We start from the raw sequence: 57466 nt of genomic DNA, 5'->3' as shown, positions 1-57466 counted from the left end.
ACTGGCACCCCGCGTCCGGGAGATCTCGCGCGCGCCGGGAGACCTCGACGTGCAGGGTGAGCTCACGCCGTTCCAGATCGAGATCGCCACCGGTGTCACCTCCTCGTTCGACGAGCTGTCCGAGCAGGTCCGGCTCGGCCGCCGGGTGCTCGTGGACGCCGCCGACGCGGCGGGGTGCCGCCTCGTGGCGACGGGCATGCCGCCGATCGGCGAGGCCGGGCCCCCTCCCGGATCGGATGACCCCCGCTATCACCAGATCGAGTACTCCCATCGACGGCTCGTCACCGGAACGGGTGCCTGCGGACTGCACGTCCACGTCGGCGTCTCCTCGGCCTCCGAAGCGCTGGCGGCGTCGAACAAGCTGCGGGCGTGGCTGCCGACGTTGCTGGCCCTGAGCGCGAACTCCCCGTACTACCAGGGAGAGGACACCGGGTACGCCAGCTGGCGGTCGATGGTGTGGTCGCGCTGGCCGGTGAGCGGACCGCCGCCGCTCTGGCGCGGTCCCGACGACTACGACCGGACCGTCGAGGCGCTGATCAGCTCGGAAGCGTTGATGGACAGGGCGATGGTGTACTGGGACGTCCGACCGTCGGATGATCATCCGACGGTCGAGGTGCGCGTCGCGGACATCCCGCAGCTGGCAACGGAAGTCGCGGTCCTCGCCGAGTTGGTCCGGGCCCTCGTCGTGACGGAACCCTCCGAACAGCGGGTGGACGATTCCGTGCTGCGAGCGGCATATTGGCGGGCGTCGCGCGACGGGGTCGACGGACTGGCCGCCGATCCACACACCGGAAAACTCTCCCCCGCGTTCGACCGGGCAGTGTCGCTCGTGGAGCACGTCGAGGTCGCACTGCGCGATCGCGGCACTCTGTCTACTGTGGAGCAGCAATTGGACTGGTTGCGCCACAACGGCTGCGGTGCCGCTCGGCAACGACGCTGCCCGGACCCCGAGTCCCTTGTGGACATGCTGATCGCCCGAACGCGTGAGGAAACCTGATGCGCCTCCCCGCTCCCCGCGGCCACATGAGCTCAGCCCTGGTCGCAGCGCTGCGCCTGCCGCCCCCGCCGCGGCCCGCGCTGCTCGTCAGCGGCGGCACCAGGGAAGCCTGGCAGGACGACGACCTGCAGCTGTCGCTGTGGATCTGCTACGAGCTGCGGATGCGCGGCTTCGACGACGTCGCCACCGGCTGGGAGGACCACCCGGCGCTGGCCCAGTTCCACGCGGCGCTGGAAGCCCGCTGGGAAGGGGCGCTCCGGTCGTTGACCGAGGTCACCTCACCCGTCGCGCTGCCGGACGAGGGGCTTTCGGAACTGCGCCGCCACCAGGCGTTCTGGCAGCCGCGCAGCGAGATGCGCTCGGTGCTGCGCGACATCCAGGGCGACGCCTACGGCACCCGCTCCGAACGCACCCATTCGGTGCTGTTCACCGTGACGCTGCGCGACCTCGACCCGTTCTCCGGTGTGGACGAGATGCCCGCACCGACCCTCGCGCTGGCGAACGCGCTGTCGTTGTTCGGCCTGCACCGCCGGCTCGTCGGGGCCCTCGTAGGCTTCCTGACGGCGGTCGACACCATCGGCGGTGACCCGTTCGCGCAGCTGCTGCCCGTCCAGTGCCCGCCGGAGGACGTCCGCCTCGGCTTCACGGCGTGCCACGAACTGCACGCCCGCCTCACCCAGCACGTCCACGCTTCCCTGCAGGCGGGTCGCACCTCCCTGAGGGGCCGTCGACCGCCGGTTTCCAGCCGGGTTAACGTGGGGTGCTGACCGCTGACTAAGGAGATCACGTGCCTGACCCCACTGCTCTGGCCACCGTGGTCGTCGACCGGCTCGCCCCCGACGTCGTCGTGCTGCGCGTGTCCGGTGAGCTCGACACCACCTCCAGTGGTTCGCTGACCGGCCCGCTGGACACCCACGTGACGGAAGGCCTGCGAGCCGTCGTCGTGGATCTCGGCGGCGTCCGGTTCCTGGGGTCCGCCGGGCTGGAGGCCCTGGTCCTGGGACAGCAGCGCGCGTCGAAGGCCGGCGTCGAGTTCGTGGTGGTGGCGTCGACCCGCGCGGCGTTGCGACCCATCGAGGCGACCGGGCTGGACGCGGTGTTCACCATCGTGAAGTCGGTGGACGAGGCGACGCAGCGCTTCTCGTCCTGATCACCAGGGCGGGGTGCCCGTGGCGTCGAAGTAGCCGCCGGTCGGCCCGTCCTGTCCGATCTGCGCCATCCGCACGATGGCGCCGGTGTCCTGCTCGACGGCGTTGATCCGCATCCGCGGGAACGCCTTCGCGTACTGCACCGTGACGATGTTGACCGCTGCCGCGGACGGCGAGTCCTGGGGGCCGCTGACGTTCACCACGACGGCGGCGGCGGACCGTTCCAGCAGCGGCAGGTAGGTCTGCAGGATGCGCGCGGTGCTCTCGACGGCGCCCTCGAACGTCTCCTGCGCGGCTCCGCCGGTGTTGACGAGCACGTCCAGCACGTCGAGCGCGTCCAGGGACTCGGCCGAGGCGCCGTCGAGCGGCGCGAACCGGACGGTGTGGCCGGCGCGGACGAGCCGGCGGGCGATCTCCGCGTCCTCGTCCGCCCCGGTGATCAGCACAGCAGCCATGCCGTCCACGCTAATCCTGGCCGATGTCCTCGTACCAGAGCTCGGGGCGTTCGGCGATGAACGCCGTCATCAGCTCGACCAGCCGCGGGTCCTCGACGACGGTGATGCCGACGCCGTGCTCCGCCAGCCAGTCGTGGCCGCCGTGGAACGTCGTGGCCTCGCCGATCAGCACGTGCGAGATGCCGAACTGGCGGACCAGGCCGCTGCAGTACCAGCACGGCGACAGGGTCGTGACCATCGTCGTGCCGCGGTAGCTCCGCTGGCGGCCGGCGTTGCGGAAGGCCGACGTCTCCGCGTGCATCGACGCGTCGTCGTCCTGGACGCGGCGGTTGTGGCCCCGGCCCAGCAGACGGCCGTCGCCGTCGAAGAGTGCCGCGCCGATGGGGATCCCGCCTTCGGCGAGCCCCATCCGCGCCTCTTCGACGGCGACGGCCAGCATGTCGGAAGCAGCAGTCATGCGTTCGACGCTACTTCGTCTTGAACAGCTTCACCGTCATCGACGTGCCGCTCTGGCGGAGAACCTTCAGGCCGACACCGGCGGCGGGCAGCTTCACGCCCGCGTTGGGCTGTTCGGCGAACCAGAACTGCTTCGTGTCGTCGAAGGTCGGTTGCGCCGCCGCGCCGCGGACGTAGGACGCCTTGCCGTTGACGTGCAACGTGAAGGAGTCCGACTTCTGCAGCGAGAACGGCGCGTCGTACCCGCTGACGGACGGCGACCAGCGCTGCCCCTCCAGGTTGTAGAGCGGGGCCGGGTTCGCGTCGATCGGCAGGATCAGGCCCTCACCGGGGTGCTCGCTGACGTTGTTGTCCAGCAGGCTCGTGTTCCACAACGACACCAGCAGGCCGTCCTGGTACGGGAAGTGCTCGACGAAGTCGGGCTTGTCCGGGAAGCTGTACCGGTACGGGCCGGTCTTGTTGTACTTGCCGTACGACTCGTACGTGCGGTTCGACGCGATGTAGAACTGGTCGAACGTCTTCGTCTCCTTGCCTTCGGTCGCGCGGAAGCCACGCGGGGTCCAGAGGCCGGCGGTCTCGCCGCCGTCCGTCAGCACCGGCGCGCCGTCGGCGGTCACGGTGATCGAGTCGGCGAAGAAGCCCTGCAGCGCGAGGGCTCCGTCGGTGCGGTAGGCGAAGCGCAGCTTGGTGTTCTTGCCCGCGTACGCGTCGAGCGGCACGTTCACGTCGACCCACTGGCCGTCCGATGAGCTGCTGATCGCGGGCGAGTCGCCGGAGTCGCGGGCGAACGGCCGACCACCGGCCGTGCCGTCGAGCTGCGTCCAGCTGCCGTCCTCGTTGGACGCTTCGACGTAGAGGTAGTCGTAGTCGGCCTCGATGTCGAAGCGCGCCTTCACCGTGAGCGACGCGCTGGTCTTGCCGCGCAGGTCCAGCGGAGCCGTCATGGAGTGGTCGAGGTCGTTGCCCTTCTCGCTCCACCACATCTTGCTGCCTGCGAAAGGAGCCCCGTAGTCGAAGTTCTTCGAGATGTCCGGCAGCACGACCACGAGTCCCTGCGCCTTGGCGCTGTTGTACTCGTGCGGGCCGAGCTCGAAGACGCGTTCCTGACCGGCGACCGCGACCTCGTAGTCGAGCCAGCCGAGCTGCAGCTTGTCCCACGCGGAGAACTCGTTGGCACGCTCACCGGGAGCCTCGCCGGGTGCGTTGACCCGGTTCTGGGCCATGATCGACCACCAGTTGACGCCGTTCGCGCCACCGTTGGTGTCGTAGTGGTCCGGCAGGCCGAGGTCGTGGCCGTACTCGTGCGCGAAGACGCTCACGCCACCGTTCTCGGGCTGCACGGTGTAGTCGCCGACCCAGAGGCCGGTGTCCCCGATCTGCGCGCCACCGAGCTTGTTGGTGCCGGGACCGGACGTGTAGTTCTTGTACGCGTACCCGCGGTGGCTCCAGAGCGCGTCCTCACCCTGCAACGGGTCGCCGTCGGCCTGGTCACCACCGGCGTGCACGATCTGGAAGTGGTCGATGTACCCGTCGGCCTCGTTGAAGTCGCCGTCGGAGTCGTAGTCGTAGCGGTCCCACTGGTCGTACTCGGCCAGCGACGCCTTGATCTGCTCGGTGGTCTCACCGGCGGCCTTCTGGTCGGCGACCCACTGCGTGACGGCGTCCTTGATGAGCTCACGCGAGTTGTTGCAGATGTTGTCGTTGCACGGGTAACCGTTGCTGCGGCCGTAACGCGCCTCGTTGTACTGGACCTTCACCCAGTCCGTGACGAGCCCGTCGACCGTGTACCTGCCGCTCGACTGCCTGTCGTAGAAGTTCGCGACGGAGTTGGCGTCCTTCTTGCGGCTGAAGTAGAGGTCCTGGAAGTACTTCTGGCTGAAGTCCTGGCGCCAGATCGTCGTGTTGTCGACGGCGCGGTCCGGCTCCGGGATCTGGTTGTGCACAGGCCCGTCGAACCGCTGCGGTCCCGGAGTGGCCGGGTTGGTGTCGCGGTCGGGGTAGTCGGGGTGCCGCTCGTCGCCGAACTCCGTGAGGATCACGAAGATCTTGTCGGTCTTCTCCCGCTTCAGCTCGACGTACTGGTCCTTGTCCTTCTTCCTGCCGACCTTCGCGACGGTGCTGGTCCCCCGCTTCTCGGTCGGCTTCTGACCGGTCAGCACGTCGGCGAGCGCCTGCTGCTTCAACGCGCGGCGCTTGACCTCCAGCTCGTGCGGCTGCTCGTCGGACTGCCGCGTCTCCTGCTTCTCGGGCTGCGCGGGCGGCGTCGCGGTCGCCGGGGCGACCATGCCCGCGGTGATGAGCGCGAGCGCCGCTGCTCCCGCCAGAACTCTTCGCACTTGTAGTTCCCCTCTCGGAATCCGGAGCGGACGCTACGTACCGGTTCGGTGGCTCGACACGTCCGAAGGTCGGGACTAAACAGACATGTCGTGGACGACCGCGGGCCAGGCTGTTCCCGGTGCTCGCCGGACTCTCGTTCCTGATCTGCGCCGTGCTGTCCTTTGTGTACTTCCGGCGTGGAATCGAGGTGCTGGGCGCCGGGGAGACCTGAGCGCTGGTGCTCGCGGTGCTCGGCTCGCTCGTCGTCGTGCTCGTGGTGGCCGGCCTGAGCCAGGTGGTCCGCCTGAACCTGGGATGCCTCGCCATGTTCGGCTGCCTCGTGCTGGCGTCGGCGTTGCTGGCCGGCCACTACCTGGGTCTTGAGCACGATCGCCGGGGCTGTTCGGGTAGCCGCCGCGATGGCGGCTGCGGAGCGGCGGCGGTAGCTCACCAGACCAGCAGTGGCGGCTCCTCGAACCCGGCCGGCGCCTCCCGGACCCGTTGCACCAGGGTCACTTCGGCGGCAGCGCTTCCACGAACTCGCGACACCGCGCGATCCACCCCTCCAGCGACTCGTCCTCCGCCACGGCCTCGCCGTCGACGGCCACCCAGCCGTTCATCGGCCGGCCGGTGAAGTCGAAGACGCGGGCGCCCGGCTGGGCCAGCGCGTCGGCCTGCGCCTCGGGGCCCACGCGCGCTATCAGGTCGGAGCCCAGGACTCCGACCAGCATGTTTCCGCGCCACAGGAACACAAGGCTGCCGAACATCTTCTTCGTGTTCAGGTCCGGGAGGTCGCCCAGCGACTCGCCCAGGCGGTGGGCCAGGCCCTCGTCGTACGCCATGCGCTGAATACTGTCTCAGCGAGTTGCCAGGCGCCTCTCAGATTCGTGTGGCTTCATGGACATACAGGACATAAGGAGGCCATCTTGTTCGGCTTGGTCGGCTGGCTGCTCTATTGGCTCTTGACGCTGTTCATCCTCGTGATGATCGGCCGGATGATCGTGGACTGGGCGGTCACCTTCCAGGCGCGCGGTGACTGGGTGTGGAAGGTGCGCCGGGTGACCCACGGTGTCACCGAGCCGGTGCTGGCGCCGGTGCGCAAGGTGTTGCCGCCGGTGCGGTTCGGCGGGTTCGGGCTCGACCTGGCGTTCACGCTGGTGTTCATCGCGGCGCTGATCCTCAGGTCGGTCGTGTCGTGAGGACGCCGGGGTTGAGCAGGCCCTGAGGATCCAGCGCGGCCTTGGCACCGGACAGGGCCGCGCCGAAGACGTCCGGCCGCTGGCGCGTGTACCAGGGCATGTGGTCGCGGCCGACGGCGTGGTGGTGCGTGATCGTGCCGCCCGACGCGATGAGCGCCTCGGAGACCGCGGCCTTGATCTCGTCCCACTGCGCGGTGAGGCTGCCCCAGCGGCCCGGCGCGTAGATGCCGTAGTACGGCGCGGGGCCGTCCGGGTAGACGTGGGTGAAGCGGCACGTGACGACGCCGATGCCGCACACCTCCCGCAACGCCCTGGTCGCCGCCTCCGTCACCGCCGCGTGCAGTCCGGCGAAGCGGTCCCAGGTGCAGGCCGTCTCGAACGTCTCGGTGATCATCGCGTGCTGCGCCATCGCGTCCCGCTGATAAGGCATGCGCAGGAACGACTTCCGCCACTGCCGCGCCGCGCCCTCGACGACCTCGCCATCACCGCAGAGCTCGAGTGCCCGCGCGAGCTTCGCGTCGACCGGGTGGTCCGCGGACTCGAAGGCCAGCACCAGCACGGAGGACGGCGACCCGGCGTTGAGGAGCGCCTCCGCCGGGTCCAGCAGACGGCAGTTCGCCGGGTACAACCCGGACTGCGCGATCAGCCGGGTCGCCTCGACGGCCCGTTCCCACGACGCGAACCGCACCGAGGCCCCCGCGCGGTGCACGGGCGGCGCCTGCAGGCGCATCCACGCCTCGGTGATCACGCCCAGGGTCCCTTCGGAACCCAGGAAGAGCCGGTCCGGCGACGGCCCCGCGCCCGATCCCGGCAGCCGTCGCGACTCACTGATCCCTTGCGGTGTAACGACCCTGAGCGACTCAGTCAGGTCGTCGACGTGCGTGTAGAGCGTGGCGTAGTGGCCGCCCGCACGCGTGGCGAGCCAGCCGCCGAGCGTCGAGAACTCGAACGACTGCGGGAAGTGCCGCAACGTCAGGCCGTGCGGCTTGAGCTGCGCCTCCAGCGACGGCCCCAGCACCCCCGCCTGGACGCGGGCGGCACGGCCGGCCGGGTCGACCTCCAGCACCTGGTCCAGGTGCTGGAGGTCCATCGTCACGACGCGGTCCAGGTCACTCGGCTCGACGCCACCGACCACGGAAGTGCCGCCACCGAAGGGAATCACCGCCACGTCGTTCGACCCGCACCAGTCCAGCACGTCGGCGACGTCCTGCTCGGTGCGCGGCCGGGCGACGGCGTCGGGCAACGGCCCGACGTCACCGGCGAGGTTGCGGGTGACGTCGCGGTAGGCCTGGCCGCGGGCGTGCGCGAGCCGGTCGACCGGATCGGTCGAGTAGATCTCGCCCGGCGGCTGGACGCGGGACTCCGGCACCTCCAGCGAGGCCAGGTCCGGCGGCGAGTGCAACGTCAGGTCCGCGTCCGGCAGCACCGCCCGGACCCGGTCGACCAGCGCACGGCGTTCCTCCGGGGTGACGGCGTCCTCGACGTTGCCCCAGCCCCACCACGACCTCGTTGTCATGACGAGCAACCATAAGCGAAACGCTGACGTTCCGGTATGCCTCTCGGTAACGTCGTTCGCATGAAGCCCTGGGGGTTGGTGGCCTTGCTGGACGCCATGAAGAAGATCCTTTCGGCACTCCCGGCCAGCACGAGCGCGGACGAGGTGCTCGGCACGCTTCGCGCGACACTGCCGCCCCCGCCGACGAACCCGTTCACGCGGGCACCGTGCGGTGCCGCGCCCGAACACGCGCTGGGCCACGCGCGGCCGAACTGATCACCCCGCGCCGAAGCACACGAACCCGACGGCGGCGGCATAGGCGGCGTCGTCCACCGCGGCACGCTGCACCGCCGCCAAAGCCTCAGCCGGAGCCATCCCGGCAGCCAGCTTCTGGTGCAGCTCCACCATCACCGGAGCCGTGCCGTCGGTAGGCACCGGCACGACAGGTGCGATCAACGTCCGCGTGCCCAGCCCGAGAAGCGCCGCCGTGAACCCCATCAACTCGTCACCAGGACGAACGGCGGACTGACCGGTGTCGCACGCCGACAGCACCACCAGCGTCGGAGGGCGGCGCAGGCGTTCGATGTCGTAGACGGTCAACGGGCCGTCGGCCAGCTCCAAAGCGGAGAACAGCGGGTTGTCGACGCGGAACGAGCCGTGGGCGGCGATGTGGGCCAGCGCGGCACCGTCCATTGCGGACGCCACGGCGCTCACCGTCGCCTCGCCGCCCACCAGGACACGGCCCGGCACGTGGGCGCTGACGGCCTTGATCTCGGCGGGTGCGGCGGCCATGCGCGGGCCCGCGGCCAGCACGGCTTCGCCCGAGGCGTCCGGCACCGACGTGGCGCGCAGCCAGACGGAGGCGGACGGCGCGACCGTCACCTGGCGGTTCAGGACCGCCCACGGCAGGCCGTTCAGCGCGCCGGTGGGCACGACGACCAGCGGGCGGCCGTCGATGCGCGGGGCCAGCGGGTCCAGCAGGCGGCGGGCCAGCAGTGCGGCGGCGTGGGAGGCCGACGAGCGGGCCACGGCCAGGTTCGGCAGGTTCGGCGGCAGGGTGACGAGGCGGTGCAGGGCGAAGCGGAGCAGGCGGATCTCGCGGACCACGCCCTCCGCAGGCCCCAGGGAGTGCAGGGAGGCTCGGCCGCCGGCCAGCACGACGGCCATCAGCGTGCCGTCGTCCTCCACGAACTCGATCAGCGCCGACGAACCCAGGGCGGTGACCAGGGACGGGACCGACGGTGGCTTCAAGACGGAGACCTCGCCCGACACCTGGCGGGTCAGGTCGCGGACGCGTTGCTCGGCGCGCACCAGCTTCACGCGCAGGGCGCCCGCCGGTTTTCCGGCCAGCACAGCGGATTCCACGTCCGCCGCCACCGCGCGCAACGACGCCAGCGCGTCCTCCAGGCGCGGGTCGTCGGGAGGCGACACGGACTTCATCCGCAGTGCGCCGGCACGCCAGCTCTCGGTCCACGACAGCACGCGTGCGGCGTTGCCGGAGGCCACTGCCAGCCGCAGGCCTTCCAGGGCGAGAGCCTGGCCCTGCACGCCCGCCGACACGCGCAGCTCGGCGGCGCCCAGGGACACCCGGTACTCGTCCAGCAGGCCGATGCCGCGCCGGAGAGCCGAAGAAGTACCCCGGACGTCACCGGAGAGCTTGCGGCGCAACGCTTCCGCGTACCAGCCGCGCACGCGCAGACCGGCCGGGCCGCGCAGTCGTGCGGCAGCCGCCACCGACAGCTCGGCGACCGCACGGGCGCGATGGCCCAGGTCCGCGGCCACCAGGCCCGCGTCGATGCGGGCCTCCAGGGCGGGCAACCGCCAGTCCATCGCGTCCAGCTCGGAGGCGACCCGCGACAGCGCCAAGCGCAACGGACGCGAGCGGTCGCCGCGCAGCACGGCCGCGTGCAGCTCCAGGTAGCGCGCGCCCGCCGCCCACAGCAGGCGTTGCTCGCGGCGGAACCGGCGGCGCGCCTCGGCGGCGAACCCGTTCGCCGCGTCGGGGTCGTCGTCCAGCAGGGCGATGCGGGCGCGGAAGTACAGGGCCTCCGAGACGCCCAGCGGGTTCTTCAGCGCCTTCAGCTCGGGGATCGCGCGGTCGGCCGCGGCACGGGCCTCGTCCAGCAGCGGCACCGAGACGAGCAGCTCCAGGCGGTTGACCAGCAGCACCGGGCGCATCACGTCGAGGCGGCGGTACACCTCCTCCGCCTTGTCGAACAACGTCAGCGCGGCGGGCACGTCACCGCCGCGCGTCGCCATGATGCCGGCGTTCCAGTGCACGTCGGCGACGCCGAGCTCCTGGCCCAGCTCCCCCAGCAACGAGGCCGCCAGCGAGAAGTCGGCCGACGCCTCACGCATGTTCCCCACGTACGCGCGCACGAGGCCGCGGTTGTTCAGAGCGCGTGCCTCGACCAGCTGGTCACCCACTCGGCGTGCGCCGGCGATGGCCGCCGTGTAGTCGCGCTGCGCGTCGTCGTACCGCGTCAGGTAGTGGAAGACGACGCCGCGCTGCATCAGGGCGGCCACCGAGTCCGCGCCCGTGAGCTCCGGCATGGCGTCGTCCAGCAACGTCAGCGCGGCCTTCTGCTTGCCCGTGTAGGCGAGCACCCACGCCAGGCTCATCTGGGCCAGCGCGGACAACCGGGGCAGCGACGCCTCGGAGGCGATCCTGATCGAGCGGCGGAGGTGCCGGGCCGCACCGGGGAAGTCGTGCATCTCCCGCAACGCGAGACCGATCGCGCGCTCGGCGATCGACCATTCCGAACGATCTTCCGTCGCGCGAAGGACAGCGCGGGCCATCTCCACGGCCGCGCGCGGGTTGCGCTGCCTGGCCTCCAGCGCGTCCTCCGCACAAAAGTCGGTCACGGCAACACTTTATCCGCTGTGGTAGCTTGATCAAGCTCGGTCGGGGTGTCCGTCAACGCTGCTTTAGTGAGGCCGTGGTGTCGAAAACGCCAGAAAGCGCGGAGCTTTACCAAAGAGCTTTCCTGCAGCTCATCGCCGAGGACAAGACCATCAGCTTCCACGCCGAACGCGGGCGTGAATTCCTTTATCGACCCGGTCAGCTGCTCGTCGCCGCCGAAGACCAACAACGCGTGGTCGAAAAGCTCCGGGAAAACAACATCATCGCCCGGCCGGGCGAAGGATTCGCCGGATTGGCGCGATTGACGTTGCCGAACAACGCGGAGGACATTCCCCGCATTGTCCGCCTGCTGCGCGACCAGCGGAACTGGCCGAACGAGCGCGTGCCGCTCGTGCAGCCGCACCACGTGGTCGTCGGTCACGGCGGCCTCGTCATGGGCAACCCCGGAGACCGGCCCCACCCGGCCGACCCGGTCTCCGCGCCGAAGTTCGACGAGCGCCTCAAGGACGTCCGCGTCGGCATCGTCGACACCGGCATCTCCTCGGGCGCCGACAGCGAGCACTCGGACTGGTTCGACGGCCGCTACGCCAAGGAGGCCGACGACGTCGACGCCGCCTACAGCAGCGGCGACAACTTCGCGTTGCAGGGCGGGCACGGCACGTTCGTCGCGGGCGTCATCCAGAACGCGGCGCCCGGCGTCACGTTCGACCCGGAGGCCGGCCTCGACCCGAACGGCTTCGGTGACGAGGAACTGATCTGCCGCAAGATCACCGAGCTGGGCCGCAAGAAGGTCAACGTGCTCAACCTGTCGCTCGGCTGCTTCACCGCGGACGACGTGGCCTCGGAACCGTTGCGGCGCACCATCGAGGCGCTGCCCGAGGACATCGTCGTGGTCGCCTCCGCCGGCAACCAGGGCACGCAGCGGCCGAGCTGGCCCGCCGCGCTGTGCGGGGTCACCGCCGTCGCCGCCGCCCAGCAGGAACGCGACGGCTCGATCGGTCCCGCCTTCTACTCGAACTGGGGCCACTGGGTCGACGCGTGCGCGATCGGCAACCGGGCCTCGACCTACCTCAAGGGCGAGTGGCACCTGCCGGGTGAAGCCGCGGCTACGCCGTTCGCCCTGTGGGCGGAGTGGTACGGCACGTCGTTCGCCGCTCCCCTGGTCACCGGCCGGATCGCCGCCACCATGGTCTCGGACGGCATCGACGCACGTCAGGCACGTGACAAGCTGCTCACCGGGCCGGAGTTCCACTCCGGTTACGGAGTTTTCGTCAAATAGTTGTATCTGCGAGGCAACCCCGGCCTCCGCCAGTTGTGACCGCAAGGAGTCGACGTGAGTTCTGCATCCCCGATCGCCGCGCTCGTGAGCGCGGCGGCCGAGGGCGATCAGTCGGCGTGGAACGAGATCGTGGACCGTTACACGCCACTGGTGGTGTCGGTGATCTACAAGCACCGGCTGCGCCCTTCGGATGCGGCCGACGTGAACCAGACGCTGTGGCTTCGGCTCGTGGAGCAGATCGGACGACTGCGCGAGCCGGAGGCACTGCCGGGCTGGATCATGACGACCACCCGCAACGAGTGCCTGCGCGTGCTGCGCGTGCAGCAGCGGACGCACCTCTACGACCCGTTGTCCGAATCCGACGCGCTGGAGTCGGAGCAGGTGGACGCGGACGTGGAGGCGGACCTGCTGGCGGTGGAACGGCGGCAGGCGTTGCGCGACGGGTTCGCCGAGCTCACGGACCAGTGCAAGCGGTTGCTGCAGAAGCTGATGACGGACCCGCCGCCGAGCTACCAGGTCGTGAGCGAAGAGCTCTCGATGCCGGTCGGCAGCATCGGTCCGACGCGGATACGTTGCCTGGAGAAGTTGCGGAAGACCCCTGCGCTTTCAGCGTTCCTGGGATCTCCGGTGAAGAGAGGAGGTGTGCTGGGTGCGGCACGACTGGGACAGTGACGAAGTACTGCTCGATGCCCTGCGCGACGCGTTGAGCACACCCCAGGACGACGTTCCACCGGAGTTCGTGGAGGCCGCGAAGGCCGCGTTCACCTGGCGGAACATCGACGAGGAGCTGCTGCTCATCACGTCGTACGACTCGGTGCTGGACGACACGCTCTTCGCGCGTGCCCGGTCCACGGCCACGGCGCGGCAGCTGGTGTTCGACGCGGACGGCGTGATGCTGCAGGTCGAGGTGTCGGCGGCGGGGGTCACCGGTCAGCTGGTGCCGGCGACGGGCCCGGTCACGCTGGTGACTCCGGACGGCGACCACGAGACCGCGACGGCGGACGAACTGGGGATGTTCGTCATGGGGGCCGCACCGCGAGGACCGGTGAAGTTCCGGTTCGCAAGCGGTTGCACCGATTGGTTCATCCTCTGACTCACATTCGTGTGATGGGACATTTCATTCGTTCGGCCCACATCTGCGGCCAGTAGGGTTGTCGACGCTCCGAATTCGCATCGCGAGAGGTGTGTCGCTGTGGTCGATCGAGTCAGCTGGGTTCCGGAAGGTGTCAACGTCGACGTCCCGAGTTCCGCTCGGATCTACGACTACCTGCTCGGCGGCGGGCACAACTTCGAGGCGGACCGCGCGACGGCGGAAGCCCTGATCAAGGTCCTTCCGGTGCGGGGCATGGCGCGGCTCAACCGCGCCTACCTCCGCCGTGCGGTGCTGGAGCTGGCAGCCCTGGGCATCCGGCAGTTCCTCGACCTCGGTTCGGGCATCCCGACCGTCGGCAACGTCCACGAGGTGGCGCACGAGGTCGCCCCGGAGGCCAAGGTCGTGTACGTCGACTTCGAGCCCGTCGCGATCACGCACGCGGAGCTGATGCTGGCGGGCGAGCCGAACGTGACGGCGCTGCTGGCCGATCTGCGCGAGCCGGAGAAGGTCGTGGCGCAGGCCGCGCAGCACCTCGACTTCTCCCAGCCGATCGGGCTTCTGGTCGTCGGCGTCCTGCAGTTCATCCCCGACTCGGACGACCCGTGGGGCGTGCTGTCGCGTTACGTGGAGTCGCTTTCCTCCGGGTCGTACCTGGCGCTGTCGCACTTCACCGCGGACAGCATGCCGGCGGCCATGGCGGCCGGTGAGGAGATCTTCGCGAAGACCGCGGAGCCGATCACGCCCCGTACCCAGGCCCAGGTGGCGGACATGCTGGCGGGCACGGAGATCGTCGAGCCCGGCATCGTGTTCACGCCGCAGTGGCGGCCGGAGACCCCCGAGGACGTCGGCGACGAACCGTCGAAGGCGAACCTCTACGCCGCGGTGGGTCGCAAGCCCTGATGTCCGCCTCGTCCCTCGCACAGCGCTGGGCGGCTGTTCTGATCGAGAGCGCGTACTCGCCGATGTCGCGGCGGAAGCTGACGCAGCACCTCGACGAGCACGCCGCCCGGCTGCGTGCCGGGAAGGCGGCGGTCGCCATCGGCGAATGGCTGGTGCGCAAGCGCTTCACCGGCCCCGACTCGCTGCGCCGCACGCTCGAGGTGCTCGGAGGCGAGTTCCCGCCCGAGGTGCTCGGCGCGCTGGCGTCGGGGTACGTGCGGGCGACGCGCGACCAGTTGTTCGCCGAGCAGGAGAAGGTCAAGAACTCGCTGCTGAAGGCCGTCGAGGACGCGCAGCGCGACCTGCACGACAGCGAGGCCCGGTTCGCCCAGGTCTTCGCGACGACGGCGGTGGGCATCGCGATCTTCGACCTGCAGGGCGCGGTCGTGGAGGCGAACGAGGCGCTGGCCGCCATCCTCGGCCACGAGGAGATGCCCAAGGAGCTGTTCGCCGAGCCGGACGCGATCGCACTGGCCGCGGCCTGCCACCGGCTGCTCGCGTCCTCCGTGGACAGCGACCGGCGCGAGTGGGAACTGGCCTGCCCCAACGGGGACACGGTGTGGGCGAACGTCGTCCTGTCCGTGCTGCGCGGCTCGGACGGGCTGCCGAAGTTCCACGTCGCGCTGATCGAGGACGTCACCGAGCAGCGCATGCTCCAGGAGTGGCTGCGGCACCAGTCGCTGACGGACCTGCTGACCGGGCTGCCGAACCGGGCGTCGTTCACCGACAAGCTGGAGTCCGCGCTCGCGTCCGGTGAGCCGTACACGCTGGGATACCTGGACGTCGACAGCCTGACGATCGTCAACGACGGCCTCGGTTACGCGGCGGGCGACGCCGTGCTGGTCGAGGTGGCGCGACGGTTGCGGGCCGCGCTGCCGGACGCGGTGGTGGCGCGGGTCGGTGGCGACGAGTTCGTGGTGCTGATCCACGGATCGCCCGACGTCGCGGCACTGGCGGCGATGATCGACGAGGAACTCTCCGAGCCCGTGTACCTGGAGGGCGCCGGGGTCGCGGTGTCGACGTCGATCGGTTTCGTGCACACCTCCGGTACCGGCGTCGATCCCACGACCGTGCTGCGGCGTGCGCATTCGACGTTGCGCAGAGCCGAGAGCGGCGGCAAGAGGCAGTGGGGCATCTACGACCACGAGGCCGACGCCGCCGACCGGGCGAGATTCGCGCGGATCGCGGCGATGCCCGGCGCTTTCGAGAACGGCGAGATCTCCGTGGAGTACGCGCCGGTGTCGTGGGTTCCGGGACAGCCGGCCTTCGTGGAGGCGTCCGTGCGCTGGGGTGCCACCCGGCACGACGACGTCGTGGCCCACGCGGACGCCCTCGGGCTGGCGTCACGGCTCGGGCAACTGGTGCTGCAGGACGCGTGCTCGCGCGGCGAGCCGGTGCTGATCCGGTTGTCCAGGGACCAGTCGCGGGACCCGGACCTCACGGCGCACGTGCGGTCCACGCTGCGGATCAGTTCGTTCCCGGCCTCGTCGTTGTTCCTGGCGCTGGACGTCAGGTCGATGCCGGACGGCGAGGAGAACCTCGAGGTGCTGCACGACATGGGCGTGCACGTCCTGCTGCACGAGTTCGGCGGCGGGTTCGCCGGCTTGTCCACTGTGGACCGCAGTCCGGTGTGGGGAGTCCGGCTGGCCAAGCCGCCCTCGGAACGCCTGGCGCGCCAGGGCCTCGCCCTGATGGTGCCACTACTGAGGTCTGCTGGCGTGCACGTGATCGGCGGGCCGGGCGACCCGGACGAGCTGCGGGCGCTGGGCGTGGACCTGGTGGTCTCGCCGTGAGTGGTTGTGGCCGTCAGGGAGACCACAACCACTCACACACTGCTTAGGCGGCGTCCGCGAAGGTCGTCGGCTGGACGGTCACCATCGAACGGAAGTTCGCCTCGACCTCGGCCTTCTCCCTGGTGTTCGGGTTGGGGTTCTTGCACGACGTGCCGGCGCTGGCACCGGACATCAGGTCGGTGCACAGCCCCGTCCTGCGGTCGGGCAGGCCGAGCAGGTGCCCGAACTCGTGGGACGAGATGCGCACGGTGTCGTGGCCCTCGTTGACCGCCTGGCGGCCCATGACCCACCGGCCGCGACCGAGGCTCGTCACGTAGGCCCGGGGCCACTGGTTGTCCACGCTCACCATCACGTTCGCGGTGCCGGTCACCTTGCGGAACTGCACGTTCGCCACGCTGGCGTTCCACACCTGCGCGCCCTTGTCGATCGCCGCCTGGAACTCGCCGGTGTTGCTCGAGTTGTAGGTGACGATGCGGGGCGCGGCTTCCGCGGTGCCGATGAGACCGACCGACATGGCGACAACGCTGGCGGCCACGCCGATTGTTTTGCGCAGGGACACAGGAATCTCCTCGCAATGCAGGGTAATTGCACCCCGACTGTATCGCCGCACCGTTGGCGCACAAGAAGAGTCAAGTGTGAAGCGGCGCTGACACGATCAAGAGACTTCGTAGGTGATCAGCCCGCCACCAGCCCCGACGTGTGGCCTGGCGAGCGGAAACGTGCCCTACCACCGGATTTCCCGCCCTGGTCGGGCTGCCGCCGGATGGGCGCATAACTGTTCACACGCGTCCGGTTCTTGTGGACCGTAAGGCGGAACGCGAACGGGGCCGGTGCGCGTGGCACCGGCCCCGTTTCCGCGGGAAGCGGGTATTGCGTTCTAGGCGAACGAAGGCTGTCGCAGCGCGTGCTCCACCAGTGCGATCAGGATCTGCTTCGTCGACTGCCGATTCCGTGCGTCGCAAGGAATTATCGGCACGGAGGCCGAGATCGTCAGCGCGTCCCGGATCTCCTCGGCCCGGTGGTGCATCAGGCCGTCGAAGCAGTTCACCGCGATCACGTACGGCAGGTCGCGGTCCTCGAAGAAGTCGATGGGCGCGAACGCCTCGTCGATCCTGCGGGTGTCGACCATGACGACGGCTCCGATCGCACCGCGGACCAGGTCGTCCCACATGAACCAGAACCGGTGCTGACCGGGCGTGCCGAACAGGTACAGGATCAGGTCCTTGTCCAGCGACACCCGGCCGAAGTCCATGGCCACCGTGGTGGTCACCTTGTCCGGCACCATCGACAGGTCGTCGACGCCTACCGATGCCTGGGTCATCACGGCCTCGGTCGTCAGCGGGGTGATCTCGGAGACCGACCCCACGAACGTCGTCTTGCCGACACCGAACCCGCCGGCGACGACGATCTTCGACGACACCACGCTCAGGCCGGCCCCAGGTGACCCCGGACGACCCGGAGCACCGTTGCTCATGGGAACTTCTCTCTACTCAGGCGCGCATGGAAACGTGCAGCTGGGCCCGGATCTCCGGCGTCAGCTGAAGACCGACCCGCTCCACCAGCCGGGTCATCGCGTAGCCGATGAGCCCGATGTCGCAGTTGGGTGCGGCGAGCACGGCGAGGCAGGACCCGTCGCTGATGGACATCAGGAAAAGATAGCCCCGTTCCATCTCGACGACGGTCTGTTTGACCTCACCGGCCTCGAAGCAGCGCGCCGCGCCGATGTTCAGGGAGACCAGTCCGGACGAGACGGCGGCGAGCTGCTCCGCGCGGTCGTGCGGGAGCCGGTCGGACGATGCGAGCAACAGGCCGTCCGCGGAGACGACGATCGCGTGCGCGACACCGGCCACCCTGCTGACGAAGTCCTCGACCAGCCAGCTGAAGTTGTCCAGTTCCTCAGTCGCGGTGGTCACTGGCGTTCCCTTTCTGCGATCACGGGGATGCCTCCGACGGCGGAGTCGAAGAGCGACTCACGGCCCATCTGGACACCCTTCTGGTACGTGGCGAACCGCTGGCGCAGCCGGTCGGCCGAACGGCCGGGGATGTCGGCTGTCGACAGCTGGGGCGCCGGCGACGACGGCTTCGGCAGCGAACCGGGGACCAGGCGCGCCTTCGGGACGCGCTTGGGCAGACCGTTCTCCGTGGTCTGCGCGGCCGTGCCCTTGTCCAGCGCACCCGCGGCCTTCCAGCCTTCGTCCGACGCTCCCCAGTCGGACTCGGCGTAGTCGGCGACCGCGCGTGGCACCGCCGTCGGAGCCTCGATCTTGACGGTGTCCGCCGAACGCTGCCGCTTGGGCAGGCCGTTCACGGTGGCGGGCTCCGCGTCCTCCTCGTCGTGGTGCTCGGCGCGCTCCGGCTCCGCTGGCGGAACGTCCTTGAGGGAGGGTTCGGGGGCCGAGGGGGTCTTGAACCACCTCGACAGGTCGTCGTGCGAGATCAGCGGCTCGTCGACGATGGCGGGGAAGATCTCCGTGGCCGGGTCGTTCGGGCGTTCGACCGGCGGCTCGTAGGAGTACCCCTCCTCGGCGACGTCCTCCGAAGCCTCGATCCGCGCGGTGAACAGGCCGTCGGTCGAGGTCTGCTCGATGCGGTGCCGGCCGGAGTTCTCGTCCTCGGTGGCGGGCGACGGCACGTGGACCGGGTGCTCCGGCGTCCACTTCGGCACACCGGACAGAGCCTCACCGGTGCTGCTGGTGGACTCGATCGCGGAGGGCAGCGGCGCGGCCGGCAACGGCAGCGCGGGCACCGATCCCTTGTGCAGCAGGGAAAGCGGAAGGATCACCTGTGCGGTGACGCCACCCTCTATGTCGTCGTTGTTCGCCAGCGTCACGCGGATCTCGTGGCGCTTCGCCAGCTGGCCGACGACGTACAGGCCCATCTCGCGGGCCACCGAGACGTCGACCTCCGGCGGCTCGGCGAGCTTCGCGTTGAACTCGCCGACTTCGTTCTCCTGCATGCCGACACCGCGGTCGTGGATGCGGATCGCGACCTCGCCCCTGCGAGTCTCTATCGTCCGCACCGTCACCTTGGTGGTGGGCTTGGAGAACGCCGTGGCGTTGTCGAGCAGCTCGGCGACGAGGTGCGCGAGGTCGTTGACCACGCGGCCCTGCACCATCAGCTCCGGCGTCGGTGCGATCTGGACGCGCGCGTACTTCTCGACCTCGGACACCGCGGCGCCGAGCACCTCGGCGATCGCGACCGGGCGGGTGACGCGGCGGTTGACCGTCGTGCCGGAGAGCACCAGCAGGTTCTCGCTGTTGCGGCGCATCTGCGTGGCGAGGTGGTCGAGCTCGAACAGCGACGCCAGGTGGTCCGGGTCCTGCTCGTCCTGCTCGAGCCGGTCGATCACGCTGATCTGCCGCTCCACCAACGCCTGCGAACGCCGCGACAGGTTGATGAACATGTCGTTGACGTTCGCGCGCAGTGCCACCTGCTCGACGGCGAGGCGGACGGCTTCGCGCTGCACGAGGTCGAACGCCCGTGCCACCTGGCCGACCTCTTCGGTCGTGTTGATCGGCACCGGGACGATCGCCTCTTCCGCGGCGCGTTCCGGGTCGCGGTGCGAACGGATTCGCTTGATCGCGTCGGGCAGCTGGTTGCGCGCCACGTCGAGCGCACTGCGGCGCAGCACGCGCAGCGGCCGCAGCATCGACTGCGCGACCATCGCCATCAGACCGAACGCGATCAGCAGCGAGACGGCGACCAGGGCCGCGTCACGCCAGGCGTCCGAACGAGCCGTGTCGGCGAGACGCGTGGTCGTCGCGTCGGCCTGACCTTCCAGGTCGGCCGCGACCTCGCGCACCAGCTTCGCGGTGTCCTCGCCGATCTTGAGGACCTCGGCGTCCGTGATGGACACCGGCTTGCGCTCGAAGTCCTGCGCGAGCGCGAGCCGCACGAGCCGGTTGCGACCGTCCACGGACGAACCGGACACGATGTCCTGGAACCTCTGCCTGTTCGCCGGCGACGCCGCGTCGTTGAACTCGTTGAACGCTGCGTCCAAACGCGACTGCGCGGCACGCAGCTCGTCCGCGGCACCGGGCGCGAAGCCACGGCGCAGTGCGGTGGACGTCAGGATCGAGTTCTGCTGGCCGAGCTGCTCCTGCGCCGTGTAGAGCGCCTGCGCGGCGGCCACCAGCGGAACGATCTCCGGCTCGCTCAAGCTGGAGATCGCGGCGCGGTGCACCGTGCCGAGCGCGGCGATGATCTGGTTGTACGCACTGATCACCGCGACGTCCGGGTACTTGGTGCTCAGCAACGTCACGCGCAAGCTCGCCAGTCCGTCGAGCGACTGCAGCGACTTGGTGAACGTCTCTTGCAAGGGCGCGCTCAAGGCCGTGGCCGTCGCGCCCGAATCCCGGTACTTGCCCAATTCCGTGTCAGTGAGACCCGTCCTGGCGGCGTGCTCGGGACACGCGTTCTGCCTGCCGGCGGCCACACACTGCACTGCCCAGTCACGTTCGACCTGTAGAGCGTTCTCCACCTTCGCGGCCTGGTGGCTCACGGCGAGCTCGCGCTGGACTTTGCCGAAGAGTTCGACGTCGTCGAGCTGGGTGTTCAGCCGCAGGCCCGCGAGAGTCGCGGTACTCAGGGCCGGAACTAGCAACACCACTGCGAGCTTGCTCCGCAACCGCCAGTTGCGTAGGCGGAACCGGTCGATGCCTCGCTGGTCCTCACGACCGCGCACCGTCAACACTCCCCGCCCCGTTTAATAGCAGCAAACCTGGTGGATCTTGGAGTAAAACGAGCTGTTCTCATACCGCCGTTCGGACGACAAAACAGTGGTTCGAGAATCAACGACTTTGACCTGCGCGGCTAAACGGCCGTCGCACGATAATTCATCTGGTGGAAACGAGTGCGCGGGTGGCCGTGATCACGGCCTGATCACAGCCACCCGCGCTGTTCGTCAACTACCGGAGGGCTGGATGAGCATCGGCTTGACGTCGAGCTCCTTGTCCAGCATCTGGTACCGCTGCATCAGCTGGACGACGCGCTGCAGGCGCGTCGCGTCGAGCGTCGTCGGGAAGGCGCCGAAGTGGACAAGACCTGCGGTTTCCTTGTCGACCTTGGCGTACTCGACGAGCAGCGGCTCGACCGTGGGACGGTCCGCGGCGTCGGCCTGGCCCTTGGCCATCGCGCGCTGGAAGGCGGCGACGGTCTTGGGGTTCGCCTTGGCGAAGGCGCCGGTGGTCGCGTAGCCCGCGATCGGGATGTTGTCGGTCGGGCCGGCCGCGGCGTCCAGCACCTTGATCTGACCGGCGGCGCGCTGCGCGCGGGTGATGAACGGCTCGACCATGAAGGCCGCGTCAACGGTCTTGTTCTGGACCGCCGCCTGCATGTCCGGGAACGGCATCTCCTTGAACTTGACCGAGTTCACGTCCACGTTCGCGGCCTCGAGCGTGGCCTTCGCGGTGAGCTCCGCGATGTTCTTGAACGTGTTGATCGCGATGGTCTTGCCGGCGAGGTCGGCAGGACTCTTGATGGCCGAGTCACCGGCCGCCAAGATCAGGAACATGTCCGGTTTCGCCTGGTAGCCGTCGGAGATGAGCTTGATTCCGTCGACCGCCTTCGCGGCGTCCTTCGATTGGGCGGCGAAGAACGAGACCCAGTTGCCGAACGTGAAGTCCAGCTCCTTGCTGACCAGGCCGGGGATCGCCGCGGCTCCACCCTGGATGACCTTCAGGTCGACCTCGAGGCCTTCGGCCTTGAAGTAACCCTTCTTGATCGCCACGTGGACGGAGGCCACGTCGAGGATCGGCAGGACCCCCAGGCTGATCTTGGCCTTCTCGACCGGACCGCTGCTGTTCGCATCGGCCGGGGGTGCTTGCTCTGTGCCGCCGAGCGCACCACAGCTCGCCACGGTGGCGAGCAGCGTGGCAAGGGCGATGCCACGGATGGCCATACGGCGGACTCTTCGAGTCATCGGGAGCACTCTCCTGTCGGAGCGGTGTCGTCGTTGCGGGGAAGTGTCGCGACGGTCAACCACTCAGAGTAATGGCGCTGCTCCAAAAGACCCCAGTTGACCGACACGAGCAGGTTCCAGTCAACTACCTGCGGTGAGCATCTAAGCACAGCAGGTCTAGGGCTAGGAGAACCCCAGTTGAAGCGCTCCGTGACCGTTGTCGGCGCAGGGCCGGCCGGTCTGACCTTGGCAAACTTGATCCAGCAGTCAGGCATCGACTGCGTCGTGCTGGAAAGAGCTAGTCGAACCCATGTGGAAACCCGGCCACGGGCGGGAGTCCTGGAGCACCGCTCCGTGACCATGTTGGAGTCACTCGGTCTGGCCGATCGTTTGCTGATGGAAGCAGATCGTCACGGAACGTGTGAATTTCGCGTGAGCGGCAAGGCGTTCCAGGTCTCGTACAGCGACCTGTATGGCGGCCGCGAACACTACGTGTACCCCCAGCAGGAAGTGGTCAAGGACCTCATCGGGGGATTTTTGGACACGGGTGGGGACATCCGCTTCTCAGTCAGTGACGTCGAGTTGCGCGACCTCACGTCGTCCAGCCCTTCGGTGGCGTTCACCAGCGAAGACGGCACCCGCGAGACGGTCAGCAGCGACTTCGTCGCGGGGTGCGACGGGTTCCACGGCGTGAGCCGGCCGTCCATTCCCGAGGGCGTCCTGACGGAATTCACGCACCAGCACGGGATTGAGTGGCTGACCATTCTCGCGGAGGCCCCTCCATCGACTAAAGCCACCATTTACGCGCTGCACGACGACGGATTCGCCGGACACATGTTGCGGTCCCCCACGATCTCTCGCTTCTATTTGCAGGTACCGGTCGGAACAAAGGCTGAAGATTGGTCCGACGAACAGGTCTGGGAAGCTTTGCACAAACGTTTCACACTGCACGACTCCTCGTGGGCGCTGACCGAGGGAAAGATCATCGAGAAGCGCGTTCTCGACATGCGCAGCCATGTGGTCGAGCCGATGTCGTACGGCCGGCTCTACCTGCTGGGTGACGCAGCACACATCATCACTCCAGTCGGAGCCAAGGGCATGAACCTCGCGATGAACGACGCCGCAACCTTCGGACGTGCGCTTATCGACTTCTACGCCACCGGATCCGAGACCGGGCTCAAGACCTACTCGGAGGACTGCCTGCGCCGCGTCTGGCGGGCACAGGAATTTTCCCAGTGGATGGTGAACATGATCCACACCGACGTGAGCTCGCCGTTCTTCGGACGATTGGCCCAGGCGAGGCTGGAGCACCTGGCCGAGTCCCCCGCGTACCGCGCCACCTTCGCGGAGAACTACGTCGGACCCTGATGGGAAAAATCAGCCCTACAGGGTGAAATCCCCGCCCCCCTAACGGGTGAGGCCGATCCCCTAGGGATCTCATTACGTCACGATCTGGGGCCAACTCCCGATGCCGGGGGATGTCGTTCATCCATACGGTTCAGCACGACATCCCCCGATCCACCTACAGGAGCTTGAGTTCCATGGGCACCCAGCAGACGCTGCACGACTTCACCCTCACCCTGCTCGGCGACCTGGACGCCCGTGAGGCGTTCCAGCTCGACCCCGAGGGCACCCTCGAGGCCGCCGGTCTGGGCGACATCTCTCCGGTCGACGTCCACGAGATCCTGCCCCTGGTGCTCGACAGCGCGTCCGTCGTGAAGATCGACGCGGTCGACGAGGTCCTGGCCGGTGCGGGCGACCTGACCGCCGTCGACAGCCTCAAGCTGATCACGGGTGACCTGGACGGCATCACGGGTGTCGCCGGCATCGCCGCCCCCGCCTCGCTCACCGCGCTGGTCACGGACTTCGACGGCATCGGCGACGTGACGGGCACCCTCGACGCGGTGAACGCCAACGAGGTCGTCGCGAACGTCACCGACATCGCCGCCGTGCACGACGTGACCGACGTGGCAGACGTGGTCGTCAAGGACCTCGACGCCGATGTGCTCGTGAAGGACGTCGTGGACTCGGACGTGCTGGTCAAGGACGTCGTGAGCGACGTGGACGTCAAGGACGTCGTGGACCTCAGCCACAACGTGGTGCAGGACGTCGCGCAGGTCGGCGACGTGCACGCCGACCTCGGCCAGGTCATCGACGACGTGAAGGTCGGCGACATCGACCTGCTGCACGACGGCATCGGCAACGGCGACCTGAGTCTCCACTTCTGATCCCCGGGGACCGCACGACGGGCTCTCAGCGCTCTGCCCCCGAGCGCCGGCCTCCGTCTCCCCTCGACAGTGCCCACTCCCTCCTGCGGGCACTGAGAACGCAGCAGAGCCCCGGACCGCGGCGGTCCGGGGCTCTGCTGTCTGTTGCCGCGGGATGTCTGGTGCGACTGTCAGGACGAGACGGTCTCGCTGAGCGATTCCCGTTCCGCCGCAGCCCACTTGTCCACGTCCAGGGTGGGCTTGCCGCCGACGTTCAGCAGCCGGGCCACCTTGGACCGCAGTGCCACGAAGGCCTCGTCGGTCCGCGTCGTCACCTGGTCGCGCTCGGCGGGCAGCGGCACTTCCAGGTCCGCCACCAGCTTCGCGGGCGAGCCGGAGAGCACCAGGATGCGGTCGCCCAGGTACACCGACTCGTCGATGTCGTGCGTCACCACGAGAACGGTCGTGTCGTGCTCGCGGCGCACTCGAAGCAACAGGTCCTCCAGCTCGAACCGGGTCTGCGCGTCCACGGAGGCGAAGGGCTCGTCCATCAACAGCAACGCCGGCCGGTACGCCAGAGCGCGCGCGATCGCCACACGCTGTTGCATACCACCGGAAAGCTGCCACGGCCGCTTCTTGGCCGCCGCCGAGAGACCGACCCACGCCAGCGCTTCGGCGGCGCGGGAGCGGCGCTCGGCGCGCGGCAGGGAGCGCAGCGGGAACTCCACGTTGCCCTGCACCGTGAGCCACGGGAACAGCGAACGCTGGTAGTCCTGGAACACCACCGCGAGGTGGGAACCGTGGAGGGACACGTCACCGCGGGAGGGCGCGATGAGCCCCGAGATCGTGCGCAGCAGTGTGGACTTGCCACACCCGGAGGGTCCGACCACGCACACCAGCTCTCCGGCGCGGACGTTGAACGTGAGGCCGCCGATGGCCTCGTAGTCACCGTAGGTGTGGCCCAGGTCGGCCACCTCAAGCATGTTGCTCATCCCTGCTCCTCGGTTGCCAAGCCAAAGCCCTGCGTTCCACCGCCAGAAGCGCGGTGTTGAGTCCGTAGCCCAGCACGCCCAGCAGGACGATGCCGGCCCACATGCGCGTGTAGTCGAACTCGCGCTGTGCCGTCATGAGTTGTGAACCGATGCCGTTGTCCGTGCCCACGAGCTCGGAGATGACCATCAGCACCAGGGAGAGCGACAGCGACACCCGCAGCCCGGCGAAGATCTTCGGTGAGGCTGCGGGCAGCACCACCCCGAGAATCCACTGGTGACGGGGGATCCTGAAGACCGCGGAAGTGTCCACTTTGGTCACGTCGACGGAACGGGCACCGTCCACGGTGTTGAGCAGCACCGGCCAGATCACGCCGAAGACGATGGTCGCGAGCTGCATCGACGTGCCGCCCCTGAACAGCAGCAGGAACACCGGCACCAGCGCGGGCGGCGGGATCGAGCGCAGGAACACCAGCAGCGGCCCCGCGTACTCCATCGCCCGGTCGGAGCGGCCGAGCAGCAGGCCCAGCGCCACGCCGATGACCGAGGCGATCGCCCAGCCGGACAACAGCCGGCCGATCGACGGCAGGATGTGCTCGGTGACGTTCTGCGGCTCGAGGACCCACCACTCCCAGGCCGCCGTCACGATCTCGGACGGGGGCGGGAAGAACGGGTCGTCGGCCGCCATTCCGGCCAACTGCCACACGACGATGAGACCGGCGAAGACGGTCCACCGCTGGAGGAACTTGTTCACCAGGCCACCCAACGCCGGCGGACTCGCTCGAGACCGCTGTTCAGCAGAACGCCGATCGCGCCCGCGACCACGGTGCCGACCAGCACCTGGTCCATCCGGCCCGGCCCGCTGCGGGCCTCCATGATGAAGTAGCCGAGACCGATCTGGCTGCCCGCCATGAGCTCGACGCTCACCATCACGATCAGCGCCGTCGTCGCCGCGAGCCTGATTCCGGTGAGGACGAACGGCAACGCGCTCGGCAAGGCCACCCGGAACAGCACGCCGACACGTCCGGTGCCGAAAACCCGTGACGTCTCAACGAGCAGCGGGTCCAGCTCGTCCAGCGCGTAGATGGTGTTGAACAAGATCGGCCACAGTGCCGCGTAGACCGCGAGCGTGATCTTCGTTTCCGGACCGAAGCCCAGCACGACGAGCGCGAGCGGAATCAGTGCCACAGAAGGGATGGGGCGGAGGAACTCGATGACCGCCCTGGTCGCGTGGCGCACGGCCGGAATGCTGCCGAGCACGAGTCCACTCGGCACCGCGATGGCGATGGCGATCGCGATGGCGATCAGCACCGCCAGAACCGTTGCCACGACATGACTGATGAACTCGGGGGATGTCAGCTGCGCGACCAGCTCACCGAACACGAGGGACGGTGGTGGCAACGCATCCGCGGGTAGAAGGGGAGAGCGTCCTAAGAGCTCCCAGAGCGCGAGGAACCCGGCAATGCCGATGAGTCCCCTTGTGAACGCACGCACTCGGTCACCCTAGAGAGTGGATCTCCAGTTCACAATGCGTGCACGCTCAACTCCGGGTTGTTTCCCACACATCGCGGCGGTTCAGCAGACGTTCACGCGAGCCACTTCGCCGAAGCTCTTCACCCATTCGGAGTCAGTGAGCCTCGCACCGTCTTTTTCACACATCCTCTTGATGATGCGGCCGGTGTCGAGGTCGTACGGCAGCAGCTCCGGGTCCTGGCCCCCGCTGCGCACGAGGAAGTCGCGGTTCTGCGGCCGGAACACCGCGCGCGTGGAGTTGCCGTGCCCGACGACGTACACGAGCCGGTCCGCCGGGCGGTCGCTCGCGTAGAGCTGGTGGACCTCGAAGACGTTGTCGCGGACCACGGCCACGCGGCCGTCGTCGGAGAACGAGACTCGGGCACCGGCGCGCAACGCCGTGTCGAGCCGTGCGCGCAGCACGGGCGTGCCGCTCGGCACGCGCTGCCACACCTCGACGACCGACTCCGGCGAGGAGTGCTCGACGGCGAGCCAGCGCCCGTCGCCGCTGTAGGTGATGCCGCGGACGTAGGCGTGCTGGGACATCGGCGGACCCGCGGACTCGACGGTGCCACCGATGCTCCAGAACTCGATCGTCGTGGTGCCGGTGGCCGAGTCCCAGACACCGGTGGCGAGCTCGCGGCCGTCCTGGCTCAGCGCGACGGTTCCCGGGTTGCTCACCGGCATCGGGAGCTTGCGCGGGGTGCGCGGGTCGCTCAGGTCGTAGAGCTCTGCGTACTCGGACTCGTCCGGCGTCGGGAGCCCGACCTCGACCGCCGCACCGACCTTGCCGACGAGCCGGGAGCCGTCCGGGCTGAGGTCGAGCGTGCGGAACCGGCTGGGCAATGCCGTCAGGTAGGTGATGTCGTTCGCGTCGCCGACGGCCCACAGGTGTTCCTGGCCGTTGAAGTCCCTCGTGACGGCACGGCGTTCGGCGAGCTTCACGACCCGGTGGCGGTCGGCGAACTTCCTGCCGGGCGACGCCTTGCCGTCGTCGATGCCCCACATCCGGTCGGTGCCGTCCTGGTCGGTGACCGCCGCCATCTCCCCGCGCGGGGCGACCACCACGTCCGCGTCGTCCTTCGGCGTGCCGGTGAACGGGATGCCGCTCGCGACGGCGTTCGCGAGCCGCAGCACCTTCTCGGCCTCGGCCGACGGGCTGACCGCGTAGCCGACCAGCGCGTACTTGTCCGCGTACGGCCGGCGTTGCTCCAGCAGCGCCTCGGACTGCGACAGCGCCTTGCCGCCCAGCGCCCTGTCGCTCATCTCGGTGAGCTTGCGTTCGTTCGCGAGCGCGTAGACGACGGTGCCGGGCACCAGCGCGATCAGCACCGCCACCACCGCGATCAACGCCGTCGAGCGGCGCGTCTCGCGTCTGGTGCTCATGTCGACGAACCGGCGCTCCTGGACCGTCAGGAACTCGCCGAGCTCCTTGGCCCTGCGCAGCCGGACGCCCCGGTAGAGCGCCATCGGGTCGCGGTCGCTCGCCTCCCACAGGTCGATCGCCGTGACGAGCTGCTGGTGCGTCCTGAGGTTCTCGCGTTCGTCGTCGATCCACCCGGCGAGCCTCGGCCAGCGCAGCACGGCGTCGTGGGTCAGTTCGGCGCCGTCCTCGGTGAGCGTCACCAGCCGCGCCTCCACGAGGAGGCCGAGCAGGCGGGCGTCGACGTCCAGCAGGCGGTTTCGGCGTTGCACGCTCCCGTTGCGCGGTACCGAAACGAGCCGGAGGAACAGCTGCCTGGCCGCCCGCTGGTCGGCCTCGCCGAGGCCCTCGAAGAAGGTCTCCGCGGACTGCGCGACGACCTGCTCGATGCCGCCGGACTCCTCGAACCCGGCGAGCGACAGCGTCATGCCGCGCTTGCGCCGCCACGTCTCGACCAGGGCCTGCTGCACCAGCGGCAGCGCGTGCTGGTTCGCGGCGTCGGCGACCAGTCGCGCGATCACCGCCGTCTCGACGGTGGCGCCGATCTTGGCCGCGGGTTCGGTGATCGCGCGGCGCACCTGGTCCGCGCTCATCGGCTCGATGGTGATCTCCGCGGCGTCGACGCCCTTGGCGTGCCAGCGCCGCCGTTCGTCGGCGCGCACGGAGAGCACGACGTGGGGGCAGCGGGTCACGGCGGCCACGAAGTCGTCCGCGTCCAGCGCCCTCTCGAAGTCGTCGACGAGGAGCACGAGGCCGGGGCGGTGCTGGCGGATCCGCAGCCTGAGGTGGTCGGGGTCCTCCCGGAACTCCTGCGCCAGCCGGCTCGCGGTGGTGTTCTCGAAGATCTCAGCGAGGGCGGTGGCGAGGTCCTGGACCGGGTCCTGCCCCGGCGTGATCACCACGGCGTCGTCCAGGGCGGGCAGCAGACCGGCGCGCAGCAGCGACGTCCGGCCCGATCCGGAGGCACCGAAGACGACGGTGAGGGGCTTGGCCCTGACCGACTCGACGACCTGCTCGACGAGGCACTCGCGGCCGAAGAACCGCTTCGCGTCGGCCTCGGTGAAGGGCTCGCCGCCGGGGTAGGGCGTGTTCGGGTGCAACGGCTGGGTGTGCTCGGCGGCGAGTTCACGCCATCGCCTGGTCCACGAGGCGGGATCGGCCTCGCAGGCCCGCACGAACGCGAGCGTCAGCGCGAGTGACGGCAGCTTGCGCCCGCCGGCCGCGTCGGACAACGCGGTCGGCGAGTAGTTCGCGCGCCTGGCCAGTTCGCGATAGCTCGGTTTGCCTGCCTGGTCACGCAGTCTGCGCAGGTCACCGGCGAACCGCAGCAACGCGGTGTCCTCCGGGCCCAGCGGACGTTCCCCTCTTGGCATGCCGCCTCCTGGCCGGATTGTCCACCAGAGGTTCGCCCTCCGTCTAACGGCCCGCTAATCGCTCACCATCCGCGCGTGCGCTTCGTGATCGTTCCACCGGCCGGGTCCTGGGCTTTAGGTCTGTATCGAAGTCCCGTTGGATGAGAGTCGCGCCTGAGGTGGTTCCTGGTGGTGCGGCCGGACGGCTCGCATACCTGTGTTGTATGTGGGTCGTCCGGCCGTGCCGCCAGGGGCCGCGTCAGGCCCGGCTATCGCGAACGGGACTTCGATACAGACCTAGTCGCGGCACGGCGGGGTGAAGTCGAGATCGCCGAAGTACTGCTCCCACGCCTCGCGGCTCATCCGGGGAAAGGCCTGCTCGCAGATCCTGACCGCCGGGTCGCGCGGGTCGGCGTTCCACAGCCGCACCGCCCGGTCCGCACCGCCCGTCACGACCTCGTCGCCCTCGGGCGTCAGGCCGACCGCGGTGACCGGCCCGGTGTGCCCGCGCAGCAGGGCCTGCTCGACCGGTTCGCCGTCCCCGACCCGCCAGAGCCGCACCAGGCCGTCGTCGGTGGCGACCGCGACCCGGCCGGAGGCGAGCCAGGCCGACGTGACCTCGCCACCGCCGGACCGGACCGCGGCGCGCAGGACCGGGTCGCGCGGGTCCGTGGTGTCCCAGAGGTGGACGGCCGTGCCCGCGGTGGTCATCAGGCCCTCCGCGCCGGCGAACTGGGCGCTGCCGGCGAACTCCCTGGTCAGCGACAGGAGTCTCACGTCGCGCGGGTCGGTGACGTCGACCAGGTGCACGGCGTGGCCGGTCGTGACGGCGGCGAGGACGTGGCCGTCCGGGCGGAACGACAGGCCCGCCAGCGGCCCCAGGCCGGGCTGGGCGGTCGTGAGGAGCCTCGGGCGTTCGCCGCGCAGGTCCGTCCAGAAGCTCAGGGCACCGTCCGAGCCGGTCGTGACGAGGGTGCCGCCCTGCCAGGCGATCGCGGTGGCGCGCACGGGAAGCGCGGCCAGTTCGCGCGGTTTGCCGAGGGAGACGTCGACGACGTGCACGGTGCCGTCGTCGGCGGCGGACGCGACCAGGCCACCGGCCGAGTCCATCGCGAGCGCGGTGACGGCCCCGGAGTGCCTGGTGGCGTCGTAGGAGGTGCGCGGGGACGGCAGGTCGTCCAGCGCCGTCAGCACGACCGTGCCGTCGCGGTGCCCGGTCGCGACCTGCTGCTGGGTCTGGCCGACCACGAGCGCGGTGACCTCGGACTGGGCTTCGCGCAGCACCTGGGACGGCACGTCCTCCTGCCTCAGCCCGTTGCGCGCCTGGGGCAACGGCACGAGCTGGTAGGCGGCGAGCGCGACCTGCTGCGCGAGGGCGGGATTCGTGGACCGCAGGGCGGCGGCCTCCCCCACCGCTCTCAGCACGGCCGCGTTGGCGCGCTGCTCCTCGGCGGCGATGCCTGCCCGCAACGCGAAAACGGTCGAACTGGCGGCGACGACCACGAGCGCCACGAGCGCGGCGAGCAGTTGACGCTGACGGCGGGTGCGTCTTCGGGCGCTCGCCGAGACCTCCTCCTCCGCGGCCAGGCTCGCGGCGAGGAAGGCGCGTTCCTTGGCGTTCAGGGAAAGTCCCGCGGGCACGTTCACCAGGCGGCGCCCCCGCCACAGCACGCCGGGGTCGCGGTCGAGCGACTCCCACGTCCGCGTGGCGTGCGTGAGTTCGCGCTGCGCCTTGATGTTCTCGCGGTCCTCCTCGACCCAGCGCTGGAACGCGGGCCAGCTGCGGATCAACGCCTCGTGCGCCAGTTCGACGCCGTCGCGGTCGATCACGACGAGCCTCGCCGCGGCCAGTGCGCACAGCACCTCGTCGTCGGCTTCGAGCTCGGACTGGTCCGCGCGGCGTTTGGTGCCGTCGCCGGTGACGAGCCGCAGCAGGATCCGCCTCGCCTGGTCCTGCCCGGCAGGGGACAGACCGTCGAACACCTCCTGCGCGGTGCGGGCGACGGCGTGTTCGAGGCCGCCGATCTCCTCGTAACCGGCGAGGGTCAGCGTCATGCCGCGCCGGTGCTGCCAGGTCTGCGCGAGCGCGTGCGACAGCAACGGCAACACGGCCGCCTGCCCCACCGCGTCGGCCATCAGCCTGGCCAGCAGCGCGGTCTCGACCTTGCCCCCCACGACCGCGGCGGGCTCGGTGATGGCGAGGCGGAGCTCGTCGGACGTCATGGGACCGAGGAGGAGCTGCGCGCCTTCGAGGGCGTCGACCAGGTCGGGGTACTGCGCGCAGTGGCCGTAGTAGTCGGCGCGCACGCCGATGACGACCCTCGGGCATCCGACGAGCGCCCCGATCAGCCACCGGCGGAGCTCTTCGTCGCGGCACAACGTGAACAGCTCCTCGAACTGGTCGACGACCACGAGGTGCGGGTGCCTGCGGCGGAGTGCGCCGGGGTCCTCCAGCTCACCGGCGAGCGCGGCCGCCTCCCCGCCGGTCAGCCGGGCGAGCGCGATCGCGCACTCCTCCACGGGGTTCGCGCCGGGCGTGAACAGCAGCACCGGCTCGCGGGTCCGGGCGATGAGACCGGCGCGCAGCAACGAGGACTTGCCCACGCCGGACGGTCCGAAGACGCCGGTGAGGCGGTTCCGGGTGGTGAGCAGCTCGGCCGTCAGCCGCTCGCGCCCGAAGAACTTCGGCGCGTCATCGGGCTGGAACATCGCGAGCCCCACGTACGGACTGTCGTCGGCGCCACGGGGTTCGGACTCGACGACCGCGCGCCACCGCCGCGCCCACTCCTCCGGATCGGCGTCGCAGGCCTTGGCGTACGCCTTGGTCACCGCGAGGCTCGGCAGCTTCCGCCCACCGGCCGCCTCCGACAACGCCGCCGCCGAGTAGTGCGCCCGCCGGCTCAGTTCCCGGTAGGTGGGGCTGCCCGCGCGCTCCCGCAGCCGGCGCAGATCCGCCGCGAACCGCAGGAGACCGCTCTGCCCCTCGTCGAGAGGGCGTTCCCGTCTCGGCATTCCGTCATTGTTCAGAGAACTTTGTTCAGCGGCGAACACATGACCGTGAACAACCCGTTCGCCCTAATGTCGAGGCAGATGCAACTACGGGGAAGACCCGGTGCTCGCGCCCCGAACCGGCGCCGGAGTGGCCGTGGGTGGCCCGCGCACGCGCCACCCACGGCTCACGCACTCAGCACACGGGCACCCTTGCCACGTCAGGGAAGTAGCGCCGCCACTCGTCATCGGTCAGCGCGATGGTCCGTTCCCGGCAGAGCCCGTCCTCGACCTTCTCCACGTCGGTGCCCAGCACCCAGGCGGTCCGCCCGCTGTCGATCACGGCGAAGGACTTCTCCCGCTTCCGGTAGCGAAGTCCCAGCGGATCCCGGAAGCCGCCGAAAGATCCCGCGCTGACCGCGTCACCCTCTGCCCCGATGTCCCAGACATCGACCGCGAACTGGCCCTGCACGGCGATCTGCCGGTCGTCGGCGCTGAACGCGAACGAGGCGGCGAACTCACCCTGCACCCGCGGCACCGTCGCCCACACCCGCGGTTCCCCGGCCGACACGTCCCACACGACGACCTCACTGGAGGAGCGCAGCGCCACCAACCGCCCGCTGTTGCTGATCTCGGCTTCGAAGAACTCCCTGGACACCTGCCACGTCGTCCGCAGGCGCGGGTCGCCGTCTCCGACGGACCAGATCTGGGCCGACGTCGTCGAGGTGGCGTCGTCGCGCACCAGCAGGACGACCTCCCGGCCGGACGGGGCGACGGCGGCGTTCGCGACCCGGTCCGACGGCAGCTCGACGTTCTTGGGCTGAGCGGGGTCCCGCAGGTCCCAGACGGACGTCCGCGCACGTGGGCCGTCGTCCAGCAGTGCCGTCGTGACCGCTGTCGTGCCGTCGCGGTTCACTTCGAGCCAGACCGTCCGCCAGGCCAGCGGCAGCACCCCGGCCTGCTTGGGGAGCGCGGGATCGGCGATGTCCCAGATGCCCAGCACCCCGGACCTCTCGAACGCGAAGGCCCGCCGGTCATCGGTGGTGAGCACGACCTCGGCGACGTCGGCGCCGATCGCCGGGCCCTCCCGTCCCGCGTCGTGCACGGCCACGATCCTCGCCGGACCTGACGTCCCGGTCGCGACGAGCAGCTCGCTGTCCGTCTGCATCTTGAGGAACGCGTTCGCGAGGCCGGGCCCGACCGACACGGTCCTGGTCTGCCTGGCGGCGTCGGCGTTGAGCAACGCGTCTCGCGTCGCCTGGCTGGGAGTCACCGCGTACGCGGCGAGAGCGAGGCGTGCGGCCTGCATCGGATCGGCCGAGATCAGCCGCATGACCTCCGTCGCGGCACGGCCCGCCAGCGCGTCGTTGCGCTGCTGCGTCGCTTCTCGTGTCTTGGTGACCGCGAACACCGCCGTGCCGGCCAGCAGCAGCACCAGGACCGACAGGACGCTGATGACCGCGCGGGCCCGGCGGGTGCGGCGACGACCGGCGGCCTGGCTCGCGGTGAGGAAGGCGCGTTCGGGTTCGGTCAGGTCGGTCGTGTCGAGGTCGGCCGCCTGGGCCAGCCGCGTGCCCTTGTAGAGGAGGTCGCGGTCGCCGTCCCACCCGGCGGCGGCCTCGGTGAGCCGGTGGTGCACGCGCAGCTTCTCGCGGTCCTCGGCGATCCAGTCGCGCAGGCGTGGCCACGAGCGGATCAACGCCTCGTGCGTGAGTTCGGCGTGCTGTTCGGTGAGCGTCACCAGGCGGGCGTTGGCGAGCCGGTCGAGGACCTCGGCGTCGAGGTCCTCGCGGTTCGCGCGCCGTTTGGTGTCCTCGGTGCCCTCGCCGAGCGCGATCAGGCGCAGGAACGTGCGGCGGGCGATCTGCTGCTGGTCATCGGAGAGTTGGGAGTACACGGCCTCGGCGGTGCGGGCGATGGCGTGCTCGACGCCGCCCGCCTCCTCGTAGCCGACGAGCGACAGGGTCATGCCGCGGCGGCGGTGCCAGGTCTCGACGAGGGCGTGCTGCACGAGCGGCAGGGCGGCGGCCTGGCCCGCGACGTCCGCGACGAGACGGGTGACCAGGGCGGACTCGACGGTGGCGCCGACGTGCCTGGCCGGTTCGACGATCGCCCGGCGCAGTTCGTCGGTGGTCAGGGGGCCGACGAGGAGCTGGCCGCCTTCCAGTGCCTCGACCAGTTCCGGGTGGCGGCCGACGTGGCCGTAGAAGTCGGCGCGCACGCCGATGACCACGTGCGGTGCCGCGACGAGGGCCTGGACGAACCAGTCGCGCTGCTCGGGGCTCGCCAGGGTGAAGACCTCCTCGAACTGGTCGACGACCAGGACGAGGTTCTCGTCGTGCTGCCGGACCAGCAGGCCCAGTGCCTCGGGGTCGGTGAGCTCGCTGCGCAGGACCACCGCGGAGTGCCCGGTGAGCTGGGCGAGGCGGACGGCGCACTCGTCGAGCGGCTGGACTCCGGGAGTGAAGATCAGGGCTTGGTCCAGCTGCGGAAGCAGGCCGGCGCGCAGCAGTGACGACTTGCCGGAGCCACTGGCGCCGAAGACACCGGCGAACGGACGCGTTCGCGTGAGTTCGAGCAGCTTGGCGGTGAGCTTCTCGCGGCCGTGGAAACGGTCGGCGTCTTCTCGCTGGAACGCCTTGAGGCCCACGTACGGGGCTTCCGCCATCGGGCTGGGCGGCGCGGCGATGTCGCGCCAGCGCTGTTCCCACTCCTGCTCGTCGCCGCCGCACGCTTTGACGTAGGCGAGGGTGACCGCGAGGCTCGGGAGCTTCTTGCCGCCGGCGGCGTCGGACAGCGTCGCCGCCGAGTAATGCGCGCGTGAGGCGAGCGCGCGGTAGGACGGTTTGCCCGCCTTGTCGCGGAGTTTCCTCAGATCGGCCGCGAACTGGCCGAGCTCGGTGTCCGCGCTCTCCAGCGGGCGTTCGGTGCGTGGCATGTCGATCTCCCCCTGAGACCGATTGTCCACACCCTGTCGTTCGATCCGCACTTCCGACCCCTTACAACGTCGTCGCCGTAGCGTTCTCGTCGCAAGGTGAATGGGGATTCACCGCAGGTCACCCCTCCGGTTTCGGAGGCCGGAGGGGCGAGCGGGGTTCAGATTCTGATCAGAGACCGACGAGCTTGTAAAGCCCGCCGACCTCCTGCCGGTTCAGCACCCGCATCGAACCGGGACGCTGGTTCCCGAGGAGGACACCGCCGACAGCGACGCGGACCAGCGACTGCACCGGGAATCCGGCGGTCTCCATGAGGCGGCGGACGATGTGCTTGCGGCCTTCGTGCAGCACGATCTCGACCAGAGCCTTGCCGGGAACGGAGCTGATGAGCTTGAAGGAGTCGACCTTGGCCGGCCCGTCCTCGAGCTCGATGCCCTCTTTGAGCTTCTTGTTGAGGCCCTTCTCGAGAGGTCCGGGGACCTCGGCGAGGTAGGTCTTCTTGACGTGGTAGCTCGGGTGCATCAGCCGGTGCGCGAGCTCGCCGTCGTTCGTGAGGAGCAGCAGCCCCTCGGTCTCGGCGTCGAGGCGCCCGACGTGGAACAGCCGCTCCTTGCGGCTGCGCACCAGGTCGCCCACGCACGGACGACCCATCTCGTCCTCCATCGTGGAGAGCATCCCGTACGGCTTGTTGAGCGCGATCGTGACGACGTCCTCGCGGATCTGCACCCGCAGTCCGTCGACGTGCACGACCGCGGTCTCGGGGTCGATCCGCCGACCCTGCTCGGTGACGACCTTGCCGTCGACCTGCACCCGCCCCTGCTCGATCAGTTCTTCGGAAGCGCGGCGCGAGGCGACCCCCGCCTGCGCGAGCACCTTCTGCAGGCGCACGCCCTCGTTCTCAGACATCGTCGATCGCATCCACTTCGGGCAGCAGCGGGGCGATTGGCGGCAAGTCGGCAAGTGACGACAGCCCCAACCGCTCCAGGAACAGTTCGGTCGTGCGGTACAGGATCCCACCCGTGTCGCTGTCGGTGCCCGTCTCCTCGATGAGCCCCCGTGCGACCAGGGTCCGGATCACACCGTCCACGTTGACGCCTCGAACCGCCGCGATCCGCGCCCTCGTCACGGGCTGCCGGTAGGCGATCACCGCAAGCGTCTCCAGGGCCGCGCGGGTGAGTTTCGCGCGCTGGCCGTCGAGCAGCAGCTTCTCCACGAACGGGGCGAAGCGGTCTCGCGTGTAGAACCGCCAGCCGTCCCCCGCCCTGCGCAGGTCGATGCCGCTGCCGGACTCGGTGTACCGGGTGGAGAGTCTACGGAGTGCCTGCTTGACGCGCTTCACCGGCTGCTCGAGAGCGCTGCTGAGGGCGTCCTCGCCGATCGGGCTGTCGACCACCAGCAGGACGGATTCCAGCGCCGCCTCGAAGGTGGCGTCGTCGGTGAGGTCGGGGAGGCCGCTGTCCTCGATGGCCTCTTCCGGGGCCGCGGCGAGGAGCTGGGCCTCCAGGGCGGCGGCGTCCTCGGTGTCGGCCGGGTCGGGCCCGGGCTCCGGCTCGTCGAGCACGACAGCGGGGGGAGCCGCGTCGTCGAGCGCGGCGTCGGGTTCCTCCGGCGCGCCCCCGTCGAACGCCGGTCCCGGCTTCTCGATCTCCGCCGCGTCCGGCCCGACCAGTGGCTCGCTCATCAGCCGTAGTCCTCATCCTCGTCGCCGGCGTGCACCTGCGCCTGCGCGTCGTCCAACGTCCCGCCGACCCACGTCACCTGCAGCGGCCCGAGCGGGTCCTCCTGCTCGAAGGCCAGCGACTTCTCGCGGTAGAGCTCTAGCAGTGCCAGGAACCGCGCCACGACCTCCATGGTCTCGGTGCACTCGGCGACGATCTCGGAGAACGACGCGGTGCCCTTCTCGATCAGCATCGCGCGCAAGATGTCAGCGGTCTCGCGGATCGACACGCGGTGCTGGTGGATGTGGTCGACCGACAGCGTGCGCTTCTGCTTCGGGCGGAAGGACGTGGCCGCGATCAGGGCGAACTTGTCGGGCGTGACGCCGAGCATCACCTCGGGCAGCAGGCCCTCGAAGCGCGGTTCCAGCGACACCGAGCGCGGATAGCGGCGGAACGCGCCTCGTTCGAGCTCGGCGAACAGGGCCGCGACCTGCTTGTAGGCGCGGTACTGCAGCAGCCGCGCGAACAGCAGGTCGCGCGCCTCCAGCAACGCCAGGTCGTCCTCGTCCTCGACGTCACCGGTGGGCAGGAGCCGGGCGGCCTTCAGGTCGAGCAACGTCGCCGCGATGACCAGGAACTCGGTGGTCTCGTCGAGATCCCACTTGTCGCCCATGCCGCGCAGGTGCGCGATGAAGTCGTCGGTGACCGTGTGCAGCGCCACCTCGGTCACGTCGAGGGTGTGCTGGGAGATCAGCTGCAGCAGCAGGTCGAACGGACCCTCGAAGTTCGTGAGCCGGACCTTGAACTTGCCGTCGTCGACCGGGGTCTCAGCGGGGGCTTGCTCTGTCACTGCTCGCGCAACCTGCGTACCAGCAACGACGCGTCACCGTGCGTTTCGAGGTCGTCCAGCACGATGGCGATCGCCTCGCGCACCACGCGCCCGCGGTCGACGCCCAGCGAGTGCGCGCCGCGCAGCACGAGCCGCGCCTGTTCGAGAGCGAGCAGTTCCTCGTCGGACACGTAGACCGTGATCTTCGTGGTGTGCTTGGTGCGGCCGGAACCCCGGCGTTGCTGCGGAGCGTCCTCGGAGGTGGAGACCTCGGTGGAGGGCGCGGCAGCGGTCAGCCTGAACAGTTCCGCGGCACCCGGTAGCGTCGGGCGGCGGTTCACCGGGCGATCACCTCGCGGGCCAGCGCGCGGTAGGCGTTGGCGCCGGACGAGCGCGGTGCCCAGCGGGTGATCGGCTCACCGGCCACCGTGGTCTCCGGAAAGCGCACGGTGCGGTTGATGACCGCGTCGAACACGATCTCGCCGAACGCCTCCACGACGCGGGCCATGACCTCGCGCGAGTGCAGCGTGCGCGGGTCGTACATCGTGGCGAGGATGCCGGTGATGTCGAGCTTGGGGTTCAAGCGTTCCTTGACCTTCTCGATGGTGTCGATGAGCAGCGCCACCCCGCGCAGCGAGAAGAACTCGCACTCGAGCGGGATCAGCACACCGTCCGCGGCCGCGAGGGCGTTCACCGTGAGCAGGCCGAGCGAGGGCTGGCAGTCGACCAGCACGTAGTCGTAGTGGTCGATGACGGGACGAAGGGTGCGCACGAGCGTGTGCTCGCGGCCCACCTCCGACACCAGCTGGATCTCGGCCGCCGACAGGTCGATGTTGCTCGGCAGCAGGTCCATCCCGTCGATCATGGTCTTGCGGATGACGTCGGGAACGGCGGTGTCGTTCTCCATGATGACGTTGTAGATCGTGGTTTCCAGCTGGTGCGGGTGCACGCCGAGGCCCACCGAGAGCGCGCCCTGGGGGTCGAAGTCGACGAGCAGCACCCGTCTGTCGTGCTCGGCCAGCGCCGCGCCCAGGTTGATGGTCGTCGTCGTCTTGCCGACGCCGCCCTTCTGGTTGCAGATGGCCAGGATCTTCGCCGGGCCGTGGTGCAGCAGCGGCGGCGGGTCCGGGATGATGCGGCGCGTGCGGCCGGTCGGACCGATCCCGTCGACCTGCTCGTGAGCGACGTCGTCCACCGGTGCGGCGTGCGGGGCCATGTTCAGGTCGGCACGGGGCGCAAAAGCGTGCTCCGGTGTCGACATGGCTGGCGTTCCCTCACTGGTCGTAGTCGTCTCTCGGGGCGCAGCCTAGGCCGCACCCGTGCGAGCGGCAACGCGCCTCGCCGGTGTTTGTCAAGACTGAGTTAGACGGTGACATCCGTTCGTGTTCGCCTGTCCGCGGCGGACAGGACTACGTCCAGCAAGCCGGGGAAGAGAAGATCCAGGTCATCGCGGCGCAGCGACACCCAGCGCTGGTTGCCGCGGCAGCGTGTTCGGGTGATACCCGCTTCGCGCAACACGCGCAGGTGCTGGGAGAGAGTCGATTTCGCGACGTCGACTTCGAAAGCCCCGCACAGCCGCTCGCCGCTCGACTGGATCTGGCGCACGACCGCGAGCCTTGTCGGGTCACTCAGCGCGTGCAGCACTGCGGCTAGATCGATGGCCTGTGGGGACGGCTCGTCCAAGTTCGGCACCTGCCCACCGTACCCGTGGAAGCCTCATGTTCCAGTGGCCCGAGGGTGTGCAGTTGCGTAGACCTCCCTCAAAGTCGTAACGGTTACCAGTGTGTACACCTGAGTGGTCGTAACGGATGCGTGCCCGAGGAGTTCTTGCACCACCCGAACGTCGGCACCCCCTTCGAGCAGATGGGTGGCGAACGAATGCCGCAACGTGTGCGGAGACACCACCGAGGTGATTCCAGCCTGCTCCGCCGCGGTCTTGAGAACCGTCCACGCGCTCTGCCGTGAGAGCCTTCCGCCACGTGCATTCAAGAACAATGCAGGTGTGCCACGGCCTTTGGCCGCCAACCCGGGACGCGCCCGGACCAGGTAGGCGTCGACCGCCGCCAACGCCGGCCGCCCGACCGGGACCAGCCGTTGCTTCCCTCCCTTCCCGTCCAGCACCACAGTCCGCTCGGCAGCGTCGATGTCGTCCACGTCCAGCCCGACGACCTCGGAGATTCGCGCTCCCGTCGAGTACAGCAGCTCCAGCAGCGCTTTGTCCCTGAGGTTTCCCACAGTGTCGAGGAGGGTGAGAACCTCATTGATGGGTAATGCTTTCGGCAGCCTCTTCGGCGGCGACGGCGGATGCACGGCCCGTGCGACGTCATGCGGCACAACACCTTCACGGTGTGCGAAACGGTGCAACCCGCGCACGGCGACCAAAGTCCGTGCGGCAGAAGACGCCGCGAGTCCGCTTTCGCGCAGCACGGCCAGGAACTCACTCACCTGCAGTTCCGTGACCGCGCCCAAATCCGTGACACCTATGGACTCCAGGTGCTCGGTGTAGCGGCGCAGGTCGCGGGTGTAGGAGTCGAGCGTGTTGCGGGCGGTGCCGCGTTCCACGGCGAGGTGGTCGAGATAGGTCGCCACCAGATCTGAAATCACTCCAGCCCTTCCAGCACGATCGCTCCAGCACGCGCGTTGACACCCTTGGCGAGCGCCGGGTCATCCGCGACAGCACGATCAAAACCCTTGTCCGCCAACGCGATGACGTACGGCAGCGTCACGTTCGTGAGCGCGTACGTCGACGTGTTCGGCACGGCACCGGGCATGTTCGCGACGCAGTAGAACACGGAGTCGTGCACGCGGTACGTCGGCGCGTCGTGCGTGGTCGGCCTCGTGTCCTCGAAACAGCCGCCCTGGTCGACCGCGATGTCCACCAGCACGCTGCCGGGCCGCATCCGCGACACCAGGTCGTTGCTGACGAGCTTCGGCGCCTTCGCACCCGGCACCAGCACCGCGCCGACCACCAGGTCCGCCCACCGGCAGGCCTTCTCGACCTCGTAGACGTTGGAGGCGATCGTCTGCAGGTGCCCGCGGTAGGTGAAGTCGATCTGCCGCAACCGGTTGACGTTGGTGTCCAGCACGACCACCTCGGCCTGCATGCCCACGGCCATCGTCGCCGCGTTCATCCCGGCCACCCCCGCGCCGATCACCGCGACCTTGCCCGCCGCCACTCCGGGCGCCCCGCCGAGCAACACGCCACGGCCGCCTTGGGCTCGTTCCAGGCAGTGCGCGCCGACCTGGGCGGCCATCCGCCCGGCGATCTCGCTCATCGGCGCCAGCAACGGCAACGACCCGTCGGGCAGCTGCACCGTCTCGTAGGCGATGGCCGTGATGCCGGAGGCCACGACCGCCGCGGTGCACGACGGCGAGGCCGCGAGGTGCAGGTAGGTGAACAGCACCTGATCACGGCGCATGCGGTGGTACTCGGGCTCGATCGGTTCCTTGACCTTGAGGACCAGGTCCGCGGACCCCCACACCTCGTCGGCCGACAAGGCGATCCGCGCACCCGCGGCGACGTACTCGTGGTCGGGGAACGACGAGCCCGCACCGGCGTCGCGCTCGACGACGACCCCGTGCCCCCGGCGCACCAGTTCGACCACTCCGGCGGGCGTGATCGCGACGCGGTACTCGTGGTTCTTGATCTCCTTTGGGACACCGACCAGCATCGTCGCAGCGTATTCCCGATATCGATCTGCTGCATCGGATACCGTGCGAGCCGTGTCAGAAGCATTCGGGCCTGAACAGCAGCGCATCGGCAACCAGCAGCGCGAAGAGGCGATCACCGCGCTCAACGACCACTTCGCGATGGCGCGGCTCGACATCGGCGAGTACCAGGAACGCGTGAACCGCGCGTCCGGCGCGCAGAGCTACGCCGAGCTCGCGGAGCTGTTCCGCGACCTGCCGCAGCCCCACCCGCCGTTCCTCGCGCCGCCGTCGGTGCCGTTCGCCGTGCCCCCGGCCCCGCCCGGCTACGCGCCCCAGCCCACTCAGCCTTACTACCCGCCGCCCACCGGCCCGCAGCCGCAGCAGCAGTACGCGGTCCCGCCGCCCCCGCCCGGCATGCTCCCGCCCGGCTACGGCAGCCCCGGCGCCCCGTACGGCTACGACCCGATGACCGGCGTACCGCTGTCGGACAAGTCGAAGGTCGCCGCCGGCGTGCTGCAGCTGTTCCTGGGCAACCTGGGCATCGGCCGCTTCTACACCGGTCACACCGGCATCGCCGTCGCCCAGCTGCTGACCTGCGGTGGCTGCGGCATCTGGTCGCTCATCGACGGGATCATCATCCTGGTCAACGGCGGCACGGACGCGCAGGGCCGCAAGCTCAGGGACTAGACACCCGCGAGATTTCGCCCCACGCCCCACACGGCGGCCACGACGAGAACGGCGACACCGACCGGCTTCGGCACGGATCGCCGTTCGCCATTCCACCGGTCACGGGTCCAGCGCGCGAACAGCCACACGGCCAGGGGCACGCCCAACGCGAGCAACACGGCGTTGAAGTGGAACGCGCCGACGACATCCCCGTGCAGCAACGCGTGCACCATCCGCGTGGCACCACATGCCGGGCAGTTCAGCCCCGTCAGCCAGTTGACCGGGCACTTCGGCAGCAGGTTGCCCGGCTTGTTCGGATCGGCGAACAGCAGCAGCACCGCGCCCGCGCCACCCAGTGCCAGAACGCCGAAGGGTGCCTTCACCCGTGCGAAGGCACCCTTCAACGTCTGCATCGGTCCAACCTACTTCTTGCGCGCGGCGAACCGGGTCGGCTTGTCGCGGAACGGTGCGTCGGCCGGACGCGGCTGCGCCCGTCCCGCCAGCACCTCGTGCGCCGCGAGCAGCCCGGCGACGGCCGAGGAGTTCACGACCTCCCCCGACAGCACCATGCGCACGGCCTCGTCGAGCGGGAAGCGGTGGACCTCCAGATCCGCCTCCTCCTCACCCTGCACGTCACGGTCCACTTCGGACAGTTCGCGCGCCAGGTAGACGCGCACGACCTCGTCGGTGAAGCCGGGGGACGCGGCCGTGTCGACCAGCGTGTCCCAGCGCGCCGCGTCGAGCCCGACCTCCTCGGCCAGCTCGCGGCGCGCGCCGATGACCGGCTCCTCGCCGTCGTGGTCGAGCAGCCCGGCCGGCAGCTCCCAGAGGTGCCGCCCGAGCGCGTGGCGGTACTGGTGGATCAGCACGACCTGACCGGCGTCGTCCACGGCCACGACCGCGACGGCGCCCATGTGCTCGACGATCTCGCGCTTGGCCGTGCCGCCACCGGGCATCTCGACCTCGTCGATCCGCAGCGCGACGACGCGGCCTACGTGCAGGTCCTCGCTCGAGACCGTCCGGAAGTCGTGCCGGGTCACTTGGACGCTCCGGCCTTCAGGGGCAGCCGGTCGGCCACGCGGTAGTCGATCGCGGCCTTCACGAACGCCGCGAACAGCGGGTGCGGCTTCGTGGGACGCGACTTGAGCTCCGGGTGCGCCTGCGTGCCCGCGTAGAACGGGTGCACGTCCGACGGCAGCTCGACGAACTCGACCAGGCGGCCGTCCGGCGACAGGCCGGAGAACACCAGGCCGGCCTCGGTGAGCTTGCCCCGGTACGCGTTGTTGACCTCGTAGCGGTGGCGGTGCCGCTCGGACACCTCGGTCGTGCCGTACGCCTGCGCGACGACCGACCCCGGCGTGAGCTTCGCGACGTACGCGCCGAGGCGCATCGTGCCGCCCATGTCGCGCTGTCCGGCCACGACGTCCTGCTGGTCGGCCATCGTGGAGATGACCGGCGTGCCGCCCTCCTCGAACTCGCTGGAGTTCGCGTCCTCGATGCCCGCGAGGTTCCGCGCGGCCTCGATGACCATGCACTGCAGACCGAGGCACAGGCCCAGCGTCGGCACACCGCGCGTGCGGGTGTACTTCAGCGCGCCGAGCTTGCCCTCGATGCCGCGCACGCCGAACCCTCCGGGGATCAGCACCGCGTCCATGCCGGACAACGCCCGTGCCGCACCCTCGGGCGTCTGGCACTCGTCCGACGGCACCCACTTGATCTCGACCTTGGCGTGGTGCGCGAAACCGCCCGCACGCAGCGCCTCGGTGACCGAGAGGTACGCGTCCGGCAGGTCGACGTACTTGCCGACGAGCGCGATCTTCACCGTCTCGGACGGGTTGTGCACCCTCTCGAGCAGGTCGCCCCACACCGTCCAGTCGACGTCGCGGAACGGCAGGTCGAGACGGCGCACGACGTACGCGTCGAGGCCCTCGGCGTGCAGGACCTTCGGGATGTCGTAGATCGACCGCGCGTCGACGGCCGCGACGACGGCGTCGGTGTCGACGTCGCACATCAGGCCGATCTTGCGCTTCAGCGCGTCCGGGATCTCCCGGTCCGCGCGGCAGACGATCGCGTCGGGCTGGATGCCGATGTTCCGCAGCGCCGCGACGGAGTGCTGCGTCGGCTTGGTCTTCAGCTCGCCGCTCGGCGCCAGGTACGGCACCAGGCTGACGTGCAGGAAGAAGACGTTGTCGCGGCCGACGTCGTGACGCACCTGGCGGCACGCCTCGAGGAACGGCAGCGACTCGATGTCGCCGACCGTGCCGCCGACCTCCGTGATGACGACGTCCGGCGTGACGCCGTCGGCGTCCGGCTCGGCCATCGCCCGGATGCGGCGCTTGATCTCGTCGGTGATGTGCGGGATCACCTGGACGGTGTCGCCCAGGTACTCACCACGCCGCTCCTTGGCGATGACCTCGGAGTACACCTGGCCGGTGGTGACGTTGGCTTCGCCGCTCAGATCCCGCGCGAGGAACCGCTCGTAATGGCCGATGTCGAGGTCCGTCTCAGCACCGTCGTCGGTCACGAAGACCTCGCCGTGCTGGAACGGGTTCATCGTGCCGGGGTCCACGTTCAGGTACGGGTCGAGCTTCTGCATCGTTACCCGCAGGCCGCGCGAAGTCAGCAACTGGCCGAGGCTGGAGGCGGTGAGCCCCTTGCCCAAGGAGGACGCGACGCCCCCCGTGACGAAGACGTGCTTGGTCGTACGTGCCTGCTGCACCAACGGGGCTCCCGTGAAAATCGTGGGGGCCGAATCCCCCTATCCACGGGCCATAACGCTAACACGCCGCCGGTCACTCAGCGCACCACGACCCGGCAGATCACATCACCCGATCGGCGCAGCGAGGGGTTTTGCCGAACCTCCCACGGCACGGGCCGGCATCAGGAAAAGTTGTCACGTGACCTTCGACGTGGCAGGGGAAGCCGCAAGAGCCGTGCGCGAACGCTCCGGGGCGTGGCGTTTCATCGAGGGTTTCGCGGCCGCGTGGGCCGAGCCGATCGAACCGCAGGACGGCTGGAACCGCGCCGACCTCGCCGCCGCCGAGGAGCACCTGCTCGTCCGGCTGCCCGAGGCGGTGAAGGAGGCGCTGTCGCTGTTCGGCAAGCGCCCCGACCTGACCAGCAACCAGGACCGCCTGCTGACGCCGTCCGAACTGCGCGTGGACGACGAGGTCCTGGTGTTCCGCGCCGAGAACCAGTGGGTCGCGGCCTGGGGCACGACGCTGGACGGCGACGACCCCGAGGTGATGATCAAGCTCGACCTCGTCGACAGGGCCGAGGAGCGCTGGGACACCTGGCTGCCCCGGTTCTCACTGGCGTGCGTGGAGATGGTGCTGTCCGAGTCGCTGTTCCGCGACGGGGCCGGGACAGCGGACAGGGAGACGTCCGAGGCGGACGTCTCCCTGCTCGAGGACCACTTCGCACTGCTGCCGCTGCACAGCCCCGGCACCCGCTGGTTCGTCGCGGACGACCTGGTCGTCCGGGAGGACGACCGCCAGTGGCTGTGGGCCCGCGCCCGCACACCCGACGCCTTCGAGCAGCTGCAGAAGATCCTGCCGGGCGACTGGACGACCGAGTACTAGGTGGTGTGACCCGGCTCGTTGGCGAGCGCGTTCACGCTCAGCAGGGCGCCTCGCGGCACCGCCCCCACGTCCTCATACCGGACGTATGGGGGCGTGGGGGCGGCACCACGATGCACCCGTCTGACCGCGAATGCGCCCGGCAACGTTCCGGGCCACACCACTAGCTCGCAGTCCCCGGCGAGGACGCCTCAGCGTTGCCCGCGACCCCGTAACGGCCGGAGCGGCCCTCCAGCTGTTCGCTCAACGCCATCACCACGACCACCTGACCGGCCGGGGTGTCGGAGTTGTCCACCGTGGACAGGATCGACGTCGCGGCGGTGTCCGCGCGGACCACGCCGATCGCGCCCGTGCCGTTCGCCGAACCGTTCGCGCCCGCCAGCACGACACCCGCGCCGGCCCTGTCGAGCTGGGTGGCGAAGCGCGCGACGGTCGAGGCGCGGTCCGCGGCCGAGTCACCGATCGCGGCGCCGCCGGTCAGCACGATCGCGAGCTGCGCCGGCTTCACCCCCGAGGTCGCCTTCACGAACCCGGCGTTGGTCAGCCCGGCGAGTGCGGACGCCGTCTCTTCCGGTGTGGCCTGCGGCTGGTTGTTGGACGGGTTGAGCAGCAGCAACGCCCCGAACAGACCACCGGCGCGGGTGCCGGGGTCACCGGCCGTGGGCAGCTGCGAGCCGGCGGGCTGCACCCGTGCGACGAGGTCGCGCAGCTGGTCCCCGCGCGACGGGTCGGTGAACGCGTCGGTCAGCTGGATCTCGCCGGTGACGGTGGCGCTCGCGGACTTGAGCAGCCCGGTCAGCGCGTCCCGGTCGGACGGGCGGGCGTCCGCCGTCGTCACGATGACGACCGTGCGGTCGGTGAGCCGGTCCTTGACCGCGAGCGGGCCGACGGACGAGGCGAACTCGTCCGCCTCGGTCAGCTTGGCGTTCAACGCGTTGCGGTCGTTCTGGAGCTCGTTCACCTGCTGTGCCAACGAGTTCTTCTCGTCGCTCAGCCCGGAGAGCAGCCTTCCGCTGATCGCGGTCGACCCCAGCACGACACCGACCGCCAGCGCGAGGAACACCGCGGTGATCGAAACTATGTGGTAGCGCAGCGTGATCACGAGAAGAACCCCTTGAACCAGTTGACGACGGATTGCCAGCCGTCGACCACGATGTCGACGTAGACGTGACCGACACCGGAGACCGCGAGGGCCGCCGCCATGGCGGCGATCGCGGCGGTCACCAGCAGGACGATCACGCCCAGCGAGACCCGGCTGCGGTGCAGGGTCGCGACGGCCTCCCCGTCGACGAGCTTGCTGCCGAGCTTCAACCGGGTGAGGAACGTGGAGGGGTTGGAACCGGAGTGCCCGCGGTCGAGGAACTCGCGCAGCGTCGCGCGCAGCCCCACCGTGACGACCAGGGACGCCCCGTGTGCCTCGGCGAGCAGCAACGCGAGGTCCTCCGCGTTGCCCGACGACGGGAACGTCACCGCGCCGATGCCGAGGTCCTGGATCCGCTGCAGGCCGGGCGCGTGACCGTCGGTCTGCGCGGGCACGACCACCTCGGCGGCCGCGCGCAGTGACGCCGTGCCGATGCCGTCGGGGTCGCCGACGATGATGTCCGGCTTGAGCCCGGCGTCGATCAGCGTGTCCGCGCCCGAGTCGACGCCGATCAGCACCGGCCGGTACTCGCGGATGTACTTGCGGAGCTTGCGCAGTTCCTCGGCGTGCGACGGGCCGCCCGCGACGACGAGCACCTGCCGGTCGCGCATCGGCACGTAGACCTCGGGCACTCCGACGCCGTCGAGGACGAGTGCGCGTTCCCGGCGCAGGAACTCGATGGTGTTGGCGGAGAACGCCTCGAGTTGCGCCGACATGCCGGCCTTCGCCTCGATCATCGCGTCGGCGATGCTTTCGGCGTTCTGCTCGATCCCCTTGGCGAGCTCGCGTTCCCCGGCGTACACGACACCTTCGTGCAGCCGGATCTTGGCACCTTCCTTGATCTCCCGCAGCGCGACCGCGCCGACGTTGTCGATCAGCGGAATGCCGGCCTCGATGAGCAGTTCCGGGCCGAGGTTGGGAAACCGCCCGGAAATGGACGGTGACGCGTTCACGACGCCGACGACCTCGGCCGCGACGAGCGCTTCGACGGTCCGCCGGTCGAGGTCGACCAGGTCCATCACCGCGACGTCACCGGCACTGACGCGCCGAACCAGGTCGCTCGCGCGCCGATCAACCCGCGCGACGCCCGTGACTCCGGGAAGTTCGTGGTTGGTGCGGCTCAGCAGCCCGGAAAGCTTCATGAGCCGATAGTGGCTCACGGTGCGCACGCGACAGGTGAGGCACGCCGGGCACTTGCGGGTGGTCAGTCGTCGGGGTGAACTACTACGGCTCCAAACGCGAGAACCACTGCGCTTATGAGCACCCAAATACCGTTGCCGAACCCGGCTTCCAGCGCCGGATCGATGGCGATGTTGCCCTCCTTGTGAAAGCTGATCGCGTTCAGCAAATACACGAACAACATTCCGGTGACACCCGCGAGTGCGGCCGCTCCGGCAAAGCCGACCTTTCGCCACCGCATTCCGGCCAGCACGGCTGCGGCCGCCATCACGATCGGGATGGCGAACAACGGGCCGTGCTCGTCCCGCGTGCCACCGAACCGCGTGCTCCACCCCGTGGTGACGTACGCGGTCTGCGGCTGCCCGGGGGCAAGACTGATCAACAGTTCCGAGAACGGCAGGAACGTGGCCAAGACCGCGGCCGCGGCGGAAAGCCCGAACAGGACGACACCCGCGATCTTCCTCACGCCGCCGCCTCCCGTTGCACCGCAACGGCTCCGGCCAGCGCGACCAGCGTCCCCACCGCGAGGAACACCAGTCCGAACCCGACCGCGAAGTCGCCCTGCTGCTCGACCGCGTGCCCGCGCTCCGACACCACGAGCGCCCCGATGACGCCCACGGCGCCGAGCTGTCCGGCCGCTCCCGCCAGCGCCGCCCGGCTGATCCACACCCCGGCGACGAGCAACAGGGCGGTGACCACGACGGGAACCCCGTACCAGGGCGAAAGTTCTCCCGCGGGCCAGTCGCCGGGTTTGCCGAGGATCTCCGTCCCCCACGCCCGGACCACGACCTCGACCCCGCCGGCGTAGGCGGTCGAGTACCACGGCAACACCATCGCCGTGGCGGTCAGCACCACTCCCGCCGCGATCAACGCGATCGCCGTGGGCCTGCCGATCACCGGACCTCCCGCTGCTCGTCGTCGTGCGGAATGGCGAGGCCGAACGGCGGCGTGTCGTCGTCGCCGCCGAGTTGGTGCACGACCACTTCCTCCCCCTCGTCGTCGTCCTCCACCACTGGCTCGGGACTCCGCCGCTGGGCGAGCACCGCACCGGCGAGTCCGATGAAGGCCGCGACCACCAACAGGTAGAAGCCACCGTGGTAGTGCATCTCGTCCTTGCCGGGACCGGACTGCTGCTGAGAAGTGACGATCTCCTCCAGCCCCTTCACCTGGACCACGTAGAGGAGCACGATCCCGGCCAGCGCCCCCGCACCGCCCACGGCCAGCGGCCGTCCGGCGAACGCGGTGCTCTCCCGCACCATCAACGCCACGGAGACCGCCATGACGATCGCCGACACCACCACCGGCCACCCGGCGGCGAAGAACGCGGGTTGTTCGACGGGCCCGTTCTGCGGGTCCGAAGTGGTGATCCACAGGGTCGTGGTGACCGTCAGATCGGTTCCCATCCCCTTGTAGATCGTGCTGAAGACGGCCTGGAGCGATGCCACCACCGACAGCACGGCCCCCAGCGCCAGCAGCACCCACGAAATCTTGCGACGATCAATCACTCTTGGGCTCCACGATCACCGGATATCCGTACGGCGGTGTGTCGGTGTCGTCCGCCTCGTCGTCGATCTGGTGGACGACCACCCCGTCACCGGCGGGTTCCGCCTGGTCCGCCCGAGGCAACTCCTGGTGCAGCACGGCGGCCACCACGGCCACCCCCGCGGCCACGATCAGCAGGGTGACCCCTTCCCCCTGCTCCACCTCGATCGGCACGGGCGAGTCGACCTCACCCAGCACGTCCAGCAACCCCTGGATCCGGGAGACCGAGGCCCACGCGACCCCGGCGAGCAGTCCCGCGCCGAGCAGTGACCCGACCCGCAGGGCCGGAATCCGGAACGCCAGCACGGCCGACAGCGCCATGACGAGCGCGGCCCCCACAGCGGGCGCTCCGAACTCGAGGGGTTCGAGCAGCAGCAACACCTCGCGGAAGTCGTCCCGCTCGACCGCCCAGGAGGTGGCCTCGTAGCGCAACGTCCGGCCCCTGAGCGCGACCTGCACGGAGTACGCGGACAGGAACGTGGCCGCCACGGCCAGTCCGGCCGCGACGACCACCAGCACCGCCCCGAGCACCCGGCGCGTGGTCAGAGTTCCCGTCACGCCTCCATCATGCCGAACCCGGCCGGGAACAGCGGAAGGGGAAACGACCGGACCGGTCAGGCCTTCTTCTTCTTGCGACGGACGACGGGCGCCGCGGACTTGTCCGCCTTGGCCGCGGCCAGCAGTTCCTCGGCGTGGGCCCGGCCGGTGTCGGTCGAGTCCATGCCGGCCAGCATCCGGGCGAGCTCGACGACCCGCTGCGTCTCGTCCAGCCTCCGCACCGCGGACCGCGTGAACGTCCCGTCCGCGGACTTGTCCACCACGAGGTGCCGGTCGGCGAACGCCGCCACCTGCGGCAGGTGCGTCACCACGATCACCTGGTGGGACCGGGCGAGCCGGGCCAGCCGGCGGCCGACCTCGACCGCGGCCCGGCCACCCACACCGGCGTCGACCTCGTCGAACACCAGCGTCGGCACCGGATCCGAGTGCGACAGCACCACTTCCAGCGCCAGCATCACGCGGGAGAGCTCACCACCGGACGCGCCCTTGTGCACCGGCAGAGCGGGCGCACCGGGATGCGAGATCAGCCGCAGCTCGACGTCGTCCACGCCGGACGCCCCGGCGTGCAGCACCGACCGTCCGACGGTCAGCGCCTGCGCGTCCCCGGCTTCGGCGTGCCGGGGCCGGACGGCCAGCTCGACCGTGGCGTGCGGCATGGCGAGCCCGTCGAGCTCCTCGCTGACGGCCTTGCCGAGCTCCAGCGCGGCCTCGGTGCGCGCCGCCGTCACCTGGGCGGCCAGCGTCCCCAGCTCGGCGGCCAGTTCGTCACGACGGGCCGCCAGGCCGGTCAGCGCCTCTTCGGACGTGTCGAGCCCGCCCAGCCTGGTCCGCGCGTCCTCGGCCCAGGCGATCACGCCGTCGACGTCGGCCGCGTACTTGCGGGTCAACGCCTTCAGCTCGGCCTGACGCTGCAGAACGGACTCGAGCCGGCCGGGGTCGGCCTCCAGGTGGTCGAGGTAGCCGGAGATCTCGGCACCGACGTCGGCCAGCAGCGTCGCCGCCTCGACCAGCCGCGGCTCCATCTCCCGCAGCTTCGGGTCCTCCGTCGTGGCCAGCCTGCGGGCGGCCTCGGAGATCAGCCCGAGCGCGCCGGGGTTGTCCGGGTCGCCCTCCAGCGAGCCGGACACCGCGTACTGCGCGCCCTGGGCCGCCTCGCGGAGCTGGTCCGCGTCCGCGAGCCGCCGGGCCTCGTCGTGGAGCTCGGCGTCCTCGCCCAGCTTCGGGGCGACGGCGTCGATCTCGGTCAGACCGTGCCTGAGCAGGTCGGCCTCACGGGCCAGTTCGCGCGAGCGTTCGGTGCGTTCCTTCAGCTCCGCCGAAACACGCAGCCACTCCTCGCGAACGGCCTGGTACTTGCGCAAAGGCGCGCTCACGTCGTCGGCGGCGAAGCGGTCCAGCACGCCGCGCTGCTCGGTGGGACGCATGAGGCGCAGCTGGTCGTTCTGCCCGTGGACGGCGATGAGCTGCTCGGCCAGTTCGGACAGGACGCCGACCGGCACGGAGCGGCCGCCGACGTGGGCTCGCGAACGCCCGTCCGCGCCGACGGTGCGGATCGCGATCAGCGACCCGTCCTCGTCGGCCTCGCCGCCGACCTCCTCCGCCACCTTCGCGGCAGGGCTGCCCGCCGGAGCCTGGAAGCGGCCTTCGACCACCGCTTTGTCAGCCCCGGTGCGCACCCGCGAAGCCTCTGCACGGCCACCGCCGAGCAGGTGCAACCCGGTCACGACCATGGTCTTGCCCGCGCCCGTCTCACCGGTGACTACGGTGAACCCGGGGTCTAGTTCAAGGGTGGCCTCGTCGATCACGCCAAGGCCATTGATGCGCATCTCGGCCAGCACAGGGCGAACCTTACTTGTCGAGTCCGACATTTCCTCGCGGGCACCATAACGGGCAAGTGCCGACGCACCGAGCGGCGCTGTCAGCCTGCCGATGGTCCCCGCCATCCCTTCACCGGCAGGGCGAACTTCTCGACCAGCCGGTCCGTGAACGGAGCTTGGCGCAGCCGCACGACCTTGAGGGGTACTTCGCCCTCCACGACCTCGATCCGCGCACCCGCGGGCAGCTCGAACGTGCGCCGCCCGTCCGCGGACAGCGCCGCCGGGTGGCCCGACGAGTCGATCTCGAACGCCACGTGCGACTTCGGCGAGACGACCAGCGGCCGTGAGAACAGCGCGTGCGCGTTGCTCGGCACCACCAGGATGGCCTGCACGTCCGGCCACACGACCGGACCGCCCGCCGAGAACGCGTAGGCCGTGGAGCCCGTCGGCGTCGCACAGATCACGCCGTCGCAGCCGAACGCCGACACCGGCCGGCCGTCGACCTCGACCACCACGTCGAGGATGCGTTCGCGGATCAGCTTCTCGACGGTGATCTCGTTGAGCGCCCAGGTCTTCGCGACCACGTCGCCGTTGACCTTCGCGACGAGGTCGAGCGTCATGCGCTCTTCCACGAAGTAGTCGCGTTCCAGCACGTGGCCGACGGCCTCGTGCAACGCGTCCGAGTCGGCCTCCGCGAGGAACCCGACGCGGCCCAGGTTGACGCCCAGGACGGGCACCCGTGCCGGGCGGGCGAGCTCGGCGCCGCGCAGCAGCGTGCCGTCACCGCCCAGCACCAGCACCAGTTCGGTGCCCTCGGCCGCGTGGTCGTCGGCGGGCACGACCTTGGTGCAGCACGACGGGCCGAGGTCACGCGCCTCGTCGTCGAGCACCCTCGTCGTGACGCCCCCGACCGCGAGACGGCCGGCGACCTGACGGGCGAGATCGATGTTGCTCTGGTGACCGGTGTGGACGACCAGCAGGACTTCCCTCATTGGGGCCCTTCTTCGACGGCGGTGCGCACCATCTGTGCAACAGCGTCCGGCCCTCCTGGGAGGGGATCCGCTTTGCGCAGCCAGAGGAAGTACTCGACGTTGCCGGACGGGCCGGGCAGCGGGCTCGCGACGACCCCGTGCACGGCCAGACCCAGTCCGGTCGCCGCCCTGGTCACGTCGAGCACGGCTTCGACCCTGAGTGCGGGTTCGCGCACGACGCCACCGGAGCCGAGGCGCTCCTTGCCGACCTCGAACTGCGGCTTGACCATGGGCAGCAGGTCGCCTTCCTCGTCGAGGCACGCGGCCAGTGCGGGAAGCACAAGCCTCAACGAGATAAACGAAAGATCGGCCACCACGAGTTCAACTTTGCCGCCGATGTCCTCGGGCGTGAGGGTGCGGACGTTGGTCTTGTCCTTCACCACGACCCGGTCGTCGGTCTGCAGCTTCCAGTCGAGCAGGCCCCTGCCGACGTCGGCCGCGACGACCTGCCGTGCGCCTTTGCGCAGCAGCACGTCGGTGAAACCGCCAGTGGACGCTCCCGCGTCGAGACAACGCTTGCCGGTGGGATCGATCGCGAAGCCCTCGAGCGCGCCGATGAGCTTGTGGGCGCCGCGCGAAGCCCAGTTCGGGTCGTTGCCGATGTCCTTGACGACGACCGCGTCGGAGGTCTCCACGGCGGTCGCGGGTTTCGTCGCGACGGTGCCGCGGACCTTCACGCGACCGTCCGCGACGAGTTGGCTGGCGTGCTCACGGGACCTGGCGAGCCCCCTGCGCACGAGTTCGGCGTCGAGCCGCACCCTGCGAGGCACTGTGCATCACACCTTGTCGATGCTCGACAGTGCGTCGGTGAGCGTCGCGTGCACCGCGTCGAACCGGGCGACGTGCTCGTCGAGGGGAACGTTCTCGAGCCCGTCGAGCCTCTCCAGCGCGCCGTCGATGGCGTCAGCCGGGTTGGGCGGCGGTCCGGGCAGGGGGTAGCTCACGGTCTTACGGTAGCCGATGGAGTACGGACAGGTCCGCGCCGACATACGTGGGCTTTTGCTCATCCGGAAGCGCTTGCGCCTCTTGTTCGGTGGACACACCCGTGAGCACGAGCAAGGAGTCCATGCCGGCGTTCACGGCGCCCAGGACGTCGGTGTCGAGGCGGTCCCCGATGACCAGCGGGCGGTTCGCGCCGAGGTCCTTCGCCGCCTGCTGCAGCAGCGGGGTGGCGGGCTTGCCGGCGATGAGCGGTTCCTGGTCGGTCGCGGTCTTCAGCGCCGCGACGAGGCTGCCGTTGCCGGGCAGCAGACCGCGTTCGGTGGGCAGGGTGGCGTCGACGTTGCACGCCACCCACAGCGCGCCGCCGCGGATGGCGACCGCGGCCTCGGCCAGCTGACGCCAGCCGAGGTCCATGGACAGCCCCTGCAGGACCGCCACCGCGCCGTCGGCGGTGTCGGTCGGGATGAGTCCGCGCTTGAGCACCTCGGCCTCCAGGGCCTTGGTGCCGAGCACGAGCACAGTGGATCGCTTCGGCAGGCGTTCGGCCAGCATGGCCGCACCCGCCTGCGAGGAGGTGCTCACCTCGTCGACGTTCGTCTCGAACCCGAGCTCGACGAGGTGATCGGCGACCATCTGCGGTGAGCGGGAGGCGTTGTTGGTGACGTACCGGATACCGACGCCCTTGCGCCTGGCCGCCGCGATTGCCTCCGCGGCGCCCGGCACGGCTTCGGATCCTCGGTAGACGGTGCCGTCGAGATCGATCAGCAACGCGTCGTACCGGTCCACCAACGTCTCGCTCACTGCTCCGGGGTCTCCTCCTGGGTCAGCTCGAACGCGCGCTCGGCGGCGTCCGTCTCCCCCTCGTCGTCCGCCTCGGCGGCGTTGAGGAACCACTTGACGGCTTCCTCGATGCGACCGGCCGCGGCCAGGTTGTCGGCGTAAGCGTAGAAGAGCCGCGCGGAGTAGGGATTGCGCTGCCCCGGATCGAGGTCGGGCCCCTGCAACGCCACGACCGCGGCGTCGAGCTGGCCCATGTCCCGACGAGCGGCGGCCGCGACGATGCGCAGCTCGATCTCGTCCTCCTGGCTGAGGTCCTTGACCGCCGGGTCCTTGGCGAGGTCGATAGCCCGCTCCGGCCGGCCCAGGGCCCGCTCGCAGTCCGCCATGATCGCCAGGTGGCCCGGGCCGGTCATCATCCGGCGGGCGGCCCGCAGCTCGCTGAGCGCCTCGGCCCACTCGTCCGCGAAGTAGGCCGTCAGACCGGCCGCCTCGCGCACGACACCGACACGGGCAGCCTTGCTCCGCGCGTACCGCGCGTGCTCCAGCGCCAGCTCGGGGTCCTCGTCGATGAGCAGCCCGGCCGCGGCCAGGTGCTTGCCGATGATCTCCGCGAGGCCCTTGGGCAGGCTGCGCAGCTCGAGCTTGATCTCCGGGTCGAGCAGCGACAGGTCGGCCTCGTCCGGCAGCGGGGGCCGTCCACCACGGGGCGCGGGCGCCTCGTCGAGCGGCTCGTCGACACCGGCCTCACTGCTGACCTCGGCGCTGACCTCGGCCGCGACGACGTCACCCTCGGCGGGAGACTCGGCGGTCTCGGTCTTCGCCACCTCGTCCGCGTCGCCTTCAGCGGCGACCTCGGCGTCGGTGGTGGTCTCGGCGGGGGTCTCGGCCGCGGTCTCACGACCGGCTGCGGCACGCGAGGCCGCGGCACCGTCACCCAGGCGGTAGCCGGCGCGCTCGGCGGCCGGCGTCACCTCGGCGGCAACGGCCGCGTCCTGGCCGGTGGTCTCCGGGTCGGTCTGACGCTCCTGGAACCGCGCCGCACGCTCACGGCTGCGCTCGTCCTTGCGACGGTCGTCGCGCTGCGGGGCGGAACGCTCGTCCTTGCGGTTGTTCGAGTCGTCCTTGCGGTAACCACCGCGAGCACCCGAGTCGCTCTTGCGGAAGCCGCCGCGGTCGTTCGAACGGTCGCTGGAACCGCGGTAGCCACCACGGTCACTCGACTCGCTCTTGCGGTAACCGCCACGGTCACCCGAGTCGTCCTTGCGGTACGCGGGACGGTCGCTGGAACCCTGCCCGCGAGAGCCGCCCCGGTCACCGGAGTCGCTCTTGCGGTAGCCGCCGCGGTCGCTGGAGCTCTGGCCGCCGCGGTAACCACCGCGATCGCCCGAGTCGTCCTTGCGGTAGGCAGGACGGTCACTGGAACCGCGGTAACCACCGCGATCGCCCGACTCGTCCTTGCGGTAACCGCCCCGGTCGCCGGAGTCGCTCTTGCGGAAGGGGGGACGGTCGCTCGAGCCGCTGCGCTCACCGGAGCGGAAGCCGCCACGGTCGCCGGAGTCGCTCTTGCGGTAACCGCCACGGTCGCCCGAGTCGTCCCGGCGGAAGCCGCCACGGTCGCTGGAACCGCGGTAGCCACCACGGTCACCCGACTCGCTCTTGCGGAAGCCGCCGCGGTCGCTGGAGCTCTGGCCGCCGCGGTAACCACCGCGATCGCCGGAGTCGTCCTTGCGGTACGCGGGACGGTCACTGGAACCGCGGTAGCCACCGCGATCGCCCGACTCGCTCCTGCGGAAGGGGGGACGGTCGCTTGAGCCGCTGCGGTCACTGGAACCGCGGTAACCGCCACGGTCGCTGGACTCGCTCTTGCGGTAGCCACCGCGGTCGCCCGAGTCGTCCTTGCGGAAGCCGCCACGGTCGCTGGAACCCTGGCCGCGGTAACCGCCACGGTCGCCGGAGTCGCTCTTGCGGAAGGGGGGACGGTCGCTTGAGCCGCTGCGGTCACTGGAACCGCGGTAGCCACCGCGATCGCTGGACTCGCTCTTGCGGTAACCGCCGCGATCGCCCGAGTCGTCCTTGCGGAAGGCGGGACGGTCACTGGAACCGCGGTAGCCACCACGGTCACTCGACTCGCTCTTGCGGTAACCGCCGCGGTCGCTGGAGCTCTGGCTGCCGCGGTAACCACCGCGATCGCTGGAACCCTGACCGCGAGAGCCGGCACGGTCGCCCGAGTCGCTCTTGCGGTAGCCACCACGGTCGCTGGAGCCGCTGGAGCTGCCGCGGTCGCTCGAACGGTCGCCGCGGTAACCACCGCGGTCGCCGGAGTCGTCCTTGCGGTAGCTGCCGCGGTCGCTGGATCCCTGACCGCGGTATCCGCCGCGGTCGCCGGAGCCGGCGCGGTTGTCTCGACGGTCGCCGCTGGTGGAGCGGTCGCCGGAGCCTTCACCGCGCTGGGAGTTGTTGCTGTTGCTGCTGAATTTGCGATCGCCTGATGGGCGGCCACCGTCGGAATGGCGCGGTCGGTCTCCCTGGCCACGCTGACGGTCGCCGGGACGATCCCCGAACCTTGACACCAAATCCTCCTACTATGGACACGCTGAAAGGGGCCTGTGAGCGGTGCACTGTAATTGTGCCCCGCGATCACAAGCCCCTTCAGGGAAGTAAAGTTCGGCGGCGACCTACTCTCCCACACCGTAACCAGTGCAGTACCATCGGCGCAGAAGGGCTTAACTACCGGGTTCGGAATGGGACCGGGTGT

Annotated in this window: 55 protein-coding genes and 1 rRNA gene (1 of these 56 cut by a window edge); 14 read left to right on the top strand and 42 right to left on the bottom strand. The window is 69.8% G+C overall.

All coding sequences use genetic code 11. The features are described 5' to 3' along the window. The 3 genes in view from DFR72_RS44400 to DFR72_RS44390 are tightly spaced (at most 20 nt apart) and all read left to right on the top strand, a layout consistent with a single transcriptional unit that may run on beyond the window. On the top strand, positions 1-997 hold the 3' portion of the coding sequence (locus DFR72_RS44400) for a carboxylate-amine ligase (protein ID WP_090074053.1). 71 nt of this gene lie to the left of the window's left edge; only the last 997 of its 1068 coding nucleotides appear in the window; the start codon falls outside the window, past its left edge; its stop codon occupies positions 995-997. Then, positions 997-1764: an iron-containing redox enzyme family protein gene (locus DFR72_RS44395; RefSeq protein ID WP_143087014.1), complete on the top strand. Its 768-nt coding sequence runs from the start codon at positions 997-999 to the stop codon at positions 1762-1764. The genes DFR72_RS44400 and DFR72_RS44395 overlap by 1 nt, the downstream gene beginning before the upstream one ends. 20 nt (positions 1765-1784) lie before the next feature. After that, positions 1785-2147: an STAS domain-containing protein gene (locus tag DFR72_RS44390; RefSeq protein WP_090074058.1), complete on the top strand. Its 363-nt coding sequence runs from the start codon at positions 1785-1787 to the stop codon at positions 2145-2147. On the opposite strand, the gene DFR72_RS44385 is transcribed toward DFR72_RS44390, so the two are convergent. The 4 genes from DFR72_RS44385 to DFR72_RS44370 all read right to left on the bottom strand — a co-directional run bounded on the left by DFR72_RS44385 (position 2148) and on the right by DFR72_RS44370 (position 6214). Continuing rightward, the gene (locus tag DFR72_RS44385) at positions 2148-2600 is read right to left on the bottom strand and encodes a Rossmann-fold NAD(P)-binding domain-containing protein (RefSeq protein WP_090074157.1); all 453 of its coding nucleotides are present in this window, start codon (positions 2598-2600) and stop codon (positions 2148-2150) included. A gap of 10 nt (positions 2601-2610) precedes the next feature. Continuing rightward, positions 2611-3057: a nucleoside deaminase gene (locus DFR72_RS44380; protein WP_245984086.1), complete on the bottom strand. Its 447-nt coding sequence runs from the start codon at positions 3055-3057 to the stop codon at positions 2611-2613. 10 nt (positions 3058-3067) lie between these two features. After that, positions 3068-5392, bottom strand: coding sequence for an immune inhibitor A domain-containing protein (locus tag DFR72_RS44375; RefSeq protein ID WP_090074062.1), 2325 nt, complete (start codon positions 5390-5392; stop codon positions 3068-3070). A gap of 492 nt (positions 5393-5884) precedes the next feature. Further along, the gene (locus tag DFR72_RS44370; RefSeq protein WP_090074065.1) at positions 5885-6214 is read right to left on the bottom strand and encodes a TfoX/Sxy family protein; all 330 of its coding nucleotides are present in this window, start codon (positions 6212-6214) and stop codon (positions 5885-5887) included. Between the two features lie 84 nt (positions 6215-6298). Between DFR72_RS44370 and DFR72_RS44365 the strand changes: the two genes are divergently transcribed. Beyond that, positions 6299-6571, top strand: coding sequence for a YggT family protein (locus DFR72_RS44365; RefSeq protein WP_030476244.1), 273 nt, complete (start codon positions 6299-6301; stop codon positions 6569-6571). On the opposite strand, the gene DFR72_RS44360 is transcribed toward DFR72_RS44365, so the two are convergent. Then, entirely contained in the window at positions 6552-8087 is a 1536-nt protein-coding gene (locus tag DFR72_RS44360) for an FAD-binding oxidoreductase (protein ID WP_090074067.1), read from the bottom strand. The genes DFR72_RS44365 and DFR72_RS44360 overlap by 20 nt on opposite strands. Before the next feature lie 60 nt (positions 8088-8147). Between DFR72_RS44360 and DFR72_RS44355 the strand changes: the two genes are divergently transcribed. Beyond that, positions 8148-8342: a hypothetical protein gene (locus tag DFR72_RS44355; protein WP_114773996.1), complete on the top strand. Its 195-nt coding sequence runs from the start codon at positions 8148-8150 to the stop codon at positions 8340-8342. On the opposite strand, the gene DFR72_RS44350 is transcribed toward DFR72_RS44355, so the two are convergent. Continuing rightward, positions 8343-10931, bottom strand: coding sequence for a CHAT domain-containing protein (locus DFR72_RS44350; protein WP_245984084.1), 2589 nt, complete (start codon positions 10929-10931; stop codon positions 8343-8345). Then, positions 10928-11350 (bottom strand): hypothetical protein, encoded by a 423-nt coding sequence (locus DFR72_RS47395; protein ID WP_245984080.1) that lies wholly within the window; start codon positions 11348-11350, stop codon positions 10928-10930. The genes DFR72_RS44350 and DFR72_RS47395 overlap by 4 nt, the downstream gene beginning before the upstream one ends. Between DFR72_RS47395 and DFR72_RS44345 the strand changes: the two genes are divergently transcribed. The 5 genes from DFR72_RS44345 (at position 11312) to DFR72_RS44325 (ending at position 16033) form a co-directional block, all read left to right on the top strand. Continuing rightward, the gene (locus tag DFR72_RS44345; RefSeq protein WP_245984078.1) at positions 11312-12208 is read left to right on the top strand and encodes a S8 family peptidase; all 897 of its coding nucleotides are present in this window, start codon (positions 11312-11314) and stop codon (positions 12206-12208) included. The genes DFR72_RS47395 and DFR72_RS44345 overlap by 39 nt on opposite strands. A gap of 54 nt (positions 12209-12262) precedes the next feature. After that, positions 12263-12880 (top strand): RNA polymerase sigma factor, encoded by a 618-nt coding sequence (locus tag DFR72_RS44340; RefSeq protein WP_090074071.1) that lies wholly within the window; start codon positions 12263-12265, stop codon positions 12878-12880. Then, complete coding sequence (locus tag DFR72_RS44335; protein ID WP_090074074.1) at positions 12858-13301, top strand: hypothetical protein; 444 nt, start codon at positions 12858-12860, stop codon at positions 13299-13301. The genes DFR72_RS44340 and DFR72_RS44335 overlap by 23 nt, the downstream gene beginning before the upstream one ends. Positions 13302-13400: 99 nt before the next feature. Continuing rightward, positions 13401-14201 (top strand): SAM-dependent methyltransferase, encoded by an 801-nt coding sequence (locus tag DFR72_RS44330; protein ID WP_090074076.1) that lies wholly within the window; start codon positions 13401-13403, stop codon positions 14199-14201. Beyond that, positions 14201-16033, top strand: a complete 1833-nt coding sequence (locus DFR72_RS44325; RefSeq protein ID WP_090074079.1) for a diguanylate cyclase domain-containing protein — start codon at positions 14201-14203, stop codon at positions 16031-16033. Before DFR72_RS44330 ends, DFR72_RS44325 begins: the two co-directional genes overlap by 1 nt. 43 nt (positions 16034-16076) lie before the next feature. On the opposite strand, the gene DFR72_RS44320 is transcribed toward DFR72_RS44325, so the two are convergent. The 5 genes from DFR72_RS44320 to DFR72_RS44300 form a co-directional block, all read right to left on the bottom strand. Beyond that, positions 16077-16547: a snapalysin family zinc-dependent metalloprotease gene (locus DFR72_RS44320; RefSeq protein ID WP_090074165.1), complete on the bottom strand. Its 471-nt coding sequence runs from the start codon at positions 16545-16547 to the stop codon at positions 16077-16079. Positions 16548-16910: 363 nt separating this feature from the next. Then, positions 16911-17507 (bottom strand): GTP-binding protein, encoded by a 597-nt coding sequence (locus DFR72_RS44315; protein WP_090074081.1) that lies wholly within the window; start codon positions 17505-17507, stop codon positions 16911-16913. A gap of 16 nt (positions 17508-17523) precedes the next feature. After that, a complete protein-coding gene (locus DFR72_RS44310; protein ID WP_090074083.1) occupies positions 17524-17946 on the bottom strand; it encodes a roadblock/LC7 domain-containing protein in 423 nt (140 codons plus the stop codon). Then, positions 17943-20717 (bottom strand): sensor histidine kinase, encoded by a 2775-nt coding sequence (locus DFR72_RS44305; RefSeq protein WP_245984074.1) that lies wholly within the window; start codon positions 20715-20717, stop codon positions 17943-17945. Before DFR72_RS44305 ends, DFR72_RS44310 begins: the two co-directional genes overlap by 4 nt. Before the next feature lie 219 nt (positions 20718-20936). After that, entirely contained in the window at positions 20937-21932 is a 996-nt protein-coding gene (locus DFR72_RS44300; protein WP_245984072.1) for an ABC transporter substrate-binding protein, read from the bottom strand. Positions 21933-22130: 198 nt separating this feature from the next. Between DFR72_RS44300 and DFR72_RS44295 the strand changes: the two genes are divergently transcribed. Both DFR72_RS44295 and DFR72_RS44290 read left to right on the top strand, forming a co-directional pair. Next, positions 22131-23300, top strand: a complete 1170-nt coding sequence (locus DFR72_RS44295) for a 4-hydroxybenzoate 3-monooxygenase (protein WP_090074091.1) — start codon at positions 22131-22133, stop codon at positions 23298-23300. Between the two features lie 173 nt (positions 23301-23473). Then, positions 23474-24160, top strand: coding sequence for an IniB N-terminal domain-containing protein (locus tag DFR72_RS44290; protein ID WP_090074094.1), 687 nt, complete (start codon positions 23474-23476; stop codon positions 24158-24160). A gap of 170 nt (positions 24161-24330) precedes the next feature. Here the strand turns inward: DFR72_RS44290 and DFR72_RS44285 are convergent, their stop codons facing one another. The 14 genes from DFR72_RS44285 to ald form a co-directional block, all read right to left on the bottom strand. Further along, positions 24331-25131: an ABC transporter ATP-binding protein gene (locus DFR72_RS44285; protein ID WP_090074096.1), complete on the bottom strand. Its 801-nt coding sequence runs from the start codon at positions 25129-25131 to the stop codon at positions 24331-24333. After that, positions 25115-25882 carry an ABC transporter permease gene (locus DFR72_RS44280; protein WP_245984070.1) on the bottom strand — a complete coding sequence of 256 codons (768 nt, stop codon included), beginning with the start codon at positions 25880-25882 and terminating at the stop codon, positions 25115-25117. Before DFR72_RS44280 ends, DFR72_RS44285 begins: the two co-directional genes overlap by 17 nt. Beyond that, positions 25879-26622, bottom strand: coding sequence for an ABC transporter permease (locus DFR72_RS44275; protein WP_090074098.1), 744 nt, complete (start codon positions 26620-26622; stop codon positions 25879-25881). Before DFR72_RS44275 ends, DFR72_RS44280 begins: the two co-directional genes overlap by 4 nt. Before the next feature lie 81 nt (positions 26623-26703). After that, positions 26704-29436: an nSTAND1 domain-containing NTPase gene (locus tag DFR72_RS44270; RefSeq protein ID WP_090074100.1), complete on the bottom strand. Its 2733-nt coding sequence runs from the start codon at positions 29434-29436 to the stop codon at positions 26704-26706. A gap of 276 nt (positions 29437-29712) precedes the next feature. Next, positions 29713-32427, bottom strand: a complete 2715-nt coding sequence (locus tag DFR72_RS44265) for an nSTAND1 domain-containing NTPase (RefSeq protein WP_090074103.1) — start codon at positions 32425-32427, stop codon at positions 29713-29715. Positions 32428-32599: 172 nt separating this feature from the next. Further along, complete coding sequence (locus tag DFR72_RS44260) at positions 32600-35341, bottom strand: nSTAND1 domain-containing NTPase (RefSeq protein ID WP_143087015.1); 2742 nt, start codon at positions 35339-35341, stop codon at positions 32600-32602. A gap of 169 nt (positions 35342-35510) precedes the next feature. Beyond that, positions 35511-36245: a pseudouridine synthase gene (locus DFR72_RS44255; protein ID WP_090074107.1), complete on the bottom strand. Its 735-nt coding sequence runs from the start codon at positions 36243-36245 to the stop codon at positions 35511-35513. Then, entirely contained in the window at positions 36238-37020 is a 783-nt protein-coding gene (scpB, locus tag DFR72_RS44250; protein ID WP_170176682.1) for an SMC-Scp complex subunit ScpB, read from the bottom strand. The genes DFR72_RS44255 and scpB overlap by 8 nt, the downstream gene beginning before the upstream one ends. Next, on the bottom strand, positions 37020-37847 hold the full coding sequence (locus tag DFR72_RS44245) for a segregation and condensation protein A (protein WP_090074109.1): 828 nt from the start codon (positions 37845-37847) through the stop codon (positions 37020-37022). Before DFR72_RS44245 ends, scpB begins: the two co-directional genes overlap by 1 nt. Then, on the bottom strand, positions 37844-38167 hold the full coding sequence (locus tag DFR72_RS44240; RefSeq protein ID WP_090074111.1) for a hypothetical protein: 324 nt from the start codon (positions 38165-38167) through the stop codon (positions 37844-37846). Before DFR72_RS44240 ends, DFR72_RS44245 begins: the two co-directional genes overlap by 4 nt. Beyond that, positions 38164-39042: a ParA family protein gene (locus DFR72_RS44235; protein WP_245984094.1), complete on the bottom strand. Its 879-nt coding sequence runs from the start codon at positions 39040-39042 to the stop codon at positions 38164-38166. Before DFR72_RS44235 ends, DFR72_RS44240 begins: the two co-directional genes overlap by 4 nt. A 146-nt stretch (positions 39043-39188) precedes the next feature. Continuing rightward, on the bottom strand, positions 39189-39518 hold the full coding sequence (locus DFR72_RS44230; protein WP_090074115.1) for an ArsR/SmtB family transcription factor: 330 nt from the start codon (positions 39516-39518) through the stop codon (positions 39189-39191). A gap of 24 nt (positions 39519-39542) precedes the next feature. Further along, positions 39543-40430, bottom strand: a complete 888-nt coding sequence (gene xerD / locus DFR72_RS44225; RefSeq protein WP_425459953.1) for a site-specific tyrosine recombinase XerD — start codon at positions 40428-40430, stop codon at positions 39543-39545. Beyond that, the gene (gene ald, locus DFR72_RS44220) at positions 40427-41497 is read right to left on the bottom strand and encodes an alanine dehydrogenase (protein WP_090074118.1); all 1071 of its coding nucleotides are present in this window, start codon (positions 41495-41497) and stop codon (positions 40427-40429) included. Before ald ends, xerD begins: the two co-directional genes overlap by 4 nt. Before the next feature lie 52 nt (positions 41498-41549). On the opposite strand from ald, the gene DFR72_RS44215 reads away from it, so the two are divergent. Next, positions 41550-42164 (top strand): NINE protein, encoded by a 615-nt coding sequence (locus DFR72_RS44215; RefSeq protein WP_090074122.1) that lies wholly within the window; start codon positions 41550-41552, stop codon positions 42162-42164. On the opposite strand, the gene DFR72_RS44210 is transcribed toward DFR72_RS44215, so the two are convergent. Genes DFR72_RS44210 through DFR72_RS44200 form a run of 3 tightly spaced genes read right to left on the bottom strand, consistent with a single transcriptional unit; the run spans position 42161 to position 44862 of the window. Then, on the bottom strand, positions 42161-42556 hold the full coding sequence (locus DFR72_RS44210; protein ID WP_090074124.1) for a DUF2752 domain-containing protein: 396 nt from the start codon (positions 42554-42556) through the stop codon (positions 42161-42163). The two genes, DFR72_RS44215 and DFR72_RS44210, sit on opposite strands and share 4 nt — an antisense overlap. Positions 42557-42565: 9 nt before the next feature. After that, entirely contained in the window at positions 42566-43183 is a 618-nt protein-coding gene (locus tag DFR72_RS44205; protein WP_177224667.1) for an NUDIX domain-containing protein, read from the bottom strand. Continuing rightward, the gene (locus DFR72_RS44200) at positions 43180-44862 is read right to left on the bottom strand and encodes a CTP synthase (RefSeq protein ID WP_425459952.1); all 1683 of its coding nucleotides are present in this window, start codon (positions 44860-44862) and stop codon (positions 43180-43182) included. The genes DFR72_RS44205 and DFR72_RS44200 overlap by 4 nt, the downstream gene beginning before the upstream one ends. 178 nt (positions 44863-45040) lie before the next feature. Between DFR72_RS44200 and DFR72_RS44195 the strand changes: the two genes are divergently transcribed. Beyond that, on the top strand, positions 45041-45724 hold the full coding sequence (locus DFR72_RS44195; protein WP_090074129.1) for a hypothetical protein: 684 nt from the start codon (positions 45041-45043) through the stop codon (positions 45722-45724). 160 nt (positions 45725-45884) lie between these two features. Here DFR72_RS44195 and DFR72_RS44190 read toward each other — a convergent pair whose 3' ends face one another. From DFR72_RS44190 to rrf, 13 genes are all read right to left on the bottom strand, one after another. Beyond that, positions 45885-46823: a copper transporter gene (locus tag DFR72_RS44190; RefSeq protein ID WP_090074131.1), complete on the bottom strand. Its 939-nt coding sequence runs from the start codon at positions 46821-46823 to the stop codon at positions 45885-45887. Continuing rightward, complete coding sequence (gene steA / locus DFR72_RS44185) at positions 46820-48004, bottom strand: putative cytokinetic ring protein SteA (protein WP_090074178.1); 1185 nt, start codon at positions 48002-48004, stop codon at positions 46820-46822. The genes DFR72_RS44190 and steA overlap by 4 nt, the downstream gene beginning before the upstream one ends. 62 nt (positions 48005-48066) lie before the next feature. Beyond that, a complete protein-coding gene (locus tag DFR72_RS44180; protein WP_090074134.1) occupies positions 48067-48507 on the bottom strand; it encodes a hypothetical protein in 441 nt (146 codons plus the stop codon). Continuing rightward, positions 48504-48938 (bottom strand): hypothetical protein, encoded by a 435-nt coding sequence (locus DFR72_RS44175; protein ID WP_090074137.1) that lies wholly within the window; start codon positions 48936-48938, stop codon positions 48504-48506. Before DFR72_RS44175 ends, DFR72_RS44180 begins: the two co-directional genes overlap by 4 nt. Next, positions 48935-49546 carry a hypothetical protein gene (locus tag DFR72_RS44170; RefSeq protein WP_143087016.1) on the bottom strand — a complete coding sequence of 204 codons (612 nt, stop codon included), beginning with the start codon at positions 49544-49546 and terminating at the stop codon, positions 48935-48937. The genes DFR72_RS44175 and DFR72_RS44170 overlap by 4 nt, the downstream gene beginning before the upstream one ends. Then, a complete protein-coding gene (locus DFR72_RS44165) occupies positions 49539-50141 on the bottom strand; it encodes a hypothetical protein (protein WP_143087017.1) in 603 nt (200 codons plus the stop codon). Before DFR72_RS44165 ends, DFR72_RS44170 begins: the two co-directional genes overlap by 8 nt. Before the next feature lie 56 nt (positions 50142-50197). Further along, positions 50198-51979, bottom strand: coding sequence for a DNA repair protein RecN (gene recN, locus DFR72_RS44160; RefSeq protein WP_170176681.1), 1782 nt, complete (start codon positions 51977-51979; stop codon positions 50198-50200). 80 nt (positions 51980-52059) lie between these two features. Further along, complete coding sequence (locus tag DFR72_RS44155; protein ID WP_090074145.1) at positions 52060-52950, bottom strand: NAD kinase; 891 nt, start codon at positions 52948-52950, stop codon at positions 52060-52062. Beyond that, positions 52947-53759 carry a TlyA family RNA methyltransferase gene (locus DFR72_RS44150; RefSeq protein ID WP_090074147.1) on the bottom strand — a complete coding sequence of 271 codons (813 nt, stop codon included), beginning with the start codon at positions 53757-53759 and terminating at the stop codon, positions 52947-52949. Before DFR72_RS44150 ends, DFR72_RS44155 begins: the two co-directional genes overlap by 4 nt. A gap of 6 nt (positions 53760-53765) precedes the next feature. Then, a complete protein-coding gene (locus DFR72_RS44145; RefSeq protein WP_169745989.1) occupies positions 53766-53933 on the bottom strand; it encodes a hypothetical protein in 168 nt (55 codons plus the stop codon). A 4-nt stretch (positions 53934-53937) separates the two neighbouring features. Further along, a complete protein-coding gene (locus tag DFR72_RS44140) occupies positions 53938-54732 on the bottom strand; it encodes an HAD-IIA family hydrolase (protein ID WP_090074151.1) in 795 nt (264 codons plus the stop codon). Continuing rightward, complete coding sequence (locus DFR72_RS47390; protein WP_170176680.1) at positions 54729-57281, bottom strand: hypothetical protein; 2553 nt, start codon at positions 57279-57281, stop codon at positions 54729-54731. Before DFR72_RS47390 ends, DFR72_RS44140 begins: the two co-directional genes overlap by 4 nt. 92 nt (positions 57282-57373) lie before the next feature. After that, positions 57374-57466, bottom strand: a 5S ribosomal RNA gene (gene rrf, locus DFR72_RS44130); the annotation flags it as partial.

The organism is Lentzea flaviverrucosa, from assembly GCF_003350445.1.
GTDB lineage: Bacteria > Actinomycetota > Actinomycetes > Mycobacteriales > Pseudonocardiaceae > Lentzea > Lentzea californiensis.
The sequence above is the reverse complement of the archived record's forward strand: the minus strand, read 5'-3'. Positions and strand labels throughout refer to the sequence as shown.

What these genes read in the sequence shown, in the direction of transcription:
- DFR72_RS44355 (WP_114773996.1), top strand. Translation starts at nt 8,148, where the DNA reads ATGAAGCCCTGGGGGTTGGTGGCCTTGCTGGACGCCATGAAGAAGATC.
- DFR72_RS44290 (WP_090074094.1), top strand. Translation starts at nt 23,474, where the DNA reads ATGGGCACCCAGCAGACGCTGCACGACTTCACCCTCACCCTGCTCGGC.
- DFR72_RS44265 (WP_090074103.1), bottom strand. Translation starts at nt 32,427, where the DNA reads ATGCCGAGACGGGAACGCCCTCTCGACGAGGGGCAGAGCGGTCTCCTG.
- ald (WP_090074118.1), bottom strand. Translation starts at nt 41,497, where the DNA reads ATGCTGGTCGGTGTCCCAAAGGAGATCAAGAACCACGAGTACCGCGTC.
- DFR72_RS44395 (WP_143087014.1), top strand. Translation starts at nt 997, where the DNA reads ATGCGCCTCCCCGCTCCCCGCGGCCACATGAGCTCAGCCCTGGTCGCA.
- DFR72_RS44285 (WP_090074096.1), bottom strand. Translation starts at nt 25,131, where the DNA reads ATGAGCAACATGCTTGAGGTGGCCGACCTGGGCCACACCTACGGTGAC.
- DFR72_RS44380 (WP_245984086.1), bottom strand. Translation starts at nt 3,057, where the DNA reads ATGACTGCTGCTTCCGACATGCTGGCCGTCGCCGTCGAAGAGGCGCGG.
- DFR72_RS44235 (WP_245984094.1), bottom strand. Translation starts at nt 39,042, where the DNA reads ATGGCCCCGCACGCCGCACCGGTGGACGACGTCGCTCACGAGCAGGTC.
- DFR72_RS44210 (WP_090074124.1), bottom strand. Translation starts at nt 42,556, where the DNA reads ATGCAGACGTTGAAGGGTGCCTTCGCACGGGTGAAGGCACCCTTCGGC.
- DFR72_RS44370 (WP_090074065.1), bottom strand. Translation starts at nt 6,214, where the DNA reads ATGGCGTACGACGAGGGCCTGGCCCACCGCCTGGGCGAGTCGCTGGGC.
- DFR72_RS44155 (WP_090074145.1), bottom strand. Translation starts at nt 52,950, where the DNA reads ATGAGGGAAGTCCTGCTGGTCGTCCACACCGGTCACCAGAGCAACATC.
- steA (WP_090074178.1), bottom strand. Translation starts at nt 48,004, where the DNA reads ATGAAGCTTTCCGGGCTGCTGAGCCGCACCAACCACGAACTTCCCGGA.
- DFR72_RS44320 (WP_090074165.1), bottom strand. Translation starts at nt 16,547, where the DNA reads ATGTCGGTCGGTCTCATCGGCACCGCGGAAGCCGCGCCCCGCATCGTC.
- DFR72_RS44260 (WP_143087015.1), bottom strand. Translation starts at nt 35,341, where the DNA reads ATGCCACGCACCGAACGCCCGCTGGAGAGCGCGGACACCGAGCTCGGC.
- DFR72_RS44315 (WP_090074081.1), bottom strand. Translation starts at nt 17,507, where the DNA reads ATGAGCAACGGTGCTCCGGGTCGTCCGGGGTCACCTGGGGCCGGCCTG.
- DFR72_RS44255 (WP_090074107.1), bottom strand. Translation starts at nt 36,245, where the DNA reads ATGTCTGAGAACGAGGGCGTGCGCCTGCAGAAGGTGCTCGCGCAGGCG.
- DFR72_RS44270 (WP_090074100.1), bottom strand. Translation starts at nt 29,436, where the DNA reads ATGCCAAGAGGGGAACGTCCGCTGGGCCCGGAGGACACCGCGTTGCTG.
- scpB (WP_170176682.1), bottom strand. Translation starts at nt 37,020, where the DNA reads ATGAGCGAGCCACTGGTCGGGCCGGACGCGGCGGAGATCGAGAAGCCG.
- DFR72_RS44325 (WP_090074079.1), top strand. Translation starts at nt 14,201, where the DNA reads ATGTCCGCCTCGTCCCTCGCACAGCGCTGGGCGGCTGTTCTGATCGAG.
- DFR72_RS44360 (WP_090074067.1), bottom strand. Translation starts at nt 8,087, where the DNA reads ATGACAACGAGGTCGTGGTGGGGCTGGGGCAACGTCGAGGACGCCGTC.
- DFR72_RS44385 (WP_090074157.1), bottom strand. Translation starts at nt 2,600, where the DNA reads ATGGCTGCTGTGCTGATCACCGGGGCGGACGAGGACGCGGAGATCGCC.
- DFR72_RS44300 (WP_245984072.1), bottom strand. Translation starts at nt 21,932, where the DNA reads ATGGCCATCCGTGGCATCGCCCTTGCCACGCTGCTCGCCACCGTGGCG.